The following is a 56,565-nucleotide window of genomic DNA, read 5'->3' on the forward strand; positions in this document are numbered from 1 at the left end:
AGAAGCGGAACTAAACCCAGGACGCTTCAATTCAGTACTTTGGGCTAGGTTAGCCAATACGTAGCCAACAGGAAAAACTAGCGACCATAAAAGCATTCGGTCTCTAAAGATACGAACTACAGAGCTTCGCCCCAATTGCGCAATTTCGCGAAAACGTGATGCTTCCCAAGCCATTCCGGCAGAAACCGCTGGAGCAATAACAACGAACACTAAAGTAGATTGGGCAGCGTTTGACTGGAAATAGGTTGTTTTCCCAAGCTCTGATATAGGAACTGCACTGAGAACGATTCCAGCAAGACAAATCCACAATGACGGGCGTCGAAACCAATGTCTGAATCCGAAATTAGGAACCATCATCGTTCCTCCTCCGCGCAAAAGAGCGTGCGAGATTGTGCACTGGATTGTCGTCTAATTCTGATGCTAACTGTATGAATTCTGACCTTGAACCATCGAATCGCAACTTGCCTTTATCAAGGACAAGAACGCGCTCGAATGGTTTCTGCAGTTCACCTGCATCATGGGTGGAGACAACTAAATTATGCCCCATTTCCACGATCTTTTGATAAACCTTTGTAATGAGCTCCTTGCTAAGGGGATCAAGCGCCGCACTAGGCTCATCAAGAAGCAGAGTTTTCGACCCAGAATTCAATGCTGTAGCGATTGCCAATCTAGAGCGTTCCCCTCCGCTAAGACTTTCACATCTCTGATCGGCAGCCTTCGACAAATCAACAAAGTTTAGCCACTCCAAGCTATGTTTCTTTGCGATTTTCCTATCCTGACCAAACAGCCACGCAACATAAGCGCAGTATTCTCCAGAAGTGAAACCCACAATCGGCATGAATTTCTGCTCGACTAACGATATAGAGCCCACCCTTAAGACGACCCCGTCGTGCGGAGAAGAATCTGATGCCAGGACGGAAAAAAGAGTCGACTTTCCTGCACCGTTTGCCCCAAGAAGAAGCGTTGGACGTTCATCTATCGTCAACTGCGGTATATCCAGAATTGTTTTGTTTGAACGCCTTATCTTTAAAGCATCAACTCGAATCGTATCTACCATACGACTTTCATCCAATTGATGGTCAAACGGTTCCAATCAAACGTATGAATATCGGCATGATAGTTGCCTGCAGCCTGACGCCCCCAGCCACCTCGATCCCAACCCCCATAGCACCTGTTGAGAGAACGTGAACCCAGGTCCGGATCCGGCTGCCCTGCGAGAGTTCGGCGTAGGGTCATCTCGACTTTTCCTGGCGATCCGTGCGGAGTGTTCAAGCAGGTAGCTGCTGTGATTTCCGTGTTAAACCCATCAATATTTCGATCGTACCAACTACGAATTTTAAAGCCATCGCGAATTCCATTCACGCTGGTTTCAAAATGCCCCTCAGCATTAGCTGGGACAACAAATGAAGTGATCGCCAAGGCTACAGTCAGCCCTGCTACGACTATTTTCTTCACCGGATTTCACACCTCTTTCTGAGAACTAGGCAAAAGAGACTTGCCTTACCTGAACAAAAGCTTGCTTCAAGCGCCGAACAGGGAGAGATGATATTAATACCTAAAGCTTGGCTATTTTTACATAAATAAATGAGATAAGTCATAATTATGGCTTTGATATTCCACCCCGGCTATTCCACCCGGAAGTTGGCAGAACTCCGGAACAAAGCCAAGCGAAGAGCCCTGGGTTTTGCTTCTAGATACCTCTGGCTCCCGTATTTCGCCAATAAGCAAGAGGCTGATCACTACCACATGTAACGTCGGAAATAGGTAGCAAGAGTGAATCCAAACAAACAAGGCACAAAAGGCATAAAAATTCCCCTTGGCTTTTACCAAGGGGAATCAAATGTGGGCCCTCCGGGGCTCGAACCCGGGACCTGCGGATTAAAAGTCCGTAGCTCTACCAGCTGAGCTAAAGGCCCATCGCGAAACCATTTTAGTAGGCCCCGCTAAAGAAACGAAACTGGCCCCCCACTTTATTGCGGGGAGCCAGTCATGTTTGCTTGTCAGGGGCTAAATGCCGCTGAGTTTGCTTAGCCGCGCATGTCGCCCTTTTCGGCGAAGTTAATCTGGAAGTCGAAGGCAGTCTTCAGATCGTGCGGGGTGTGGACGAACTTGTTGGCGGAAGCACGCTCGTAGTACTCCTCCAGCAGCGGGCGGTAGTCCGGGTGTGCCACGGCGATGACCTTTTCCACGCGCTCACGCGGTGCGAGACCACGCAGGTCAGCGACACCGTACTCGGTGATGATGACCATGGTGTCGTGCTCGGTGTGGTCAGTGTGGGAAACGAAAGGAACAATCGCGGAGATTGCGCCACCCTTTGCCACAGACGGGGAAACGAACGTGGAGATGTAACCGTTGCGGGTGAAGTCACCGGAGCCGCCGGTGCCGTTCATGATGCGGGAGCCGCCAACGTTGGTGGAGTTGATGTTGCCGTAAATATCGGCCTCAATCATGCCGTTGGAGGAGATAAGACCCACGCGGCGGATGACCTCAGGGTGGTTGGAGACCTGCTGCGGACGCAGGATGATGTGCTTGCGGTAGCGCTCTGCCTCAGCGTTCATCTTCTCTGCGTACTCCGGGGAAAGCGCAAAGGAGGTAGCGGAAGCGACAGACATCTTGCCGGCGTCGATAAGGTCGAGCATGCCGTCCTGGATGACCTCGGTGTAGGCCTGGATGTTTTCAAACTTGGACTCCAGCAGGCCTGCCATCACGGCGTTCGGGACATTACCCACGCCGGACTGCATGATGAACTTGTCATACTCCAGGCGGCCAGCAGCAACCTCGCCTTCGAGGAACTCGATGAAGTTAGCAGCGATCTTCTCGGATACCTCATCCGGAGCCTTAAATGGCGCGTTGCGGTCCGGAGCGTTGGTCTCGACGACTGCGACTACCTTTTCGGTCGGCAGCTCGATGTACGGGGTACCGATGCGGTCATCAACCTTGGTGATCGGGATTGGCTGGCGGTTAGGCAGCTTCTCGATCTTGTAAATGTCGTGCATGCCCTCGAGGTTCTCGGACTGCCAGGTGTTTACCTCGAGAATAATCTTGTCTGCAGCCTCGATGTATTCCAGGTTATTGCCCACTGCAGAAGACGGGATGATGTTGCCGTCTTCCAGGATGCGGACAACCTCGATGATTGCGACCTGGAAATCGCCGTAGAAGCCCTCCTCTACCTGCTGGCCGGAGTGGGAAAGGTGAATGTCCTGGTAAAGAATCTCGCCTGCGTTGGCCTTGTTACGCAGAGTCGGATCGGAGTTGTACGGAGAGCGGAAGCGCAATGCGTCCGCCTCTGCCAGCACACCGTCACAATCCGGTGCGGTGGAAGCGCCGGAGAAGACATCGATCTTGAATTCCTCACCAGCAGCGTGTGCAGCCTTTGCCTTTTCAGCGATGGCGGTAGGCAGCGCCTTTGGGTAGCCCGCACCGGTAAAGCCAGAGATACCGACGCGGTCACCGTGATTGACAAACTTTGCAGCTTCTTCAGCAGAAACGACAAGTTCCTTAAACGGCGCGTATCCGATCCTATCGGTCAAAGTAAATCCTCCTTTATATATAGGGCCAACCGTACGACACGATCAGCCCCTTTAAGTTACATGCACCACATTAGCGAACTTGTTGAGGTTTTACCGAAAACTTCGCAAACTTACACACCCCCGTCACAACGACGCGCCAAACTTGCCACGCCACCTGCCCAAAGAGCACAATTGGCTGCGTGAATCTTGCAATCGGAAAAATCGAGCTCAACTCCCCCGTTGTCCTAGCCCCTATGGCGGGCGTAACCAACGTGGCCTTCCGCACGCTCTGCCGGGAACAAGAAATTGCGAAGACCGGAACGGTCTCCGGACTATATGTATGCGAGATGGTCACCGCTCGCGCGTTGGTCGAGCGCAATGAAAAGACCATGCACATGACCACGTTCGGGCCAGATGAAAATCCACGCTCGCTACAGCTGTACACCGTCGATCCGGAGTACACCTACAAGGCAGCAAAGATGATCGTGGATGAAAACTTGGCCGATCACATCGACATGAATTTCGGCTGCCCCGTGCCCAAGGTAACTCGTCGCGGTGGCGGCTCAGCTCTGCCCTATAAGCGCCGACTCTTCGGCAACATCGTCGCCGCCGCAGTTGAGGCCACAGAGGGCACCGACATTCCGGTTACCGTGAAGATGCGCGTGGGCATCGACGACGAGCACCACACACACTTGGACGCAGGACGCATCGCAGTGGAGGAGGGTGCCGCGGCCGTCGCCTTGCACGGGCGCACAGCCGCTCAGCGCTACTCCGGTCACGCCGATTGGAATGAGATCGCACGCCTCAAGGAGCACCTGGCCGATACCGGCATCCCGGTGCTGGGCAACGGCGATATCTTCAAAGCCACCGATGCCCGCGCCATGATGGAGCAGACGGGCTGCGACGGCGTCGTCGTCGGGCGCGGCTGCCTCGGCCGCCCGTGGCTCTTCGCGGAACTGTCTGCGGAGCTGCGTGGCGAGCCAATTCCTTCCGAGCCAACCTTGGGCGAAGTGACGCAGATTATGATTAGGCATGCGGAGCTGCTGGCGCAGCACGATGGCGAGCGTCAGGCCAGCCGCGATATCCGCAAGCACGTGGGTTGGTACCTGCGCGGATTCCCCGTGGGAGGCGAGGTACGCTCGGGCCTTTCGCGGGTGGATTCGGTAGATAACCTGCGCGAATTGCTGGCACCGTGGGCCGATTCGCAGGCGCTTGCCGACGACGCGGATGGCGCACGTGGACGTCAAGGCTCACCTGCCAAGGTGGTTCTACCCGAGGGTTGGCTGGACGATCCAGAGGACGCAACAGTGCCCGAAGGTGCAGAAATTATGCATTCGGGCGGATAGACAAAGCCATAACGAGCATTAGACCAAAAAGTGGTCTATCATTTCCGACATGCGCACCGCATATCGCGAACATCTAGATAGCTTCTCGCACGACCTCATTATCATGTGCGACATCGTCCATAACACCTTAAGGCTCGCCTCTGAAGCACTGATTGACTCCGAACTCCACGCCGCTGAAGAGGCCATGTCTTTGCGCGAGGAACTGGACGAAGTCCGCAACCGCTGCGAGGAGCGCGCTGTCTTGCTGCTCGCGCTCGAAAATCCCATGGCCAAAGATCTCCGCCAGGTCGTCTCCTCCATCTACATCGTGGAAGACCTCCACCGCATGGGCCGTCTGGCCCAACACGTGGCATCGGCTGCCCGCCGACGCCACCCAGAAAACGTGGTGCCCGCAGAGTACATCGGCTATTTTGAGGAGCTCGCACGCTTAAACGACGACATGATTAGGATGTTGCGCGAAATCTTAGTGACCCCGGACCCCGATACCGCCCTGCGGATGGCCTCTGAAGATGATGCGGTAGATGACATCAACCACTACCTTTTGTCCATCCTGACGAATCGAGAGTGGGAAGCAAGCGTGCGCGAGGCCGTGGAAACTGCCCAAATGACCCGCTACTACGAGCGTTTCGCCGATCACTGCGTCAGCGTGGCCGGCCGCATCATTTACCTGTCCACCGGGCTCGCTCCGGAGGCCTATATGGCCAAATTGAGCGAGGAAGAAAGGGACAAAGAGTTCGAGTCCCGCATGGCCGAGCTCGAGCGCCAGTTCCGCCATTAATCCTCACTAGGTAGCTAGACCTTTAAGGCAACGCTGAAGCACATTCAATCCAACTACAGGCGTTTCACGAAAACTATCTATCTAGATCAATCTTCACTGTCTCTAATAACGCTAAACCCCGCTTCCCTCTTGTTTCAAAGGAAGCGGGGTTTATCCGTCTGCTACATGGAAGCTACTAAGGCTTAGCCGAAGCGGCCGGAGATGTAGTCCTCAGTGTCCTTCTTAGACGGGTTCTTGAAAATGGTGGTGGTGTCATCGAACTCCACCAGGTGGCCCGGCTTGCCGGTGGCCTCGAGGGAGAAGAAACCGGTCTTGTCGGACACACGCGCTGCCTGCTGCATGTTGTGGGTCACGATAACGATGGTGAAGTTTTCCTTCAGCTCGTGGATAAGGTCCTCAACGGCCAAGGTGGAAATTGGGTCCAGTGCAGAGCAAGGCTCGTCCATGAGGAGAACCTCTGGCTCCACGGCAATCGCGCGAGCGATGCACAGACGCTGCTGCTGACCACCGGACAGGCCGCCGCCCGGCTTGTCCAGACGGTCCTTAACCTCATCCCATAGGTTTGCGCCACGCAGGGACTTCTCGGCGACTTCCTTCAGCTTCTTCTTGTTCTTCTCACCGGACAGACGCAGGCCGGCGACAACGTTGTCCTCGATGGACATGGTTGGGAACGGGTTTGCCTTCTGGAAGACCATGCCGATGGTGTTACGGACGGAGACTGGGTCAACCTTTGGGCCGTAGATGTTCTGGCCGTCGAGCAGGATCTCACCCTTGACGGAAGCGCCAGGGATGACCTCGTGCATGCGGTTGATGGTGCGCAGAACGGTGGACTTACCGCAGCCGGAAGGGCCGATGAACGCAGTAACTGCCTGTGCTGGGATCTGCATGTTGACGTTCTGTACGGCGTGGAAATCACCGTAGTAGATGTTCACGTCATTGAGCTCAAGCTTTGACATTTTTTGAATTACTCCTGTTGAGGGGCTTTAGGTGTGGCGGGCGGGCGTGTTACTTCTTGACGGAGAACTTCGCAGAAACGAAGCGCGCCGCAATGTTGAGGACTGCAATCAGCAGGACCAGCGTCAGTGCCGCGCCCCACAGCTTGTCCAGAACGGCCGGCTGGGCGCCGGACTTGTACATATCAAGCATCATCAGCGGCAAGGAAGACATTGCGCCATCCATTGCGTCCCAGTTGATGGAAGAGGTCGAGCCGACCAAGACCAGAACCGGAGCGGACTCACCCATGACGCGGGCAACGGCCAGCATGATGCCGGTGACGATGCCGGACAGAGCGGTTGGCAGAACGATGCGGGCGATGGTCTTCCACTTCGGCACTCCCAGCGCATAGGAAGCCTCACGCAGGTCCATCGGGACGACGCGCAGCATCTCCTCCGTGTTACGAACGACGATTGGAATCATCAGCAGCACCAGAGAAAGCGCCACTGCCATGCCGGAACGGTCGAAGCCGAAGAGCGTGATCCACATTGCGAAGACGAACAACGCAGCGACGATGGAAGGAACACCAGAAAGGATGTCGACCATGAAGGTGGTCAGGCGGCTCAGCAGACCGCCGCGGGAATACTCCACCAAGTAGATAGCGGTGAAGATGCCAATCGGGACGGAAATGATGGTTGCCAGGAGGGTCTGGACGAAGGTACCGATAATCGCGTGCAATGCACCGCCGCCAGCCTCGGTATCAAGGATTCCGCGCTGCGAGGTAGTCCACCATTCAGGATTGAAAATGGCGCCGGCACCGCGAGCAAAAAGCTCCCAGAGCACCCAGACGAGTGGAATCATCGCGATGATCATCGTGGCCCACACAACGAAGGTGGCGATGTTGTTGGCGGTCTTGCGGCCGCCGGAAATATCAAGGAACGCCGATCCGGAGTTCTGCGGAAGGGTCTTTACTGGGGTAGACATTCAGGTTTACCTCTTCCTACTTCTTCTTCACGATGGAACGGGCAATGGCATTGACCACGAAGGTCAGCAGGAACAGCATGAGGCCGGCTGCGATATAAGCACCCGCACGCATCTCGTTACCGAACTCGGAAGCTGCCAGAGCGATCGCAGTAGCGAAGGTAGTACCGCCGTCGAAAAGCGAGAAGCGGAAATCAATCAGCGGCGAGACAACCATGTACAGCGCCATAGTCTCACCCAGCGCACGGCCCAGGCCCAGCATGGAACCGGCGATGTAACCGGACATACCAAAAGGCAGGACGGTCATGCGGATAACTTCCCAGCGGGTAGCGCCCAGCGCCAACGCGGACTCAATCTGGCCCGGAGGGGTCTGCACAAAGACCTCACGCGCGGTGGCGGCGATGATGGGCAGAATCATCACTGCCAGCACGATGCCACCGGTGAAGATGTTGCGGCCGGTCTCGAAGGAAGGCGAGTTGTCGTAGGTGGTGAACAGGAAGAAGCCGCCAGCCCACGAATGAATCCACTTATAAAAGCCTGAAAGAGCCGGGCCAAGAACCTGCCAGCCCCACAGACCGTAAACGATGGACGGAACTGCAGCGAGCATGTCGACCAAGAAGCCAAGCGGCTTCACTGCGCGGGCCGGAGCGTAGTTGGAAAGGAAGATAGCAATGCCAAGCGCAACCGGCATCGCGATCAGCAAGGCAACAACGGATATGAGCACCGTGGAGCCGAACATGGTCGGGATACCGAACTGCATTGCGTCAGTGTTGTTAGTCTCCCAGCGCTGACCGTAGGTGAAAAAGCCTAGGAAGCCGCCCTCGTTGACGTTCAGTGCAGGCACTGCGCGCCAAATCAGGAAGGCTGCAATGGCAGCGATCATCACGGTGATTAAGGTTGCGGAGGCGGTGGAGAGAAACTCGAAAATTCGGTCACCTGGGCGTTTTACACCCGAACCGGACTTCACGATTGCGGCCTCGGAGCTACCAGCAGAAGAAGCAGGCCGCGAGGCGGCTTCTGTCTGCTCATTTGGTGGCGCCGTGGTGAGATTGTTGTCTGCCATGAGACTACGAAATCCTTTTCAACGGAAACTGTGGGAATTAATGTGCAACACACCGCAGCCCCCAAAGGCGCTCTGATGAACGGATTTGGGGGCGGGCAGTGCTGTCTTTTATTGCGTATCCAGCAAATTACTGGATTGCGTCAACAGCAGACTTCAGACGCTCGAGGTGGTCACCGGTAACAGGGATGAATCCAGCAGACTCGAGGTCGGAGCTCTGGTTATCCAGAACGGTCTTGAAGAAAGCCTTGACCAGCGCGGAGGTCTCCTCATCGTACCCAGCGGAGCAAACGATGTTGTAGGTGGTCAGGATGAGCGGGTAGGAACCCTTGGTGTCGGAACCGAAGAGCGCCTCGGAGTCAACAACCATGTTGTGCTCGGAGCCGGTCTCCTTGAACTTCAGGTTGTCGAGTGCAACGCCGACGGTCTCGTTGGACAGCTCAACCGGGCCGTTGCCGAAGTCAATCTTGGCAATCTTGACGCCGTCAGATTCCTTCTGGTGTGCGTAGCCAGCCTCAACGTAGGTGATTGCACCGTCGATGGAAGCAACCTGGTCAGCAACGCCGGAGGAACCGTTTGCGCCCTCGCCGACAGCGTCCGGGAACTGCTTGCCCTCGTTGTCCCAGTTGCCGGTGGCGGTCTTCAGGAACTTCTGGAAGTTGTCGGAGGTACCGGACTCGTCAGAACGGAAGATGACGGTGATGTCGGTGTCTGGGAGGTCAACGCCCTCGTTGGAAGCCTTGATCTCTTCGTCGTTCCACTTGGTGATCTCGCCCTTGAAGATCTTTGCCAGGGTCTCGGTCTTCAGGTTTACTTCCTTGTCACCCAGGTTGTATGCGATTGCAACCGGGCCGATGGTGGTTGGCAGGTGCCATGCGTCGTTGCCCTCGCAACGCTCCTTGGCAGCCTCAACCTCACCCTTGTCCTCCTTCAGAGCGGAGTCGGAACCAGCGAAGTCAACGGTGCCGTTGGTGAAAGCCTCAACGCCAGCGCCGGAGCCGGAGGAGGTGTAGGAGAAGTTAGCGTCTGGGTGCTCGTCCAGGAAGGCCTTCTCAAAGACGGACATTGCGCTCTTCTGGGAGGATGCGCCCTCACCGGTGAGGTCACCGGAGACCTCAGAGCCGCCCTCAGAGCCCGAACCGGATTCAGAGCAGGCAACAAGGCCGGTGGAGGTTGCGGCAACAATGCCGAAGATTGCAGCGGTGCGCTTGAAGTTGCGGATCACAGGAAACCTTTCCAAAGCAGAACAGAGATTGTTATCCGAGCAAACCGCACATCGCATTGGTAAAAGCGAAAGAGTTGAAAGAGAACTACCAACACCGCGGTTAACTCACAAAACGTAAAGCTATCCGCGGCGGGTTAACCACAGAGGTGGTTTCAGGTGAACAACAAATGAACATGTCGCCAAAGTTGGTGAGACTAATCACGCCCCGAGTAGACAGAGTGGTCTTCAATAACGCTAAACCCGAGGCGCTCATAAAGCTTTACAGCCGGTTTATTGTCCGCCTCAACATAGAGAATTACCCAGTCAGCACCCTTTTCCACCATTCGATTCAGACCATAGCGCAGCAAAGGATTTCCCAAACCTTGACCGCGATAAGCCTTCGAAATGCCGATCACATAAACCTCACCAAACTCATCAGTTTCCTCCTTGTGCCATTTGGTCCAGTGGAATCCGGCCAGCACGGGGGCTGCCCCATCATCGTCTTTCTTGGTGTCCCAATAGAAAAGGACATCTGCCGGATCGAACCATTCCGCTTCCATCCCGCGGTGCAAACGCTCTATATCCCATCCACCTTGCTCCGGGTGCCAGGAAAAGGCTTCGTTGTTGGCACGCACCCATTCCTGCTCGACCAAATCCGTGCCCCACCGCTCTACCGAATCGGTGAAGTTGGCGGGAGTATACGGGGCGTCGCCAAGCGTGGAGTGCTCCACCAAATCCTTACCGGCAACCTTCATGACCAGAAGCTGACGCACCTTTTCCATGTGGTTATTCTGTGCCACAGCCTGGGCTGCCGGCAGATTGCCGTGGGCCCAGACATTTGCCGCAGGCTTTATCGCCCGCACGGCATTCAGCAGCTCGTTGCCCCAGCCACGGCCACGATAATCGGGGTGTATAAACATCTCGGCGTCATCTCCGGCGACAGCTGCAAGGCCTACCGGCTCCGCGGCGTCGCTGAGCACCAAGTGCGTGTGTTCCAAGCGCGCGTCATCCAGGCCCAAGATGAATTGCTCCGACAGGGGCGCAATACCGTCGACGCCCCGTGCTAAATCAGCGATTTTCTTGAGCTTGCCTGCGAGTTCTGGGCACTCTGGAAGTTGATAGGTTTCGATATTCATACCCACCAGCGTACGTGCGGTAAGAATAGAAGAGTGACTGTTCTGCAAATCAACCGCAACGTTGTCCGCCTCGGCATCGTCGCCATCGTGGGCACCCTCGCCTGGCTTTCGGATTCTGCCGTGGCCATGCACGCAGAGCACACCGTGGCCCAAGAATCGAAGGCTGTCTCGCGCCTCGAAAATACTCCCGACGTCTACATTGGCGGCTTCCCTTATACGCTCGCCACACTGACCAAAGAGATTCCTTATCTCGAGGTACAATCTCTCGACGTCGAGGTGCCAAAGCTAGGCATGGTCAATGCTTCGACCACCATGCGCGATATCACCATTACCCCGCAACAAGTCTTTAGCGGGAAATTCGAAGGCGCCCCCGTCTCGACCTATACCCGCAGCATCAGCCTGGATGGCGTGGCGCTGGGCAGGCTGATGGGCATTACTGATCTTTCGATTGCAAACCCCGACAACATCTCTCCTATCGGCGGCACCGCAGCCGAGGCAGAGCTGACGGGTACGCTGCCAGGAGATAAAAAGAAGTCAACGGCAAAGGTCGCGCTGCGCCTGGTTGGCGAGCAATTCCACATGAATGTCTACGACACCGAGGATCCGCGCCTGAAGAAGGCCTTCTCGATGCAATTCGACACCCGCGACCTACCGCTGCCTGCACAGGCGACGTCCGTGAAACTGCATGGTGGCTCCATCACCTTTGAGGTGCAGCGCCGCAACATCAAGTTGAAGTCCACCCAACTGTCCCCTCTCGAAATCGAGGGTTCGGAGGAAAAGGCGGTGAAGGACGCGGAAAAGCGCGCCGTGGACACCGCCCAGCGCGTTGGTCAGGCCAGCTAGCGCTACTTAATCCGCACCAGATCGCGAAGAATCTCGCGCACGCTGCGCTCATGCGGTGGGCGCGGCTGCGAAGGCGCAAAGACCTCGATGGCATCTGCCACCGACTCCAAATGCACCTTGGTGAACTTGCCTTCGGACTCACCATCGGCCTGGAAGCGCTTCGGGGTCGGCGTTTCCAGGTCGACCACCTGCGCATCGTCGAATTGCAATGCGCGGGCCTGGGTAATCTTGCTCAACACGTGCTTGCGATCAACGCCCATCAGGTGCAGCATGCCCACCAAACCGTGAATGCCGCCCAAGTCAGAAACGCCGAAGAGCCCCAGACCCTTGTCAAAAGAATTGCGCGGGTTAGTAACCACCGGCAGCGGGCCCAAGAAGGTCCACGGGTTGGTATTGGAGGTAAACATCAAAGGCACCTTGTGCGCAGTAAATTCCTTGCCATCACGATTGACCGCATGGACGGAAATCTCCGGTGGAATGACGCGCGCACGCAGATAAGCCTGTGCGGAGACCGTCAGATAGCGCAACGGGGTGGCTGCAAAGCCCATCTCGCGGGCACGATCGACGCGCGCCAAGACATCCGCATCGAGGCCGAAGCCGGCGTTGACCGCGAACCAGCGCTCGTTCCAGGTGCCAAGGCGAATGGTGCGCCGAGTATCGCGCTCCAGCAGGCGTGCCAGTACGTGGGCGGCCTCCACAGGGGTATTCGGAATGCCTAAAGCGCGGACGAAAACGTTGGCAGAACCAGTCGGAATAACGCCGAGCACCGGCAGCTCCTCCGGAGCCGGGCGCTGGTCATTGTCTGCCGGACCGAGCAATCCGTTGACAACCTCATTAACCGTACCGTCGCCACCAAAGACGACAATGGCGTCATAATCCGCACGCCGAAGACCGCGCACGATCTCTTCTGCATGCCCCGCATAATGGGTAAATTGCATGCGCAGGTGGACGCCTTCGACATCTCGCAACAGCGGAATGACCTGCCTGAATAAAGCATCGCTCTGCGAAGTCGAGTTCGGATTTGAAATCATTAATGCTCGCACAGCGAACCAGCCTAGTGGTTTATATCCCTTTAAGGCGACTAGGCTGGTGCGTCATGAGCGAAAATAGCAACGAAAAGCTAAATGGCAACGACGCTGTCAACAATGCCGCCGAGGCATGGAAGGACGCAGCGAACCGCAACATCCCGGCCATGAAACTCGGCAACAACCCTCTGCCGCAGGAAACCGCTAACCTGCGCCAGGGCCCGTCGCTTCACGACGGCCTGCTAGCCCTTCTTCCCCTCGTAGGCGTCTGGCAGGGCGAAGGCCAGGCCCACGATGCTTCCGGCGAGCAGTACACCTTTGGTCAGCAGCTTATTGTCAGCCACGACGGCGAGAATTACCTGACTTATAGCTCTCGTACCTGGCGCATCGACACCGAGGGCAAGCCACAGGGTGCCGATATCCGCGAATCCGGTTACTGGCGAATCTCCTTGAAGGACGAGATCGAGATGACCTACACCTCCTCTAACGGAATCGTGGAGATCTTCTACGGCGAGCCTTTCAACGAGCGTGCATGGCAGCTCGAGTCCGCCTCCACCATGGTTACCGAAACCGGACCGAAAAACTTCGGCCCAGGCAAGCGCATGTACGGCTTGATGCCGAACAACAACCTGGGTTGGGTCGACGAGCGCATGGTCGACGGCGAGATGCGCCCGTACATGTCCGCTGAGCTTGAGCGCGTAGCAGGCTAGTTTAAGCCATACCGCGCAAGCGCGGCATCAAGCAGGCCTCGGATTTCCGCAGCGTTATCCGGGGCCTTTAGCTTTGCGTCATTGAGGCTTGTAACGCGCACGGCGGTGCGTACTGAAGAGACCAACCACACCGAATCGCAGCGCTCAAGATACTCCGGCGTGATTTCCTTAGCCTTGCAGCGATAGCCCTGCTGCTGCGCGTATTCGAAGAGCGCAGCCTGCGTGGTGCCGGAGAGAATCCCCTTCGCTGCCGGGGTGCGCAGCTTGTTTCCACGCACTGCCACGACGGTGGAGGTGGCGCCTTCCAAAACGATGCCACTGTCTGGGTCGACGAAGATGACGTCGTCAAATCCCTTCCCCTTTGCCAGGCGCAAGGTAGCCATGGTGGCAGCGTAGTTCAGCGTCTTGGCGGGCAGTTCCTCGGCCACGTGCCACAGGCGCGGGGTGGTCATTACTTTGACGCCCTTCTCGCGCTGCTCAAGTAGCTTTTTATCGATTGCCTGCACCACGACCCAAGCGCTCGGGTGGCCTGTCGAGGCACGCCCGCGGGTATATGTCCACGTGCACTTGGCCTCGCCTGTCTCATCACCGCCGAAGTAGTCCGCGATGGCGAGTTCGGTGGCTTCCTTCCACTTTTCAATCTGCGGTTCCGGCAGCTCGAGGGCCTGTGCTGAGTTCACGAAGCGCGCGCTATGCCGGGCAATGTTGGCCACCTTGCCATCACGCACCAGCAGCGACTCAAAGATGCCGTCACCGCGAGTGACAGCGGCGTCATCCCAATAGATAAGTGGCAGCGACGGATGATGCTTGCGCACAGAGCCACCATAGGGCTCTACAACGTAGATGACCGGCTCTTTTCGAGGCGTGAACTCCATAATTTTTATTATGCCCTACCATCGGATCTCGTGAGTTATTCTTCGCCACTTTTAGCGCGCACAGGCGCCGCTGAGTTCCAAGACGCCACTGCAATCGACGCCGCGGGCGTCGCCTGGCACTACGGTAACCCGCTCAAGGAGCAAAGGATCATCGAAACCGGCTCCGGGATCGTGGACCGCTCCCAGCGCCGCGTCATCAAGGTCGAGGGCCCAGAGGCTGCGACCTTCCTCAACAACTTGTTATCGCAAAAGCTTGACGACGCCCCCTCTGGCTTCAGCGCCGGCGCCCTCGACCTAGACATACAGGGCCACGTGCTCCACCACATGGATCTCACCCGAGTTGGCGAGGCCTTCTACCTGGATATTCCAGAAGCCCAGTTTTCTTCGCTGCTGGATTTTTTGACCAAAATGATCTTCTGGTCCCAGGTGACGGTGAAAGAAGCACACTTGGCGGTTATCACCGTGCTGGGTTCTGCCCTGCCGGCGCCAGCGAGCGCGGTGGTGTCGCGCGACGTCGCCTGGCGCGGCCCGCAGCGCGCGGACTATCTCGTCCCGCGTGAAGACCTAGAGGCAGCCGTGGCGGAACTGGAATCGGCTGGCGGAACCTTGGTGGGACTGATGGCCTACACCGCCGAGCGTGTAAAGGCGCTGGAGCCGGAGCTCGCCGCGGACCTGGATGCAAAGGCGATTGCCCACGAGGTCCCGCACTGGATTTCACGCGGGGATGCGCCGGCATTCGTGCACCTGAACAAGGGGTGCTACCGCGGCCAGGAGACCGTCGCCCGGGTGGAGAATCTCGGCCGCTCGCCGCGGCTTTTGGTGATGCTTTATCTGGATGGCTCGGCGCCTACTCGTCCGGAGATTGGTGCGGACGTTACTCTCGGCGGGCGCCGCGTGGGACGTCTCGGCACAGTGGTCGATGACTGCGACTTTGGTCCCATCGCACTCGCGCTGGTCAAGCGCTCGGCTTTGAGCGGCCAACAGCTTTCCATTGGGGATGTCGCTGCATCCGTGGAAAATGACTCAATCCCCGTCGATGAGGGCCCGAAGGCGGGACGAGCTGCGGTAGAAAAGTTGCGTGGCCGATAACTCATTTAGCCCTCTGCGCGAGTTATCCCACTCGTTTTGGCATATGTAGGGGGGTGGTGCGGAATTTTTTCGTCACACAGGCTATTGTGTCTAACAGGAAGATACACTTTTAGATTTAAGCCGATGGGGCGTCCAAGAATCCCTGGAACGCCCTACTCACCTCAAGGGGGTCATGCACATGGGACGCGGACGCGCAAAGGCAAAGCAGACCAAAGTTGCACGCCAGCTGAAGTACAATTCGCCTGAAATGGATCTGGATTCGCTCCAGCGGGAGCTTGCCTCCCAAAACCCGAACAACTCCCACGATTACGAGGACGAGGATCCTTACGCCGACTACGTCGACGAGTGGGACGAAGACGACGAGGAGGACCAGCGCTAAGGCGCTTTCCTTTTCGCCGCTGGGACTCCAGCTGTAGGCCGCGGCCGCTTCGCGTGGTTGCGGCCTTTTGCTTTTGGCCGCTGCCCGGCTCTTTCCCGCGGCACCCTGCTCTTCACGGCCGCTTCCCTGGTCTGCCTGGGCTGCCCCTACCCTTCCCTCGGCCTTCCCTCGGCCGGCATTTCCAAATGGTGAGGAACAAATGGTGAGGTGAGGCGTCACCCGCCCCAGGAGCCCACTACAGCCACAGTGGTTACAGTGCAACCTCACCATTTGAAAACCACACTAGGCTTCAACTGCATTTGGCGTCCGCTGGACAGACGGCCCTAAATGGTGCGGTTTTACCATCCGCGCGAAAACGCCGAAGAGCCGAGCGGAAGCGCAGGAAAACCGGCGCCGGAAGAGGAAAACCACAAACGACCTCCCCTCCTCCACCGCGATGTGGCAGAGAACGGAAGGCCGAAAGCAGAAGTGGTTGGGCGGGCTTAGTAGTTCGGGTGCTCGCCGTTCATGATGACGCGCTCTTCGCCCTCGCCGGCGGCGCGGATGGTGCCGAGCTCCCACGCATCAACGTGGCGGGCAGCCATCATAGCCAGGGCGCGCTCGCGATCCTCCGGAGCGACGACGGCAATCATGCCAACGCCCATGTTGAAGGTTTTCTCCATCTCTTCCAGGGAAACCTTGCCCACAGAAGCGATGGTCTTGAAGATCTGGCCCGGGGTCCAGGTGGAACGGTTAACTTCAGCGGTCAGGCCCTCCGGAATGACGCGCTCCAGGTTGCCGGCCAGGCCACCGCCGGTGACGTGGCAGAAGGTGGAAACGTTGCACTCAGCGGTCAGAGCCAGGCAGTCCTTGGCGTAGATGCGAGTCGGCTCCAGCAGCTCCTCGCCGAGGGTGCGGCCAAGCTCCTCGATGTGGCCATCGAGCGGCAGACCTGCCTGCTCCAGCAGGACGTAGCGAGCCAGGGAGTAGCCGTTGGAGTGCAGGCCGGAAGAGGCCATCGCGATGAGGACATCGCCGTCGCGGACCTTGTCCGGGCCCAGGATGGAATCTGCCTCGACTACTCCCACGGCGGTTGCGGAGACGTCGTATTCTTCTGGGTCCATTACTCCTGGGTGCTCAGCGGTCTCGCCGCCGAGCAGCGCAGCGCCTGCCTGCACGCAGCCCTCAGCGATACCCTTCACAATCTCTGCGACCTTCTCCGGTACGACCTTGCCCACGGCAATGTAGTCCTGCAGGAATAGCGGCTCCGCGCCGCACACCACGAGGTCATCGACGCACATTGCAACCAGGTCGATACCGATGGTGTCGTGGACGTCCATCGCCTGCGCAACAGCCAGCTTGGTGCCAACGCCATCGGAGCCTGCAGCCAGGACCGGCTCTTTGTATTCGCCCAGCTTGAACAGGCCCGCGAAGCCGCCCAGGCCGCCCATGACCTCCGGTCGGGTTGCACGCTTTGCGTGCGGCGCAAACAGGGTGACGGCGCGGTCGCCTTCTTCGATGCTGACGCCAGCTGCCGCGTAAGTATTCTCGCTCATTTTTGTTCCTTGCCTTGTGTTTTAGGATTCTTCGCCGAGCAGGGAGCGCACGGCCTCAGCGTTCGGGTTGCCGGCCGGGAGGCCGAGTGGGTAGACACCGTCAAAGCAGGCGGTGCACAGCTCATGGTGAGGCTGCTGGGTCGCGGCGACCATCTCATCGATGGAGACGAAGCCGAGGGAGTCCGCACCGATGGCGTCACAGATAGTCTTGCAGACTACCTCTGGGTCATCCGACGGATTCGCATTCGCAATGAGCTCGCCCGGGGAGGCGAAGTCAATGCCATAGAAGCATGGCCACTTCACTGGCGGCGAAGCGATGCGCACGTGCACCTCCGCCGCGCCCGCCTCGCGCAGCATGCGAATCAGCGCGCGCTGGGTGTTGCCACGCACGATAGAGTCATCCACGACCACCAGGGACTTGCCCTCAATGACCTCGCGCAGCGGGTTCAGCTTCAGGCGAATGCCCAGCTGGCGCAGCGTCTGGGTGGGCTGAATGAAGGTGCGGCCAACGTACGCATTCTTCACCAGGCCGTGCGCGAAGGTGATTCCGGACTCGCGGGCATAGCCCACGGCCGCCGGGTTACCGGACTCAGGCACTGGAATGACTAGGTCCGCATCTGGGGCCGGGTATTGCCGCGCTAGGCGACGCCCGATTTCCACACGCGTCGCATTCACCGAACGGCCCTTGATGTCGGTGTCAGGACGTGCCAGGTAGACGTACTCGAAGACGCAACCGTGGTGAGTTGGCTCCGCGAACTTCTCCGAGCGGATGCCCGCCTCGTCGATGGAGATGAGCTCGCCCGGTTCAATCTCGCGGATGAACTGCGCGCCGACGATGTCGAGCGCACACGTCTCCGAAGCTACTACCCAGCCCTTTGGCAAACGGCCCAGCACCAGCGGGCGCACGCCGTGTGGGTCACGCGCAGCGTAGAGCGTGTGCCCATCGGTAAAGGTCAAGCAGAATGCGCCCTTCACACGCGGGAGCAGCGCACGAGCGGATTCGAAGATGCTGACGCTATCACTCACGCCGTCGGCAAGCAGCATGGACAAGCACATGGAATCGGAAACCGACTCTTGCTGCGGTGCAACCAGCCCGCGCTCTACTGCTTCCTCGCGCAGCTCCAAGTAGTTAACAAGGTTGCCATTATGGCCCAAGGCAATGTCGATGCCATTGGAGGTGGTGGCAAACATGGGCTGTACGTTGGCCCATTCCTTGCCGCCTGCGGTGGAGTACCGGGTATGCCCTACGGCGACGTTGCCTTGAAGAGAGGCCAGGATGGATTCATCGAAGATATTGGACACCAGGCCCATATCCTTGAATACGACAAGGCTGTCATCGTCACCGACTGCGATACCGGCGGCCTCCTGGCCGCGGTGCTGCAAGGCGAAGAGACCAAAGTAGGTCAGCTTCGAAACCTCTTCCCCCGGAGCCCAGACGCCAAAGACGCCGCATTCCTCGCGGGGTTCGGTCTCGTTGTGATCATCGAGATTGGTGATATGGGGAGTTCTTTCAGCTACCACGGCGCTAATCCTAGTCGTTGTGGGCAGTAGAAACTAACGGAATGACTGGCAGCCATCCTGCGATTTCGCCGGAGCGGGAGCCGGAAGCTTCGAGGCGAGCGGCGGAAACGGCTTCTTCCCAGCGGAGCAGGCCCGTGGCCAGCTGCAACCACGTCAATGGGTCCATCTCCACCACATTGGGTGGGGTACCCCTCGTATGGCGAGGACCTTCGATGCATTGAACTGCCACGAATGGGGGCACCCGCAGCTCCACGGAATGGCCCGGCGCGTCGACTTCGAGGGTGCGGGCGGTGCGACGGACGGCATCGGCAAGCAATGCCCTACCTGGTTTTTCCACCTCATCGGGGCGTTTTATCCAGTCTTGGACCGCCACCACGGCAGCGCGCGTGGCCGCTGGGTCTACCTTATTTTTCATGCGCTAATTCGGCCTCCCTGATAACTTTCTATGCATGTCACTAACCCTTCCGGAACAAGAGAATACTGAAACCGCGAAGTCGCCATCGATCACCCTCCGATTCATGGCGGCGCCCACGGATATGACCATCGCTGGTGCGCAGGGCATTGGCGGCGGCCGCGTCTTGGAGTGGATCGACAAGGCAGCGTATGCGTGCGCGGTCCAGTGGTCCGGTGCCTACTGCGTTACCGCCTATGTGGGCCACATCCATTTCACTCGCCCGATTCCTTCCGGGCACTTGGTGGAGGTGCGCTCGCGAATCGCCATGACAGGCCGTTCTTCGATGCACATCGTCAACGAAGTCCTTTCCGCAGACCCACGCGATGGCATCTTCACGCGCGCTTGCGATTGCTTGGTTATTTTCGTGGCGAAGGATCCGGAAACGGGTAAATCCACCCCTGTGCCACCGTTTGAGCCGACTTCCGACGACCAACGTCGTGTCTGGGAGGCGGCCGAGTCCCGCATCGAGCTGCGCCGAGCCATCGAGGATGAGATGGAAAAGCAGACTTATGACGGGCCTTCCGACGCCCCGCGCATGATCAACCGCTTCCTAGCAAAGCCGACCGACGTCAATTGGGGCGGCAAGGTCCACGGCGGCACCGCCATGGAGTGGATCGATGAGGCGGGCGCGGCCTGCACCATGGAGTGGTCGGGCGAGCACACCGTGGCCGTTTATGCCGGCGGTATTCGCTTTTACCAGCCGATTGCCATCGGTGACCTCATCGAGGTGGATGCCCGTATGATGCGCACCGATGCGCGCTCCATGCAGATGTCCATCCACGTCCGCTCTGGCAACCCGCGCGGTGGACGCCAGAATCTGGAGACTGCCATCCACGCCACGGTTTCTTATATGGCGATGGACGCCGACTGGCAGCCGATGGCAGCCCGTCAGTTCACGCCGAAGACGGCAGAGGACAAGGCGCTGTGGGAGCACGCCGGCATCCTGCGCGAGCTGCGCGGAAAGTACTCCCCGAAGCCACTGGTTGTGGCTCCGCAGCACCAGCACTTGGATTAGTGCGCTGGCTCCACGTTGACGGCAACGTGGAGCTTTTCAACGTTTTTGGCTTGGCGCAGCTGCGCGTTCCAACCGGAGCCTTCTTTTTGTTTAAAAAGCGCCGTGGTGGCCGGCAATATGACCGGCTTGTAGAAGTCTGCTTGCACGCGCACTGCATCGGGCAGGCGCCCCTCAAACGCAGTGAGCATCTTGGCGTGGGTGAACATGCCATGGGCAATCGTGTTCGGAAAACCAAAGGCCTTCGCGCCCAGCCGGGAGGTGTGAATGGGGTTCTTATCCCCGGAAGCGGCCGCGTAGGTCTTTACGGCTTCCGGGCTAAAACGCAGCGTCGCAATAGCCGTTACCCCCAGCGCGGGCTTTTCCGGCTGCGGCAGGAAGCGGGCGGCCTCTGGCCTTACCTGCACATCTGCCGGGGTGGAGGAAGAAAAGTGCGCTTTTGGCCCCAGGAATGCGGAGGTTTGCTGCCAGACCAAGATGCCTTCTACATAGATGGAGGTAATCATGTCGAGCACCAGCCCCTTGCGGTGGCTGCGCAGGTTCTCCGCGTGGACGTCGATGGTAAAAGCATCTTCCACGTGCAAAGGGCGGAATTGTTCAATCTTGTTTGAAAGATGAACAATGCCCATGGCGGGGAAAGGAAAACCCGGCGAGTCCATGACTTTGACCGCTAGCGGGAAGGCCAGCGCATAAGGGTAGGTAACCGGAACCTCGTTGCCCAGGCGGAAACCCACTGCTTGGCAATAAGCAGCAAGATGCTCCGGATCAATGTATACACCTTCTACCCGGTAGGCAATTGGTGGGTCATCGATAACGCGTTTTCCCGCAACACCGGGCAGCGCCTTTATCACCTGCTTGCGGTAAAGCTTGGAAAGCTGCGGAATCTCTTTCAGGTTCTGCACATTGCGGTCTAGCATTTACGCTCCCATCATGTTCTGGCCGCACACGCGCACGGTGTTACCTGTGACCGCCGCGGAGGCCGGGGCGGCGAAGTAGGCGACGGTCTCGGCGACGTCAACTGGCAAGCCGCCCTGCTGCAGGGAATTGATGCGGCGGCCAATCTCACGTGGGCCGGTGGGCATGGCTGCGGTCATGGCAGTTTCGATAAATCCCGGCGCCACCGCGTTGATGGTGGAACCGTTGTCTGCCAGTACCGGGGTGAGGGCATCAACCAGCCCAATGATGCCGGCCTTGGTGGTGGCGTAATTGGTCTGGCCACGGTTGCCGGAGATTCCCGCCATGGAAGACACGCCCACCACCGCTGCCCCGGCTGCAAGATCTCCGCTATCCAGCAGCGCCTCGGTGATACGCACTGGAGCTATGAGGTTAACGGCGAGGACGGCGTCCCACTGCCCCTCGTTCATATTTGCCAGCAGCTTGTCACGGGTAATGCCGGCATTGTGGACGATGACGTCGATGGGGCGGCCATAGTGGCGCTGCGCATGCTTTGCGATGATCGCGGCAGCACCCGGGTCAGTAACGTCCAGCGGTAGCGCGGTGCCCTTGACCTTGTTTGCCGTTTTGCTGAGGTGCTCACTCGCGACGGGGACGTCGATACAGATGACTTGCGCGCCATCGCGAGCCAGCACCTCCGCGATAGTGGCGCCGATGCCCCGGGCTGCGCCGGTGACCACGGCGAGACGGTCTTGAGAAGGCGCCTGCCAGTCTGCGTCCGCCTCGGCGGTAGCGGCCTTCACGCGCACCACCTGGCCGTCTACGAACGCTGACTTACCGGAGAGGAAGAAGCGCACCGTGGATTCGATTTCCGCCGTGGCGCCGGGTTCGACCCAAATGAGGTTCACGGTACCGCCTTTGCGCATCTCCTTAGCCAGCGAACGCGTGAAGCCCTCGAGGGCGCGGGCGGCAATGCGGGCATCGATGGTCGCAGTTTTCTCCGGGGTGGTGCCGATGACCAGCAAGCGTGCATTCGGTGCGAGGTTGCGCAGCTGCGGATGGAAGAAATCGTAGAGCTCTCGCAGCTGCTCTGGCTCCTCGATTCCGGTGGCGTCGAATACCAGCGCACCCCGCCCAGTTTCCGCCTCCACCGAAAGCAGCTGATAGTCCACTGCGAGCGCAGTGGAAAGGAAGTGGGCGATGCGGCCCGCTCCTGCAGAATCAATGACCACTGGGGCGCCTAAAGCCGGCTCCCCGGGGGTGAAGCGGCGCAGCGGATAGCCCTGCGGCACGCCCGCCTTCGCGGCCACTGGAGAGTTGATTAGTTTCTCGGCGAAATTGAGTTTGGGCATTCGAAATCCTTCCTTTAACAAGGTTGCAAGCCTTTTTGTAAGAGGTTGCAAGGTTAGTTAATTGAGTGATACAACTAACACTATCATTCGGAATGTGATTTAGGACATTCCAGTGAAAACTTTTCCACCTCTGGTTTCCCAGCAAGGAGTCGCAATGACCAGCAGTTCGCCCCGCGTCGCAATCTTGGGCGGCAACCGCATTCCGTTTGCCCGTTCCAACAAGGAATACGCGCACGCCTCCAATCAAGACATGCTCACCAGCGCCCTCGACGGACTCGTCGCGCGCTTCGGCCTGCACGAGGAACGGGTAGGGCTCGTAGCAGCAGGCGCGGTACTCAAGCACTCGCGAGACTTCAACCTCACCCGCGAGGTAGTCCTTGGCTCGGCGCTTACTTCTACTACCCCGGCGCTCGACATGCAGCAGGCCTGCTGCACCTCTTTGGCCGCCGCCATCCATGTTGGTGACGCCATTGCCCGCGGCCGCATCGAATCCGGCATCGCCGGCGGCACGGATACCACCTCAGACGCCCCGCTTGCCGTAAACGATTCCCTGCGGCGCACCCTCATCGGACTCAGCCGCGCAAAGACTCTTTCCCAACGTGCAAAGCTCATCGGCTCAATTCGCCCCGCCCAGCTCGCGCCCGAGCAGCCCCAAAACGGCGAGCCGCGCACGGGGCTTTCCATGGGCGACCACGCGGCTATCACGGCCCGCAAAATGGGCGTAAGCCGCGCCGCCCAGGACGAGCTCGCGCTCGCTTCTCACCAGAAGCTTCATCAGGCCTGGGAGGAAGGTTTCTTTAACGACCTCAGCACCGGCTTCATGGGTGTTAACCGCGATACCAACCTCCGTCCTGACTCCACGCCAGAAAAGCTCGGCCAGCTAAAGCCAGTCTTTGGAAAGCGCGATGCCGAGCAGCACGGCACCCAGGCCACAATGACCGCCGGCAATTCGACGCCGCTTACCGACGGCGCGGCAGTCACCCTCCTGGGCAGCGAATCCTGGGCCGCAAGCCATAACCTCGAGCCGCTCGCCTACCTAGTTGATTCCGAGACCGCCGCAGTGGACTTCCTGCACGGCGGAGACGGCCTTCTCATGGCGCCGACCTATGCGGTGCCGCGTCTCCTCGAGCGCAACAACCTCACCCTGCAAGATTTCGACTTCTACGAAATCCACGAAGCCTTCGCCTCGCAAGTCCTTGCCACCTTGAATGCGTGGGAGGACGAGACTTACTGCTGCGAGCGCCTCGGCCTGCCCGGCGCGCTCGGCCCCATCGACCGCAGCAAGCTCAATGTCAAGGGTTCTTCGTTGGCTGCCGGCCACCCCTTCGCGGCCACCGGGGCGCGCATCCTCGCCACCGCCGCGAAGGTCCTGCAGGAAGCAGGCGGCGGCCGCGCTCTTATCTCCATCTGTGCCGCCGGCGGCCAAGGCGTGGCCGCCATCATCGAACGCTAACCCGCACCCCAAAAAATCCCCGGCTGCCAAAAGCAGCCGCCCAAAGAAGGAAAAATCATGGCACTCCTCAAGACTCAAAGCAAGGATTCCAGCGCTGCTTCCACCACCGAGGCAAACCGCGCAAATCTTCGTTCCACCACCGCCCAAGCAGAGCCGCGCAGCCCGCGCCGCCTGCCCAAGACACCGAAGCCATCCGTAGCTACCGAGCTGGGCAACCTACTCGATGGCCCACACGCCGCTTTCCGTCAGGAGCTACGCGAGTTCATCAATGATCCGGAGCTCTTCCCGCATCCAGATCTCTCCGTCGCCGAGCAGCGCGCACATACCTTCAACAATCTCGCTAAGGTGCGCGACTTCGGCGGTTTCCAAAAAGGTCTGCGCCGCGACAATGGCGGGCCCGGCAAACCGATTCTTTCCACTTTCACGCTAGAAGGCCTAGCCTGGGTCGACGGCTCGCTCGCCATCAAGTCCGGCGTGCAGTGGGGACTGTGGGGCGGCGCCCTCGACCAGCTCGGTACCGAGCGCCACATCGAGTGGATTCAAAAGGCCGCATCCCTGGAACTACCCGGCTGCTTCGCTATGACCGAGCGCGGCCACGGCTCCGATGTGCAATCTCTTGAGACCACGGCGAACTACGACCCAGAAACTGATGAATTCATCATCAATACCCCGAGTGATACCGCGGTGAAGAACTACATTGGCAACGCCGCCCAGGACGGCCGTGCCGCCGTCGTGTTCACGCAGCTTATGACCCCAGAAAGCGATGGCCGCACCCACGGCGTGCACGCCATCATCGTTCCGATTCGTGACGAGCAAGGCAACGCCCTGCCGGGCATCACCTTGGGCGATCACGGCCACAAAGGTGGACTCTTGGGCGTCGATAATGGCACGCTCCGCTTCGACAACGTGCGCGTACCGCGTGTAAACCTGCTTAACCGCTTCGCAGACGTCGATGAAAAAGGCAGGTATTCCTCGCCGATTGAAAACCCCAACGCCCGCTTCTTCACCATGCTCGGCACGCTGATCCGCGGGCGCATGGGCGTGGCTGGTGCCGCGGGCGCCGCCACGGAGGCCTCGCTGGACATCGCGGTGCGCTACGCCAACCGACGCCGCCAATTCGAAGGCGCAACCGGCGCCGAAAAGCACCTTATCGATCACCGCCAGCACCGCCGCCGCCTGCTCATCCCGCTGGCGCGCTCTTATGCGCTGCACCTGCTACACAACCAAATTCTGGAGCGCTACCAGGAGATGAATGACAGCCAGGAGGCAGGCTCGTGGTCCGTGACCACTCCCACCGAGGAGCAAAAGTATGCCTCCCGCGAGATGGAGTCTTTGGCCGGCGCGATTAAAGCCGCACAGACCCAGCACGCCATCCGCACGATTCAGGAATGCCGTGAAGCCTGCGGCGGCGCGGGCTATATGTCAGAAAACCGCCTGACCACCTACCGCGCCGACTCCGATGTCTTCGCCACCTTTGAAGGCGATAACACCGTGCTGATTCAGATGGTAGGCAAGAACCTGCTCACCGCCTACGGCCGCGCGATGAATGACATGTCTCCATGGGATACCGTGCGCTATGCCGCGACGACCGCCACTGAAGTCGTGCGCCGCCGCACTGGTTTCACCACGCGTCTGCAGGGGCTGGTGGACCTGGTCAATCCGAACGAGGCATCGCTTTTCGACGCCGTCTACCAAGCCAAGCTCATCGACGACCGTGCCCAGTCCGTCCTGCTTTCTCTCGTTCATCGTATCCAGCCGGCCCGCAAGGCCGACAAGGTGCAGGCAGCCGCCATCGTGGACCAATGCCAGGATCACCTCATCGCGGCAGGCTGGGCCCGTGTAGATACGCTGCTGGTCCAAGCGATGATTGAGGCGGAAGACCGCCTGGAGGTAGGGTCCCTCGCACGCCAGGTCTTCGAGCAGCTACGTCACCTGTTCGTGCTGTCCACGCTGGTCGAGCACGCGGGCTGGTATCAGGAGCACAACTTGCTTCCGGCCGGCCGTATGAAGGCCGCCCGCGCTGCAATCAATGATCTGGTGGATTCTTTGGCACCGTGGTCCGTGGTTCTGGTTGACGCATTCGGCCTGCCTTCCGAGGTATCCAACATCCCGATGCTCACCGAAGCCGGCGTGGACCCGCTGCGCGATTAGGCGCCTGTCCCCATTTGAACGCCTAGGCCGCCACGACCATCCAAATGGCCACCATGTGCACAACCGCAGCCGCGATAGTCGCGCTGTGGAAGTGCTCGTGGTAGCCATACCACCGGGCGTTGCGGCCCGGCCATTTGAAGCCATAGGCCAAAGCGCCTAGCGAATAGATCACTCCGCCGGCAAAAAGCAGCCACACAACTGCGGCGCCGGCTGCACCCCACAGGGTGGGAATGAGTGGGACCACCAACCATCCCAGTGCCAGATAGACCACCACATCGAGCCAGCGTGGATGGTCTATCCACAACAGATTCAGGATGACACCCAAGATTGCCCCAGCCCAAGCAATAGCCAGCATGAGCGATGCCTGCTTCACGTCTAAGACGATGGCACACAGCGGCGTATACGTCGCCGCAATAAAGACAGCGATGGTTGCGTGATCCGCCCGACGCCACCAACGCACTGCCCGCAAGCTCGGCCATGGCCAACGGTGATAAAGGGCGGACACGCCAAACAAGCCCACTACGCCGACGCCGTAGACGGTAACGGCTAGCGCGTGCCACCAGGGCAGCGTCATCCAGGAATAGGTAATCAGCACAGTAGATGCGATCACCGAGCAAATCGCGGCAAAGAAGTGGCCCCAGCCGCGAGTGAGGGGGCGTGGGCCACGGTCAGCGATGAAATAGCGCCGCTCGACGAGCCCCTCAGGTGGCGCCTGCTCCACCCCTTCTAATAGCGCAGTGTTTTCCTTGTTAGCCATCACCAGGTAGCCGCCTCACTTCGGAGAAAACTTACGTTGCCGTAACTATACGGCGCCCGCCCGACGCTTTCAAGGAAATACCCACTATTTTGTTATGCGTATTAAATTTTGCACCGGCGCCAAAATCGGCGAGGCCTGGCCGGATTCGACCGACTACGAAAACTTCTTCGAAGCGCAGCTGTACAAGGCCTGGGAGACGACGCTCGGTCCAGCGCCCGGCGTCGAATAGCGCGTGCCACTTTAGTCACAGTAGTTGAATCTTTTTTCAACTTTCCCTGGGAAGTACTTATACAAGCTGAAAAATCCTTGTACACTTGCTCCCACTATGACTTCCACACGCTCCATTGGAACCCTGCTCAAGTCCGTCGCCGCCGCCGGCGCCCTCGCGCTGGCTGTCGGCTCAACCACCACCCCTGCCATGGCTCAGTCGAGCCACCTAGAGAAGGTCTCCTCGCGCGTGACCAACCCGCAGCCTTGGCTGGGTGACCAGGCCAAGATCGTGGGCAAACGCCACATCAACGGCAACCACTGGGTCGTCGACGTGTGGTCTCCTGCCAACCGCGAAATCATCACCAACAACGTGCTGCTGCCGGGCGGCGACCAACCGCGCCCGAGCTTCTATCTCCTGCCTGGCATCCAGGGCGGCCAGGAGGGCATGAACTGGATGACGCATACCGACGTCGGACCATGGTTCGCGGATAAAAACGTCAACGTAGTCATGCCGCTTGGCGGCCCATACTCGCTGTACACGGACTGGAACCAGGCCGACCCAATCCTGGGCGTAAACAAGTGGAACACCTACATGACCCAGGAGCTTCCGCCGCTTATCGACGCCGAGTTCCACGGCACCGGCCGCGATGCCATCGGCGGCCTCTCCTCCACCGGTGCGGCGGCGCTCGATATCGCGGCGCATGCGCCACAGCGTTTCAAGGCGGCCGCTTCCTACTCCGGCTGCCCAGTGCGCTCTGATCCGACGGGCGTTCTGACCTCGACGGCAATGATGGCTTACGGCGGCGGCTCCTCTTTCAACGCGTGGGGTCTGCCGGGCTCGCCGCAGTGGGCGGACCATGACCCGAACTTCAATCCGGGTCGCCTGCGCGGTGTAGATGTCTTCGTGGCTTCTGCATCCGGCAACCCGGGTCCGATTGATGGCAACAACATCAACCCGGTGACCAACGTTGGCCCGCGTGCAGTTGAGGTGATTGCCAACCAGTGCACCGAGACCTTCACGCACAACGCGCGCCGCGCCGGCGTGAACGTTAACCGCTACTACAGCGAGCAGGGTTCGCACTCCTTCGGGCTCTTTGCACACGAGATGAAGGTCAGCTGGGCGCAGACCATCGCACGCGCAATCGGCGCTTAAGTCACGGCGCTCACGCGATTTCTCCTGGGCATCACGAACTCCATTCGCTCTGAGGCTTCCACCCCGGTTGGGTCCCCGTCTTTGGGTCCCATTGGTTGGGTCCTATTGCGAGTGGAGTTTTGTGTTTTGGGGTAAAAAGGCTCCCTTTGCTAGCAAAGGGAGCCAAGGAATGGGACCCAACCAGGGGGACCCAACCAGCCGGGCTCGGAACTACTTGCGGAAGTACTCTGCCGCAGACTCGAAGAGCTTCATATCGTACTCGCCCGGCACGTTCTTGTAGGTAGATGCCGAGATGCGTTCAGAGTGGCCCATCTTGCCTAGGACGCGGCCATCCTCGGACATGATGCCCTCAAGGGCGAAGAGGCCGCCGTTCGGGTTAACGGAGATATCCATCAGCGGGTTACCAGCAACGTCGACATACTGGGTGACGGCAGCTGCCTTTAGACGCTCCCACTCGGACTCACCAGCAGTGATGCGGCCCTCGCCGTGAGAAATCGGGACGGTGAAGACGTCGCCCTCGTTAATCTTGGACAGCCACGGCGATGCGTTATTGACCACGCGCACACGCGAAATACGCGACTGGTGGCGACCAATCGTGTTGAAGGTCAGCGTCGGGGTCTCAGTGCCCGGCTCAGAAATCTTGCCGAACGGCACCAAGCCCAGCTTGATCAGCGCCTGGAAGCCATTGCAGATGCCGAGGACCAGGCCACCGCGCTCGTCGAGAAGCCCCTGCACACCCGCGGTGAGCGATGGGTTACGCAGGAAGGACGTGATGAACTTCGCGGAACCGTCCGGCTCGTCGCCACCAGAGAAGCCGCCCGGCAGGAAGAGCATCTGGGAGCGATCCAAAGCCGCGGCCATGCGGTCGACGGACTCAACAATGTCCTCCGGGGTGCGGTTGCGCACCACGAGGATCTCCGGCTCGATGCCAGCGCGACGCAGCGCGCGGGCGGAGTCGTACTCGCAGTTGGTACCCGGGAAGACCGGGATGAGAGCGGAAGCCTTGGCGCCGCCGTGGGTCGGAGTGATGGTCGGTGCCTCAGATGCGGAGACCGAAGAAGTGGCGTCTGCCAGGGAAACCGAACCAGTCTGCTCAACGAAGCTCGGGTAGATCTCTACGAGAGTGCCCAGGTAGGCGGCCTCAGCGTCGGCAAAGGAAACCTCGGTGCCGCGGTAGGTGAAGCCGCCCTCGGCGGTCTCACCAATAACCGAGCCCGCGGTTGGCTCCTCGCCGTCTGCCCACTCCAGGACGAAGGCGCCGTAGGCGTAGTCGTAGAGCGGGGCGTCGTCAGTAAAGGCGAAGCCGATGCCCTCGCCCAAGCCCATCTTCAGCACGGACTCGGCAGGGCCGCCGAAGCCCGGGGTGTAAGCGGAGATGACCTTGCCGGAGCGCAGCAGCTCCGTCACGGTGCGGAAGTTGGCAACCAGGGAATCTGGGGTGGGCAGGCCGGCCAGCGCAGTATCCTCTGCGCCAGCGATCTCCGGCTGGAAGAGCGTGACCTTGTGGCCCGCTGCCTTGAAGTAGTTCGGCACCATGTGCGTGGCATCGTCGTGGCTGACGGCAACCGAGATGACCGTCGGCGGGACGCTGAGCTCCTCGAAGGTGCCGGACATGGAGTCCTTGCCGCCAATCGCGGCGACGCCGAGTCCAAGCTGGGCCTTGATGGTGCCCAGCAGCGCGGCAGCCGGCTTGCCCCACGCCGCAGCGGAGTCCATGCGCTCGAAGTACTCCTGGAAAGACAAGTAGGTCTCGTCGAAGGAGGCGCCGGTAGCAATCAGCTTAGACACCGACTCCACCACCGCGAGGTAGGCCCCGTGGAACGGGCTGGCCTCAGTGACGTATGGGTTGTAGCCCCAGGACATCACGGAGCAGTTGGTGGTCTCTCCCAGCGCCGGCAGGGTGTGTGCCGTGGCCTGGATCGGGGTGGCCTGGCGGGTGCCGCCGAAAGGCATCAGCACGGTGCCGGCACCGACGGTGGAGTCGAAGCGCTCAGACAGGCCCTGCTTGGAAGCCACGTTGAGGTCGGAGGCCATGCCGAGGAAAGACGCGTTGAAGTCCTCCCGGCGTGCCCACTCGCGGGCCGCGCCGCGCCAATCAGCGGCGGGGGCAACCTCGACGTCGACGTGCTTGTCGGCGCCGTTGGTGTTTAGGAATTCGCGGGAAAGGTCAACGATGGTGTTGCCGCGCCAATGCATGCGCATGCGGCCCGAGTCAGTGACCTCCGCAACGACCACGGCGTTGAGGTTCTCCTCGTTAGCCAGCGCGATCAGCTTGTCGAGGTCGCCTGCCTCAACGACGGTGGCCATGCGCTCCTGGGATTCGGACAGAGCCAGCTCGGTGCCGTTCAGGCCCTCGTACTTCTTCGGGACCGCATCGAGGTTGATCTCCAGCGAATCCGCCAGCTCGCCCACTGCGACGGCGACGCCGCCGGCGCCGAAGTCATTACAGCGCTTGATGAGCTTGGAAAACTCCGGGTTGCGGAACAGGCGCTGGAGCTTGCGCTCCTCCGGCGCGTTACCCTTCTGCACCTCCGCGCCCGCGGTGGTCAGCGACTCCACGGTGTGCGACTTGGAGGAACCAGTAGCGCCACCGATACCGTCACGGCCCGTTGCACCGCCGACGAGCACCACGAGGTCACCCGCCGCCGGAACTTCGCGACGCACGTTCGCCGCCGGTGCGCCCGCCACTACCGCACCCATTTCGAGGTGCTTGGCGACGTATCCCGGGTGATAGACCTCATCAACCAGGCCGGTAGCCAAGCCAATCTGGTTGCCGTAGGAGGAATTGCCGGCAGCTGCCACGCGGGCAATGGTCTTCTGCGGCAGCTTGCCTGCGCGAGTGGTGGTCTCCAGCGGGTTACCGGAGCCGGAGATGCGCATCGCGCCGTAGACATAACCGCGGCCAGACAGTGGGTCACGGATTGCGCCACCGATGCAGGTAGCAGCGCCGCCAAAAGGCTCGATTTCGGTTGGGTGGTTGTGGGTCTCGTTCTTAAACAGCAGCAGCCACGGCTCTTCCTTGCCATCCACGGTGATGGTGACATGAACGGTGCAGGCGTTGATCTCCTCGGAGACGTCCATGGCGTCGAGCTTGCCCGTGGCACGCAGCACCTTACCAGCGATGGTGCCCATGTCCATCAAAGTCACCGGCTTAGCGCGGCCGATGGACTCGCGGGCTGCGAGGTAGTCCTGGTAAGCGGCCTCAACGGTCGGCTCATTGAAGGTAATGGAATCGAGGACGGTCTCGAAGGTGGTGTGGCGGCAGTGGTCGGACCAGTAGGTATCAATCACCTTGAGCTCGGTGATGGTGGGTTCGCGGTCTTCGGAAGCAAAGTAGTTACGAATCAAGGTGGCGTCGTCCGCGTCCATGGCCAAGCCGTGGGAGGCAACGAACTCGGGAAGGGCGGCGTCGGAAAGCGCAGTGAAACCCTCAAGGGTCTCTACGTCTGCGGGGGTATCGACGTGCAATGCCAAAGTCTCCGGCAGCTCCAGCGCTGCTTCACGGGACTCGACGGGGTTAATCAGATCCTTGCGCATGGCGGCAGGAATCTCACCATCTACCGCATAGACCACCGCGGTGCGTACGCGGGGGCGCTCCTTTTCAAAGAGGAACTGAATGCACTGTGCCGCGGAATCGGCGCGCTGATCAAACTGGCCTGGAAGCGGTTCAACGGCGAGAACCCCGCCTGCAACTCCAGCCTCGTCCAGCGTGGAAAAAGTAGTGTCTACCTGCGGTTCTGAAAGAACCAACTTGACCGCGGTAGCAAATTCGGAATCGGTGGTGCCCTCTACGTCGTAGCGATTGAGCACGCGCACGTTGACGCCGTACTCCTTCGATAATGCAGCGGCATGCCCGCCCTCGCGATTTTCCACATACACGCGCTGAACCATCGTGCCTCCAGTTTCATTCAGCTCAAGTTTTAACTCGGTAGTCGACTTAGTGCCCACAGTATTTCCCGCGGGGAACGAAAACCAATTCTATAGGGCGGCGGGTTGGGGGTGGTTTGGTTCGGGGGATTACTGGCGCCGACGCCTCGCGTGGGCACAATTTGCCAAATAGTGCGCCCAAATTTGCTGATTTTCCGGGCTTGCTTGGCAAATTGTGCACAGTTCGCACGCCCCTGCCCCCGCAAAGCCCACGTAAACACCCGATGAACCGCAAGACAAACTTTTTGGGCATGCATGTAAACCCCCAAGACATCTGGGGGATGAACGCTTGGCAAGCCCGACGCGGTGCCTTAGAAACAAATGGTCATATATCTCCTATTGCAAGGTTTCTCATGCGCTCTCGTTCTCTCCACGCGCTTTCTTTGACCGCGCTCATCTCCACTTTCTCCACTCTCACCGTACCCGCCCATGCAGCCCCCGCAGGTGATACCGTGGTCCTTTCTGAGGTTTACGGCGGCGGCGGAAACTCTGGTGCGACCTTTACCCACGACTTCATCGAGCTCTTCAACCCCACCGAAGCCGCGGTCTCGCTGGATGGTTGGTCCGTCGAGTACTTTTCCGCCGGTGGCAACTCGGGCGGCAAGGCTGCTCTCAGCGGCGCGATTCCGGCTGGCAAGCACTACCTGATTCAGGCTGGCCAGGGCAACGGCGGCTCCACGCCACTGCCTACCCCAGACGCGGAGTCCTCCCTGAACCTGTCCGGTTCGAAGGGATCGGTCAAGCTTTACGACGCCTCCGGCAACGAGGTTGACCTCGCCGGTTACGGTTCCGCCCAGCTGGCAGAAGGCACCCCTGCCCCAAGCACCTCCAATGCAGAGTCAGTCTCTCGCGATGAGGCGGGCACCGATACCGACGACAACGCTGCCGATTTCCATGTCGGCACGCCAACTCCTACGCCTTCCGGAAACGAACCAACCACGCCCGCTGAGCCAGAGGAACCAACGCAGCCTGCAGACCCCGGCCGCGAGCTAAGCATCGAAGAAATCCAGGGAACCGGCGCTCAGTCTCCGGTTAAAGACCAGAACGTCACGACCAAGGGCGTCGTCACTGGCGTGTGGTCCGAGGGCGGCATCAACGGCTTCACTATCCAGACCGGCGGCACCGGAAACGAGGCTCCTGCTGCTTCCCCGGCGCTGTTTATTTACATGGGTAACAAGGAAGCCTCTGCTTATCCGCAGCTCGGGGATTCCGTGCAGGTTTCTGGCAAGGTCTCGGAGTTCTTTGACGCCACCCAGCTAACCGCAAATGCCGTCGAGAAGCTCGATGCTCCCCTGCCGGAGGTCACCGCGCTCGAACTGGAGGCCCTGCCGGAAGGCGACGTCGCCCGTGAGGCCTACGAGCACATGCTGGTGCTGCCTGGCACCCACACCGTGACCAACAACTACGCGCTCAACCAGTATGGCGAGGTAGGCCTGGCGCCGGGCACTGAGGCACTCCGCCAGCCGTCGGACCTTTATGACCCGTCGACAGACCCAGACTCCGACCTACAGAAACTCGCCGCTTCCAACGCCGCCAAGCTGGTCACGCTGGACGATGGCCGCACGAAAAACTACCTCGAGTCTGACCAATCCACCCCGCTGCCATATATCGCGCAGGACAACGCACAGACCATCAAGTCCCTGCGCACCACTGACCAGGTAACTTTCCAGCACCCGGTCATCGTGGGTTACTCCCATGAACAGTGGCGCTACCAGCCCACCGCACCGGTAACGGGCAATACGGCAGGCAGCGATTTGCCGATTACCTGGGAAGACTCCCGCGAAAAGGAACTGCACGCACTCGACGTCGAAGGCGAATACACCATTGGTGCCTTCAACGTATTGAACTACTTCACCTCCCTTGGCGAGGAGTACGGCGGCAGCTCCTACGATGACATGAACGGCAACCCGGTCACCGTCAAGCGCGGCACGACCCGCGGTGCTTATACCGCGGAGGCCTTCGAGAACCAGCAGCGCAAGATTGTCGCGGCCGTAAACGGTCTTGATGCCGACGTCATCGCCCTTTCTGAAATCGAAGACGGCTACGGCGTCACCGGCGACAAGTCCAAGCGCGACCAAGCCTTGGCGCACCTGACAGACGAGCTCAACGCGGCCGCTGGTTCCGAGAAGTGGGCCTACGTGACCTCCCCGGAGAAGCTGCCGGACACCGTGGACGTCATTCGCACCGCGTTTATCTACAAAAAGGATCGCGTCACACCGGTTGGTGAATCCCGCATCTTCGTCGACGACCGCTTCACTGGAACGGCCCGTGAGCCGCTAGCGCAGGAGTTCGCGCCAGTCGACGCCGCGGATGACGAGACCTTCGTGGCCGTGGCCAATCATTTCAAGTCCAAGGGTTCCGTTGTTAAGGGTGACGCCGACACCGGCGACGGCCAGGGCAATAACCCCAACGTGCGCAAGGCACAGGCCGAAGCCGTTCTTGAGCACCTGGCTAAGCAGCCAGATTGGCAGGACAAGGCCACCTTCGTGATGGGTGACCTCAACACCTATACCCACGGCGATGCCATCGATGTCTTCCGCGACAGCGGCTACACCGTTCCCGCTGAGGACTACCACGCGGATGCCTCCTACCAGTTCTCTGGCCTGTTGGGTTCCCTCGACCACGTCCTGGCAAACGAGGTTGTATCCGGCAAGGTAACCGACGCCCAGGTGTGGAACATCAATGCCGACGAGCCGGTGGCCTTTGAGTACTCTCGCCGCAATTACAACATCGTGGACTTCTACGACGATTCCCCGTTCCGCGCCTCCGACCACGACCCGGTCAAGGTCGGATTCAGCCTGGGCAAGGCGGCCGCTAACCCAGACGAAGAACCAGACACCGACCCAGACAGCAAGCCCGGCACCAACAAAGGCTCCAGCTCCAGTAACGGCTCTAGCTCTGGTTCGAGCACCGGCAGCATCATCGCATTGATCCTTGCGGTTGCCGTCCCCGGCATCGCAATGTTGCTCGGCGGTTCGCTGAAGTTCCTGACACCCCAGCTCATCGACGCCCTGCCACCGCAGGTCCGGGATTTCCTCAAGCTCTAGGCTCCCGGGAGCGTTTCCTCCGGGGCGTCTTCCCCGGAGCGTTTCCCCCTTACGCACAATTTGCCAAATAGTGCCCTGAATTAGCGCGGATTCAGCAGTCTAATTGGCAAATTGTGCGTTTTTGCGCGTTCGGTGCACGCTTTTGCACGCGTGCCGTGCGTTCGGTGCACGCTCGGCGTGCACTTCCGCGGGAGGCTTTTAGCGCTTCGTCAAAAAGACGCCGTAGTCCGCGGGCTGCGCGCCGGCGCTCGCGGCGCGGTCAACCGCCTTGATGAAGTCAGAGACCACTTTCCTGTCATTAAGGTTGCGGCCAGAGATGGAAAGACGCACGGTGTTGCCACGCAGCGCGGAGCGCTCAGCTGCGCGAATAATGTTGCGGCGCCACCACTTCGCCGCGCCGAAGCCCTCGCCGAAGGACAGGTTGCGGGTCTGGTGGAACTTGCCGGAACGCAGCTCGTGAATGCCACGCGTGGAGACCGCGACGTCGAAAGCAAAGTTCGGTAGGACCTCCAAGGTGCCAGGCGACATACGCCAGCGTGGAGGTGCGAAGATGCTCGACTCGAAGCCCAACTTGGCCATCTGCCGCGTGGCGCCCTTCAAACGGAGATTGGCCTCGTGCGAGTCGAGGTTAGCGAACTCAGCGCGACGACCTTGCACCGCTTGGTCGAAGCCATTCAGAATAAGCAACCTACCCGCGGATTCCTGCTCTTTGAGAAAGCCTAAGGTCTTGTCATCCTTGGCCAGGTGCCAATTGCCATCAATGTGTGGGGCAACCAGCAAAGAGACCGGGATTTCTTCCCGGTCTAGTTCTTTGAGGAGGTTACTAGTTTGCTTCCGCGTGTCAGAAAAGATGCTGGAAATCGAAACTAGAAGGTGGCCATGCATAAGTGCAATTATCGCACAGCCACCGCGAGTCCGCGCGGCGAGGAGCGTCTAAGCTTTCAACCCCGTGGCCTTGTTAATGGTCCACGCGTACTCGAAGGCATTCTGGCGCCACTTGTCATAACGTCCAGAAACGCCACCGTGGCCAGCGACCATCTCCGTCTTGAGCAGGAACTGCCCGCCCTTTGCGGTATCACGCAGCTTGGCAATCCACTTCGCCGGTTCCACGTAGAGCACGCGAGTGTCGTTGAGCGAGGTAATCGCCAAAATGTCCGGGTAGTTCTGCGCAGTGACGTTCTCGTAAGGCGCATAGGACTTCACGTAGTCATAGACCTCTGGGTCGTGGTACGGGTCGCCCCACTCTTCCCACTCGATGACCGTTAGCGGTAGCTCCGGCTTCAGGATGGAAGTCAGCGGGTCCACGAAGGGCACCGAGGCCTGGATGGCCGTGAAGCGGTCTGGGGCCATGTTTGCCACCGCGCCCATCAGCAGGCCACCGGCGGAGCCGCCTTCCGCCACCATCTGATCTGCGGTGGTGACACCGCGCGCAATGAGATCATCGGCCACCGCGATGAAGTCGTTGAAGGTGTTCTTTTTCTGCAGAAGCTTGCCGTCGTCGTACCAGGTGCGACCCATCTCGCCGCCGCCGCGGACGTGCGCCATGGCGAAGATCATGCCGCGATCCATCAAGGACAGACGGAAGACGGAGAAGTACGGGTCCATGCTGGCCTCATAAGAGCCGTATCCGTAGAGAAGCGTCGGGTTAGCTTTGGTGCGGTCAAGATCGGCGCGGTGCACGATGGAGACCGGAATCTGCGTGCCGTCGGAAGCCTGCGTCCACATGCGGTAGGCAACGTAGTCATCCTTGTTGTAACCGCCCGGAACTTCTTGTTCCTTGAGCAAGGTGTACTCGCCAGTCTCGACGCGGTAATCGAAAAGCTGCGAAGGCTGGATGAAGGAGGTGTAGCTCACGCGCAGTACCGATGCATCCCATTCCGGGTTGCCGCCAACGCTCACGGTGTAGAGCTCTTCGTTGAAGTTTAATTCCTTAAATTCGGACCAACCATGGCGTACATCCATGATTGCGGCACGCCCGATGCCGGCGCGGCGGTAGCCTACGACGACCTGGTCGCGATAGGTATCCACGCCTTCCAGGCGCACATCCTCGCGATGCGGAATCAGCACATCGAGCTCGCGGAGCGGTGCGAGGTCCTCCCCTACGGCTAGCGGCGTGGTGGCCAGGGTGAAGTTCGGGCCTGATGCGTTGTGGGTGACAAACCAATAGGCCTGGCCGTCGATCTCGGCATAGTCGACGTCGTAGTCAACACCTGCTTCGCGCTGCCACAGAACCTGGAATTCGCCTTCCGGGTCCGTACGATCCAGCACCCAGGTCTCTGAGGTCAGCTTCGAGCCGATGACGATGAACAGGTACTTCTCGCTGCGAATACTGCCGACGCCGATATTAAAGTGCTCGTCGGCTTCATACATGACCTGCACGTCTTCGGACTGCGCGGTTCCCACCTTGTGGCGCCAGACGGTATCTGGGCGCCAGGCATCATCGACCGTGGTGTAAAAGATGTAGTCATCGCCCACCCAGGTTGCACCGTAGAAGATGCCTTCGAGGCGGTCGGAGAGCAGCTCGCCAGTACGCAAGTCCTTGATGACCAGAGAAAAACGCTCGTCGCCAGCGGTATCCACGGAATAAGCCAGCAGGTTGCCGGAGTCAGAGACGGTGGAGGCACCCATCGCGAAGAATTCGGTGCCTTCTGCTAGCTCGTTGGCATCTAGGAGGATTTCCTCGCCCTCAGGCGCGCCTTCTTCTGGAATAACGGGAGCGGTCCACGGGTCAGCACCTTCGGCCACCGGAACGCGACAGCTAATGCCATAGTTCTTGCCCTCGACAGAGCGGCCGTAATACCAGTACTGGCCCCTGCGCGAAGGCACGGACATGTCCGTTTCCTTCACGCGCGACTTTACTTCCTGGAAGATGTTCTCAGTCAGCTCTTTAAGGTGCGCCGTCTCCTGCTCAGTATAAGCATTCTCCGCGCGCAGATAATCGAGCGTTTCTGCGGATTCTTTATCCCGCATCCACTCGTAATCATCCACGAAGCTGCGGCCATGAAACTCGCGGGTGATGGGGTGTTTTGCGGCAATCGGCGGGGTCAATTCAGTCATGTTCTCCTCGCGAGATTAGGGGGCTTATTTGTAGTGAGATTTCTCGAAACCCTACCGTAACGAAGGCTTTAGGCCTTAGAAGGAGTTTCCCGAAAGACGCTCGTAAGCCTCGACGTAGCGCGCACGGGTGGCCTCGACGACGTCGTCAGGCAGGCGCGGCGGCTTGGTATCAGAGGCCTGGTCCCAGCCGGATTCCGGGGAGGTCAGCCAGTTGCGCACGTACTGCTTGTCGAAGGAAGGCTGAACCTTGCCCTCCTCATACGTATCGGCCGGCCAGTAGCGGGAGGAATCCGGGGTTAGGACCTCATCGGCCAGAATCAGGGTGCCGTTCTCATCAAGGCCAAACTCGAACTTGGTATCGGCCAGGATGATTCCCTTCTCCTCCGCGATGCGGGCGGCCTCGGAGTAGATGCGCAGGGTGGCAGCGCGCAGCTCTTCCGCGCGCTCTTTGCCCAGCTTGGCGACGACCGCGTCAAAAGACACGTTCTCATCATGCTCGCCCTGCTCCGCCTTGGTGGCCGGGGTAAAGATCGGCTCTGGCAGGCGGGAGGCCTCGGTAAGGCCTTCAGGCAGCTCGATGCCGCAAACGGTACCGCTTTCCTTATATTCCTTTAGGCCGGAACCGGTGAGGTAGCCGCGCGCGACGCACTCGAAAGGCAGCATGTCGAGCTTCTTGACCACCATGGCGCGGCCCAGCACCTCCTCTGGGATGCGCTCGTCATCGAGCGGGCCGGCGAGGTGATTCGGGAAATCGATGACGTCGAAGAAGAACTTCGAGGTCGCGGTCAGAACACGCCCCTTGTCCGGGATAGCCGGGTCCAGGGAGTGGTCGTAGGCCGAGATACGGTCGGAGACCACCATCAACAGAGTGTTCTCGTCGACGTCGTAGATGTCACGGACCTTGCCGGAAGCAAGGTGCTTATAAGAAGAAAGTTCTGGGCGCATGAGTCCTATCCTAATTCGCTTTTAGAGAATCTCGCCTGGGGTATAAGCGGCGGCCTTCGGGTGCTCGCTGACCAGGTTGTTGATGCGGGTAAGAACCTGGTTGACCTGGGACTCCGCGGCGCCGATGAAGGCGTGCTTATCGGCCAGGGCAGCCTCTAGGTCCTCCGCGGACATCGGCAGGCGCTCGTCGGCGGCAAGGCGCTCGACCAAGTCCTGATCGCCGCCGTTTTCGCGCATGTTCAGCGCCACTGCGACGGCGTTTTCCTTGATGACCTCGTGCGCGGTCTCGCGGCCGACGCCGGCGCGCACGGCCGCCATCAGGATGCGGGTGGTGGCCAGGAACGGCAGGTAGCGCTCGAGCTCGCGGTCGATCATCGCAGGGAAGGCACCGAACTCGTCCAGCACGGTCAGGAAGGTTTCGAACTGGCCGTCGAGGGCAAAGAAGGCGTCAGGAAGCGCAACGCGGCGAACCACGGAGCAGAATACGTCGCCCTCGTTCCACTGCTGGCCGGAGAGATCTGCAACCATGGTGAGGTAACCGCGCAGGATGACTTGGAAGCCGCACACGCGCTCGCAGGAGCGGGCGTTCATCTTGTGTGGCATCGCGGAAGAGCCAACCTGGCCTTCCTTGAAGCCCTCGGTGACGGTCTCATTGCCAGCCATCAAGCGGATGGTGGTGGCCAAGGAAGACGGGCCGGCGCCCAGCTCAACCAGCGCGGAAACGGCGTCGAAATCGAGGGAGCGTGGGTAAACCTGACCAACGGAGTTGAAGATGCGGTGGAAGCCCAGGTGATCAGCAATCGCAGTCTCCAGGGAGGCCAGCTTGTCCTCGGAGCCGCCCATCAGGTCGAGCATGTCCTGGGAGGTGCCCATCGGGCCCTTGATGCCGCGCAGCGGATAGGCAGCCAGGAGCGATTCGACGCGCTCGATGCCCAGCAGCATCTCATCGGCTGCGGAAGCAAAGCGTTTGCCCAGGGTGGTGGCCTGAGCAGCAACGTTGTGGGAACGGCCGGCCATGACCTGGGATTGGTAAGCAGCCGCATGCTTGCCGATGCGCGCGACGACCGCGATGGCCTTGTCACGGATGAGGCGCAGCGAGGTATGAATCTGCAGCTGCTCAACGTTCTCGGTGAGATCACGGCTGGTCATGCCCTTGTGGATGTGCTCAAAGCCAGCGAGGGCGTTGAACTCCTCGATGCGGGCCTTGACGTCGTGGCGCGTTACGCGCTCACGGGCAGCGATGGACTCGAGGTCCACCTGCTCAACCACGGACTCGTAGGCCGCAATGGCCTCTGCTGGAATATCGACTCCCAAATCCTTTTGCGCGCGCATGACGGCGATCCACAGCTGGCGCTCCAGGATGATCTTGTACTCCGGGCTCCAAATATTGGAAAGCTCTGCGGAGGCATAGCGGGAGGATAGGACGTTGGAAATGTTCTTCTTTTCAGCCACGGGAAACATTATTCCATGTACAAAGCCCAGCCTGTACCTTTTGGTAACAAGCTGGGCTATACGGGGGTGCGAGAGAAAAGCTAGATGGAAATCTCGCCGTCTTCGGCACGCTTTCCGATGTCGCGGCGGTAGAAGCTGCCGTCCAACTTAAGGCCTTCTAGCACCTCGTAGGCGGCGGCACGGGCCTCGGCGAGCGTGGCTCCCTGGCCCAGAACGTTGAGCACGCGGCCGCCGTTGGAGATGACATCGACTTCCTCTTCAACACCGCGCGAGCCTTCGGCTTGCGAGGTGCCGGCGTGGAGGACCTTGTTCGGATCATCCAGGCCCGGGCCGGTGATGACGTCGCCCTTACGCGGGGAGGCTGGGTAACCCTCCGCGGCCAGGACGACGGTAACGGCGTAGCCGTCCTTCCACTTCAGCTCGTCCAGCTCAGCAAGCTTGCCGGTGGCGGTGGCGTTAAGCGCCTCAGCCAGCGGGGACTCGAGCATGGAAAGAACTGCCTGGGTTTCTGGGTCGCCGAAGCGGCAGTTGAACTCGACAACAGCGATACCCTCCTTGCCCCACGCGAGGCCCGCATAAAGCAGGCCGGAGTACGGGGTGCCGCGGCGCACCATTTCGGCGGCAACTGGCTTGCAGACTTCGTCGACGATGCGCTGCACGCCGTCGGCTGGCAGCCACGGCAGCGGCGTATAGGCGCCCATGCCGCCGGTGTTGGGGCCTTCGTCATTGTCGTAGGCGCGCTTGTGATCCTGCGCTGGGAGCAGCGGGACGACAGTCTCGCCGTCGACCAAGCAGAACAAGGAAACTTCTGGGCCATCGAGGAAGGACTCGAGCAGGACCGGGTTTCCTGCCGCGTGAACCTCGTTTACATGCTCCTTCGCGGCAGCGCGGTCGTCGGTGACAACGACGCCCTTGCCGCCGGCAAGGCCGTCATCTTTCACCACGAAGTGCGGGCCGAAACGGTCGAGGGCGGCCTCAATATCGGATTCGGAAGCCCCCGGCATCAGCTGCTCCGCGCGAGCGGTGCGAACGCCAGCAACATTCATGACGTCCTTGGCAAAGGCCTTAGACCCCTCGATCTGCGCGGCATCCTTGGAAGGGCCGAAAACGGCGATGCCGTTGGCACGCAGCTCATCTGCGACGCCGGCAACCAGCGGCACCTCGGGGCCAACGACAACAAGCTCGGCGTCAATTTTCTGCGCCAGCTCCAGCATCTGTGCTGGGTCATCAACCTTGGAGTACTCAGGATGCACCGTGGCCAGGGAATCGAAGTTCGGCGAGCCTGGGGCAACGTGGAGTTCAGTGGTCAGTGGATCTGCCTTGAGACCTTTGAGCAGGGCGTGTTCGCGGCCGCCCGAGCCAATTACGAGAATGCGCATGCCGTCCATCTTAACTGGAGGTAGCCTAGTCACCATGTCTTCTGTATTTACCAAGATTATTAATGGTGAACTGCCTGCACGCTTTGTCTACCGCGACGAGACCTGCGTGGCCTTTTTATCCATCGAGCCCCTCAACTACGGCCACACTCTGGTGGTTCCGATTGAGGAGATAGATAAGTGGACCGACCTCGACCCACAGACCTGGGCACACCTCAACGAGGTGGCACTGGAGATCGGCGCCGCTATCAAGACGGCGTTTAACTCGCCACGCACTGGCTACATCATCGCCGGCTTCGACGTGCCACATACCCACATCCACCTCTTCCCCACCGAGAAGATGGAAGAGTATGACTTCGCCAAGGCATTTGCTGCCGACGCCACCGATCCTGCCGCCATGGATGAGGCAGCGACGCGTATTCGCCAGCACTTGGGCACCGACGAAGAAGGACGCCGCTAACTAGCAGCGTCCTCGTGAGAAGGCCTCGTTAGCGGCCGATTAATTATGAAGCTGGGAGGCGCACCGTAAAGGTGGAGCCCTCCCCCAGCTGGGAGCTCACGGCAATGCTGCCGCCGTGCTGCTCCACCAAAGATTTCACGATGGCCAGGCCCAAGCCCGAGCCGCCGGTATCGCGGGTGCGGGAAGAATCCGCGCGATAGAAACGCTCAAAGATGTGGCTGGTGTCCTCGGGGGACATGCCCTTGCCGTCATCGGCGACGTCGATAAGCACTGCCTTGTCTGTGCCCTCGCCCTCTTCGCGGATGGTGAGTTTGACCTTGGCTTCCTCGCCACCGTGGCGAATGCTGTTGGAGACGAGGTTGAGCAGCACCTGGTGCAGGCGATCAGGGTCGCCTTTGACCACCGGAATATCGTGGGTCTCGTTAACCACGTCGATCTGGCGGCCGGCAAACGCGGCACGCGCGGAGGAACCGACGGAAAGCACCAGCTCCAGCATATCCACAGTGCGCATGTCCAGGCGCGAGCCCTCGGCGCGGGTCAGAGAAAGCAGGTCCTCCACCAATAGCGACATTCGCTTGGACTCGTCATCGATCTTGGAAAAGACGAGATCCACATCCTTGGTGGCGCCGGAGCGATAAAGCTCGGTGTAGCCACGCAAACTGGTCAGCGGGGTGCGTAGCTCGTGGGAAGCATCGCCGACGAAACGGCGCATCTGCTCCTCTTTATCTTGAGCTTGGACAACTGAGCGCTGCAGCTGACCCAGCATCACGTTGAGTGCAGCCGAGAGCTGACCAACCTCGGTGTGCTTCGGCCACTCCGGCACACGCTTGTCCAAGTCACCCGCGGCAATCTCGGAGGCGGTCTTTTCAACGACGCGCAGCGGGCGCAGCGCGCGGCGGATAAACCACATGCCCACCACGGCGATAATGCCCATGACCACGGCAGTGATGATTATTTGCACGATCGCTAGACCGCGGAGAATAAGCCGCTCGTGGGTGAGATCCTTGGCCACTACGGTCACGGTGCCATCGACCTTGATGGCCACGGCGCGCCACTTGGTTTCGTCGTTTCCAACGGAACCGACGGTGGCAGGCTCGTCACCGATGTAGAGGTTCTTCGCGTCCGGCATGCTGGTCTTGGGGCCGGTGTATAAAACGGTGCCATTCGGCAGGTAGCTAAGCGCCACGTATTCCGTAGGCGGGCGCCTAGAGTAGTCCCCCAAATAGTAGTCGTTGCTCATATTGCGCGCCCAGCCGTTGGTGGCATCCTTTAGCTGATCATCGACGTTGCCATACATGACGTCGGACATAATCGAGGACACCGCCAAAGAGGCACCCGCCAGGCCGAGGCCAGAGACCAAGACCATGAGCACCAAAAGCCACGTGCGCAGCGGCATCGCTTTGGGGCGCTGCACGCGGCGTCGCTTAGCGCGCTCCCCGGAGGGAACCGCAACGGACGGGGTTTCAGGCAGCGTAGATTCCGCCGCCGAGTGGGTAGTGCTCATGTATTAGTACTCGAAAAAGGACTGTGGCGAACTACTAGTTACGCGGCATGCGCAGAACATAGCCGACGCCGCGAACAGTATGAATAAGCTGCGTATCGCCGGTGTCGATCTTGCGGCGCAGGTAGGAGATATAGGACTCGACTACGTTGCCATCGCCGCCGAAGTCGTAGTGCCAGACGTTGTCCAAGATCTTGGACTTGGACAGCACCACTTCCTTGTTCTGCATGAGGTAGCGCAGAAGGTTGAACTCGGTTGGGGACAGCTCGATGATTTCGCCTCCCTTGGTGACCTCGTGGGTGTCATCATTCAAGGTGAGGTCAGCATAGGAAATGGTGGCGTCACTGTTTGCGTCATCGACGTTCGCGCCGCGGCGCAGGATAACGCGCAGGCGGGTGATAACCTCTTCCAGGCTGAACGGCTTAGTCACGTAATCATCGGCACCGATGGTCAGGCCATGGATGCGCTGATCGACGCTGTCCTTTGCGGTCAAGTAAAGCACCGGGCCGTCGAGGCCTTCCTGACGCAGCTTGCCAAGCAGCTCGAAGCCGTCCATGCCCGGCATCATGACGTCCATGATGTAGGCATCAGGATTAACCTCGCGGGCCACCCGCAGCGCCTCAGTGCCGGAGTTTGCGCTGAATACTTCGAAACCCTGGAACTTCAGGGAAACGGTGAGTAACTCCACGATGTTGGGCTCATCATCAACGACGAGGACTTTTACTTCTTTATTGTCGTCCATTAGCTCTTGTTACTTCCTTCAGCGAGTGCTTGTTGCTATTTCGCAATAATGACACCCAGCCTTCCAAGGGCACTGAAGGGAGTCTGGACATCACCTGTGAACTCCCATCCTAGCCAACGGCGCCAACAACCAGGCCGGAATACGTAAGGTGAACACCAAGTCGACTTCACCGATGGCAATCACGGCAACCAATCTGAAGAAGGATTCCAAGTGCGCAAGAAACTCACGTTGTCCGAAGAACAGTTCCGATTCATCGACCAACTCACCAACGAGGTCTTTGAAAGCGACATGCTGCCCGAAGGAACCGTTCTCACCGGAGTCGGAATTCAATCCCGCAGGAGCATAGACCCTTCTGGAGAGAGCACGTGGTACCACTTGGATTTGTGGAACCGACAGCTCCATGACGGGCGGACGGTCAGACTGTGGGGCGCATTTCCTGATCTCAGTGAAAAGGAAGACGCGCTTTCTTTCCACACCATGGTGCAGTCTTCAGGCCTTGCCGAAATGTTCTTGACGGCTACACCCGAAACTGCACGGTTCGAAACGATGGAGTACGTAGCGGACTAGCGGCTAGCCGCCTACGGGCGCGGAATGTTGCGCAGGTTGGACTGCGCGAGCTGCAGCATCTGACCAACGCCGCCGCCAAAGACGGTGCGGGTGGCGGCCTTGGAGAAGCCCAGCAGCTGCTCGAAGGTCAGTGTCGGCGGGATGGAAAGAGCGTTCGGGTCGGTGATCATGTCAACCAGAACCGGGCCATCGAAATCCATGGCCTCGCGAATCTGCTTGCGGGCCTTCTTCGGGTCCTCGATGTGGATGTGCTTGATGCCGGCAGCCTCTGCGATCGCGGCATAATCCACGTGCTCATGGTCGGTCTCGTGCTCTGGCAGACCCTGGACCAGCATCTCCAGCTTGACCATGCCCAGCGAGGAGTTGTTGAAGACGAAGGTCTTCACCGGCAGGTTGTGCAGCTTCACGGTCAGCAGCTCACCCATCAGCATGGACAGTCCACCATCACCGGAGAAGGAGATGACCTGGCGACCTTCGTTGGCGGCCTGTGCGCCGATGGCCATCGGCAGTGCGTTAGCCATGGTGCCGTGGCGGAAGGAACCGATCTGCTCACGCTTGCCATTCGGGGTGATGTAGCGAGCGCCCCAGACGTTGCACATGCCGGTGTCGACGGTGAAGACGGCGTTGTCAGCTGCTTCTTCATCGATGATGTTGGCCACGAACTCTGGGTGGATAGGCTTCATCTTCTCAGCCTTCTTAGTGTATGCCTCCACCACGTGGTTGAGCTTGTTGTAGTGCTCCTTGAGCATCTTGTCGAGGAAGCGGCGATCCTTCTTCTCATCAATGTGCGGAAGGATGTTCTCGATGGTGGCAGCCACGTCACCGGTAACCGGGTACTTAATCTTGGTGCGGCGGCCGATGTGGGAGCCGTCAATGTCGACCTGTGCGACGTTGCCCTTGGGCAAGAAGTCGTTGTACGGGAAGTCGGTGCCCAGAAGGATAAGCAGGTCGGCCTCGTGGGTGGCGTCGTGTGCCGCGCCGTAGCCCAGAAGGCCGGACATGCCGACGTCGAACGGGTTGTCGTACTGGATGTACATCTTGCCGCCCAGCGCGTGGCCGATTGGCGCCTTAATCTTTTCCGCCAGCGCCAGCACCTGCTCGCGGGCATCCTTGACGCCAGCACCGACGAAGAGCGCGACGGTCTTAGCCTCATTAATAGCCTGGGTTAGCGCGGCTGCTTCAGCCGGATCCGGGAAGACAACTGGACGTCCAGCGGAGATGGTGGAGGTGGTGAAGGTATCATCTTCAGCCTCCTGCGTGGAAACGTCGCCTGGGATAACGAGCACGGAAACGCCCTTGCCAGCCATGGTGGACTGGATAGCGTGGTGCAAAATGACACCGCCCTGGTCAGCGGAGTTGACCATCTCGCAGTAAGCGGAGCACTCGGTGAAGAGCATCTCCGGGTGGGTCTCCTGGAAGAACTTGGAGCCAATCTGGCGAGATGGGATGTGGGATGCGATGGCCAGAACCTTGGCGCCGTTGCGGTGGGCGTCGTAAAGCCCCTGCACCAAGTGGGTGTTGCCCGGGCCGCAGGAAGCCGCACACACGGCGAGCTTGCCGGTGGTCAGAGAGTCTGCCTCAGCAGCAAAAGCAGCAGCTTCCTCGTTGCGGACGTGGACCCATTCGATGGAGGAACGGCGCACCGCATCCACGATTGGGTTCAGGGAGTCACCAACCAGACCATAAATGCGCTCGACGCCTTGCGCCTCGAGAGTTTCTACGATCTGTTCTGCGTAATTCTTCGCCATATCACTACTTCTTTCAGGAATAGTAAATAGTTTCTCCATCCAGTGTCCTTATTAATTCCCCTTTGTGCCAGCTTTTTACTCAAGACTCACCAAACCCCCTGTCTGGTGATACGAAACACAGACCGCGTTCAAGCGTTTGAAACTGTAATGAACGTTCGGTACATTTTCATACCATGTCCACCACCGATTTAGGCCATTCCAATAGCGCCGCCACGAACACCGAGTCCACCGCCGTACAGCGCTGGACTTTCTTTGCCGTGATCTCGCTCGGCCTTCTCATGGTCGGCCTCGATAATTCGATCCTCTACACCGCCCTCCCGGCGCTGACGGATCAGCTCCACACCACATCCACCCAGCAGCTATGGATCATCAACGCCTATGCGCTGGTGCTGGCCGGCTTATTGTTGGGCACGGGCACCCTAGGAGATCGCATTGGACATCGCCGCATGTTCGTCATCGGCCTTGTGCTTTTCGGCAGCGCATCCCTCGCCGCCGCGCTCGCCCCCGGCGCGTGGTTCTTGGTGGCTGCACGCGCATTCTTGGGCCTCGGCGCTGCCGTGATGATGCCCGCTACTTTGGCACTGATTCGCCTGACCTTCGACGATGAAATCGAGCGCAACACCGCGATCGGCATCTGGGCCTCCGTTGCGGTCGTGGGCGCTGCAGCCGGCCCTACCGTCGGCGGATTCCTCCTCGAGCACTTCTGGTGGGGCTCGGTCTTTCTCATCAACGTGCCCATCGTGCTCGTCGCGCTCTTGCTGACCTTCCTTTTGGCACCGCCCAACCAACCGAACCCGGACAAGCACTGGGATTTCGCATCCTCGCTCTATGCGCTTATTACGCTTTCTTCCCTGGTGCTGGCCATTAAGTCGGTGGCGGGTTCCCATTATGGGCTGGCCGGCGGCGCGCTGGTGGCCTGCGGCATCGGCAGCTTCGCGTTTGCACGCCGCCAAAAGCAGCTTTCTGAGCCGATGCTCACCTTCGACATCTTCCGCTCCCCCATCTTCACAGGCGGCGTCATTGCCGCGGGCGGCGCGATGTTTGGCATGTCCGGGTTGGAGATGCTCACCACACAGAAGCTACAGATGGTCGATGGTTTAAGCCCCCTGCATGCGGGAATCACCATTTCTGCGGTGGCGATTGCGGCACTTCCGATGTCCACCCTAGGCGGCGCCAACCTGCACCGCTGGGGCTTTCTGCCCATCATCGCCGGCGGGTTTGCTTTCATGGCTGCGGGCATCGCCGTCGCGATGTGGGCGGGCCACCACGGCATCTTCTGGTGCTTCGTTGCGGGGCTGCTCTGTATGGGCATCGGCGCAGGGCTCACGATGTCCGTGGCCTCAACCGCCATCATCGGCGCGGCGCCGCCCCATCGTTCCGGCATGGCCGCCGGCGTCGAGGAGGTCTCCTACGAGCTCGGCACGCTGCTATCCATCGCGATCACCGGCTCCATTGTGCCTTTGCTTTACTCCCGCAATCTGCCCGCGGATGTCGAGGGCATGCAAGCGCTTTACGACGCCGCGACCCACGACCTCGCCGCAGCCGCCTACGACAACGCTTACCTCACGACCCTCGGCGGCTTGCTCGCGATGATGCTGCTCTTCGCCGCAGTTACCGGCTATTTGTTTAAAAACAACCCGAAGTCGGGAGGCTACGATGCCGCGCATTAGTAAAAAGACCGAAGTGCTAAAAGCCGCCCTCACCATCATCGAGAACGAGGGTGTGCATGCCGTGACTTACGACGCCCTGGCCACCGCCACGGGAATGTCAAAGTCCGGGCTCATCTATCACTTTCCTTCCCGCCACGATCTACTCATCGAGTGCCACCGCTTCTGCGCCGCGCGCTGGGAAGCGGAACTCGAAGAGCTAGCCGGCGGCAAGCAGGCCGCGGAGCTAGACAAAAAGGAGCGCCTGCGCGCACTCGTGCAATCCCTAGGCAAGAACGACCCTCTGATCGAATTGCTGATGAGCATCCACTCTCAGCAACACCCGGACTTCATGGAACAATGGCGCGACGTCGACAAGCGCTGGCTGCCAGATCCGGCAGCTGATGACCAAACCGCGCTCATCGCCACCATCCTTGGCAATGGCCTCTGGGTCCACGACCACTTGACTGAACGAAAGATACCCACAGCTACTCGCAAAAAGACAGTGGAACTCGTCTTGGAATTCCTAGATTCAGGAAAGCTACAAACCGCACCGCTTAAAGATTAAGCAACGTCAACTGATAATCCAGCCCCGCTCAATGGCAAGATTTACTGCCGCTGCACGAGTGTCAGCACCAGTCTTAGCCATCGCACGCGACAAGTGATTGCGCACCGTGCCCTCCGATAAGTTAACCCGCTTCGCGATTTCCGCGACGACCGCACCATCGGCGGCTGCTTGAAGCACTTCGGATTCTCGAACGGTGAGAGGCGATTCACCGAATAGAAAAGAATCTGCAGCAAGTTTGGGATCAACTACACGCAAGCCGGAGTGAACTCGGCGCACCGCATCAGCGAGCTCTGCGGCAGGCGCGTCTTTAACGATGAAGCCATGTGCTCCCGCGGAAACCGCGCGACGCAAGAAACCCGGGCGCCCGAACGTTGTAACTATCAATATCTTTACCTGCGGTAGCGCTTCTCTAAGGCGTTTCGTAGCAGTCAGACCGTCCACATTCGGCATATCTACATCCATCAAAATAACATCAGGACAAGCCACCGAGGCGACCTCCATGACCTCGCTTCCGTCGCCAACGTCGGCCACTACCTCAATGTCACTTTCCAAGCTAAGCAAGGCGCTTAATGCGCCTCGCACCATAGCCTGATCATCAGCAAGCATCACTTTTATCATTAATGCTCCTTAGCCCATGGCCCGGTTTGAACGGCCTGGGCTGTAAGCTTCAGACCTCCCATGGTGGTTTCACCCAAGCACAATTCGACTCCGTTATTTTGGCATCGCTCCCGCAGCCCTCGCAGACCATTTCCTTCCCTTATCTCTGCTATTCCGACTCCGTCGTCTTCAATCAATACAGATTTGGAGGTCAGACTGATGGAGCATCTCTTTGCACCGGAATGTCGGACAACATTCGTAGTCCCTTCACGCACTACCCAAGCAAACACTTCCCTCAAATCAACCTGTACTTCATCTACCGAATTCGGCATCTTCGCTTTAATACCTGCGCTTTGAAGGAGGCTTAATGCCCGAGCTAGTTCACCGGAAAGGCTGAGCTCTCGATAGCCATTTATTGCGGTGCGAACTTCTGCCAGCGCAGACCTCGAGATTTCCTCAATTTCTGCAATTTGTGACTTCGCCGTATTCGGGTCGAGCTCAATGAGCTTCTTTGCAAGCTCCGCTTTAAGTGTCACCGTTGTGAGAGAATGTCCCAAAATATCGTGCATGTCGCGAGCCATGCGGTTGCGCTCTTCGTTTACTTCAAGTTCTTGGGATCGAACTTCCTGTATCTTCCTTTGCGCTTGGCTAATAATCGCCATTCGGCTTGCTAAACAGGCAATGCCGGTTGTAATCAAAGACAAGTGGCCGAACGGCCATAGCGACTGAGGAATCGCTATCGCGGCGACTGCAGTAAAAGGCAGGGAAACCTGCCACGGAAATACAAATGCAACAGCCGAGGCAATGAAGTATGCAAGTTGAATCGCATCGGTTCCGACAAGATTAAGCACGATCAGTGCGAGAAAGGTTCCAACCACTAACAACGAAACTGCACGGAGATTGACCCGCATCACACCTAGGCGCAGATCATCGATTGCGATAGCCCAGGAACCAATGAGACAAAATACGCAGCAAAGAACAAGAACCGCGCTTGAAACCGGATACGGGTGGCTTCGAACCGTCAAAAGAATTGGAACAGTAAGGGCCAACCAGAAAATGGCCCAAATACTGTTTGGCCAGGTAATATACCGAGTCATCACTTTTTCATCTTAGCTAAACCCGAGCCGTATCATAGCGCATCTTCCGGGCTACCCCGACCAAGAATACGAACAGCCAAACCACAACATTGGCCACTGCAGCCCACGAAAAGTTGCTCGCGTCCATCGGCGAAAGCGCCAACTTATGAAGTCCGTAGAGCGGGGTAAGACTTCCAATCTTGTCGAAAGTCGATCCAGGAGTCAGTGGCATAAATACTCCCCCGAGGAAAGACAGCAACGCTAACAAAGGCCCAACTACCTGCATTGTGGTCTCTGCAGGCAAAAGGTATCCCATGAACAACCCAAAAGACATAAAAATGATTGAGCCCAACCATGCGATGACAAAAGACTGAGCCCAAGCCAGAGCCGGCATGTGTGCATGGACCAGCGGTCCACAGATATAAACCGTGAGCAAGGCTATACCGCTCAGAGCTAATCCCGCTGTGGCTTTAGCTCCTACATAGTTAATTGGGCGAAGAGGAGTTAAACGCAGCTGCCGACTCCACCCACTTGCTCTTTCGATGCCGACTGCTGCACCAGTTCCAGCAGTCGCCATTAACCCAGCATAAAGGGCAAGACTTATTAAGATATTTGCTGCCCAGTTTCCATTCCCATATTCCTGCTGTGCATAGTCTGCAGTAGCAAATATGAACAGAAAGGCAATGGGGATAACCACGACGAAAACTAGACCACGGACATTGCGCAAAATGCGCTTCATTTCCAATTTGTATAAATACATATCTACCTTTCCTGATGAGCTAGGTCGATAAAGGCGTCATCAAGGCTGCGCGCAGTAATGCTGATGTCTCTCGCAAGACCTCGAGTTAAAAGCAAGCGTGCGATTTTGTCAGTATCCTCGGCTACCAAAACGAATTCTTCCCTGCGCATATCGAGCGATATCTGAGGAAAATCTCTTAATGCTTGTTCCACTTCTGACTGCGAAGCTTGAAGTTTGGCATGAATTGTTTTTCCTGAAACTTGCGCTCGTAGCTCCTGTGGGCTGCCGTCCGCTACAAGGACACCGTGATTCATCATCACGATTCGATCTGCAAAATCGTCGGCTTCTTCCAAATAATGGGTAGCGAAGATAACGGTTCGTCCCTCGCGAGCATCTTCACGTATATTCGCCCAAAAATCGCGTCGAGCTTCTACATCCACGCCAGCTGTAGGTTCGTCTAAGACGATGAGTTCAGGATTGCTGACCAAAGCCATTGCAAAACGTAGCTTTTGTTGCTGGCCTCCTGAGCATTTACCCACGTACCGTTCTGCAAACTCGCCAGCACCAGCGCGTTCTAACGCTTCCTCTGCGCTTAAGGAATCACGATGGAAACTGGCCATAAGCTCAACCGTTTCGCGAACCTTTAAGTTAGGAAGCAGGCCTCCCGACTGCATCATTGCAGAAACTCGACCGAGCACCACCGCGTTGCGCGGCGTCGTCCCGCATACTTCAATGTTTCCTGAATCTGGTTTGCTTAGACCCAAGATGAGATCGATGGTGGAAGTCTTACCCGCACCATTAGGTCCCAAAAGGGCTACGACCTCACCGCGCTCAATCGAGAAACTGAGGTCCTTTACTGCACAAACCTCACCAAATGACTTTGTTAGTGATTCAACTCTTAACGTGGACTCCGTGTTTGCCATGGTTCAAGTCTCATGCGACACCGCGAAGAGTACGTATAGCAATTGTCATTAGTCGGCGATGACAATTGTCACGGGGTATTAATCTCAGTCGGCGACTGCCAAGTCAGAAGCTCGGCGTTGCTTTCCAATGAAATTAGCCCCGGTAGAAATAAATCTCACCAGGGCCATTGAGCTGGAGACGAGACTTGAACTCGCAACCTACGCATTACAAGTGCGTTGCGCTACCAATTGCGCCACTCCAGCACCGCGGATTGAGCCGCTGCGAAGAATCGTACCCGAGCAGGCGAGCGGACGAAAACACTGGGGTGGCCCGTGCGTCGCGCAACCCCAGCGGATAGAGTGCAAGCAAGAGTCTCAATCGGTTTTTAAGGGTTTGTTGCGTGTCATTTATTTCCGCACTGAGGGAGCGTTTTAGTGCTTCTTCCGGCTACGTTGCCACCATCGATGCGGCAAAGGCCGCGCCACCACCATCGCCGCTGGCGCCAGTCGATCTGACCGACGCCGCGCAGGTCACCGGTGTCATGGAAATCGCTGCGCGCGTGGGCGAAGTCCTCATCAGCGCCGGCACTGCCAACTCCGATGCCAAGGCACAGATTCACCTGGTGGCTTCTTCCTATGGTCTCCACTACTGCCATGTGGACATCATGATGAATACCATCACCATTCACACCGCGATGGGCGCGGGCTCTAACCGCCGTAACCTACACGTCTTCCGCGTGGCCCCTTCAATTTCGGTGGACTTTTCCAAGCTTTCCGCGGTAGACCGCCTGATCTACTCGATCCGCTCCGGCGCCACACCACCGGCCATGGCCGAGCGCGTCTTGGACGAGATCAACAACATGAAGCCGCCTTATCGCACCTCCACCGTCCTTTTGGGCTGGGGCGTTATGGGCGGCATTCTCTCCGTGATGCTCGGCGGCGACGCCTTGGTGGGCGTCATGGCGTTTTTCGTCTCTTTGCTGGTTATGGGCGTCAACGCCTGGGCGGCAAAGTTCCGCGTGCCACCCTTCTACCAAAACATCATGGGCGGATTCCTCGCCGTCGTACCGGCGGCGATCCTCTACAACATGGCCGCCGGAATCGGCATTACCTTCTCGCCTTCCCAGATCATTGGTTCAGGCATCATTGTGCTCGTCGCCGGCCTTACCCTGGTGCAATGTTTGGTCGACGGCATCACCCGCGCACCGGTAACATCGGCCGCTCGCTTCTTCGAAGCCATGCTGGCCACCGGCGCCATCATCGCCGGCGTCGGCGTGGGCATTCAGTTCTCTGACTGGATGGGCTTTACCCTGCCGCCCCTGGCTACGCTCGCGCCGCCGGTCTATCACCAGGTCCCGCTGCTCATCCTCTGCGGCAGCATCGGTTCAGGCGCCTTCGCCCTGGCCTGCGGCGCTTCCTGGATTGAGGTTACCGTCTCTGGACTTACCGCCGGCGCCGGTATGCTCTTCTACTACTTCGTAGTCATTCCTTTCGGCGTGAGCGACGTCGTAGCCTGCGGCATCTCCGCCACGGCGGTGGGCCTGGCCGGCGGCCTGCTCTCGCGCCGCTACATGATGCCGCCGCTCATCACAATGATCGTGGGCTATACGCCGATGCTGCCTGGCCTTACCCTCTACCGCGGCATGTACGCCTCGCTGAATGAGCAGATGATCTCCGGCTTTACCAACCTGTCACGAGCACTAGCCATCGCCGGTGCGCTGGCTGCCGGAGTTGTGCTGGGCGAACGCGTGGCCCGCCGCCTGCGTCGCCCGCAGTACTTCCGCCCTTATGCCACCATCAAGCGCGTGGGCCACTTCTCGTTCCACCAGGCCAGCCGCCTAGCTGCCCGCAAGCCACGCATTCCGCGCGTGCCGCTTTCCCCCTTCGCCCCCAAGGTCAACCGCCCCGTCCTGCCTCCGAAGCTGGGGCCCAAGCCGCCGATGCCTGCCCAGCAGGTACGCATGCTCCAAGACCAAGCCATCGGCGAGGACTGGAAGGAAGAATGGGAGTCCATCACCGAGATGTGGCCGGTTACCACGCAGTGGGAGGACCAACCGCAAGACGGTGGGAGCGCACAACCCGCTGCAGACGGCGCCGAAGATGCGGCCGAAACCGCCCCAGATGCCAAATCGTGAGCAAAAAAGTTCGGCGGTTTCAAGTGGTGGATGCATCACTTGAATAGTTCTTGTATCTTCTCTTCTGGTTTATACCAGTTGAGGACTTTTCTGGGGCGCCCGTTGAGAAGGTCTTGAATGTGTTGGACATCCTTGTCGGTCAGGGCACTAAAGTCGCTTCCTTCGGGCAGGAAGTCTCTGACTAGCCCGTTGGTGTTTTCGTTGGTAGGACGTTGCCACGGCGAGTGTGGATCACAGAAGTAGACTGCTAGTCCACGTGCGATGCTCAGCTTGTCTACTTGGGCTAGTTCTACGCCTTGGTCCCAGGCCAGAGTTTTAGTGATGTTGCGTATTTTGCCGGTAAACATCTCGATCAACTTATCGACAGTCGTGGCGGAATCATGAACATCTAGTTTGCGGATCATGGTGTAGCGAGTACTGCGTTCTACACAGGTTACAAGTGCAGTGGTTCCTCCTTGTCCGATGATGAGATCGCCTTCCCAATGCCCTGGAACTGCGCGGTCCTTGTCATAGGAGTCACCCACCGTCCCAGTCGACGCTGCGATACCGTGCTCAGCCAGGCGCTCGTTGTAGACGATGCTCACATATTGTGAGCCGTGGTCTGAATGGTGAATCAAGCCCGTTGTTTCTTTGGCGCACACGATCGCCTGGTTGAGCGCTTGCAGCGGCAAGGCTTCGGTGCGCATCGAATCCGACAGCGCCCATCCGACGATCCTCCGGGAGAATACATCGGTCACGAACGCGGTGTACACAAAGCCTTTCCTGGTGCGCACGTAGGTAATGTCCGCCACCCACAGCCGATGAGGGCCAGGAGCCCTAAATTCACGATTTACCAAGTCTGGGCGCAGATCAGGCACGTTAGGCTTACGGGTTGTGATAGGTGACCTGCCTTTGCCTTTGCCAGAAACACCGGCCAGGCGCATCAACCGAGCAGTTTGTTCACGACCGATATCAATTCCGTCACGGCGGAGAGCATGCCACATTTTCCGCACACCGTAGACACCGTAATTATCGCGATGAACAGCACTAATGTGTTCAATCAGCACAGCATCGCGAAGGCGACGAGCACTTAATCCACGGGCTTTAGACTGGCGGTACCCGCGCGAAGTAAGGAAGCCGCCTTCACGATGGGTGTTTAACGTCTGGCAGATGAACTCGACTGAGAAACGATTCCGATGCTCATCAATGAACCGGATCATTTCCGACGTTTCGGGTCGAGTTCGGATGCGAAAAAAGCCGAAGCGGCTTTCAACAACTCGTTGGTGTCCCGCAGCTCTTGATTTTCTCGACGCAACCGTGCGTTTTCTGCAGCAAGGTCCTCGGGCATTGATTCCACAACACGACCTTCGCGACGAGCGGCCTGCGTCCATTGCCTCGCCGTGTGCCACGAGACGCCCAGCTTTGGTGCCACGATCTTGCAGGCTGCCTGCATGGAAATGTTCTCCGCCAGGATGCGGTCTTCCACGAGACGGACCACACGGTCCTTCGCATCCTGATCAAATTTTCTCGGCATGTTCCAAATTTTCCCATCTACTCAAACGGAACAAAACCTGGGACACTTCAAGGCTTACGCCTGGTAGTAATGCATCGACGCCGTTTGCTAAAGCCTTTTAACCCCATGGATTTCATGATGCGTGCAACTTTCTTGTGATTGATCGGGGTATACGTCGTGTCCTCCTTGAGGCTTGCGGCGATGCGTTTAGCACCATAAAGCCCGTGC

48 protein-coding genes, 2 tRNA genes and 2 pseudogenes are annotated in these 56,565 nt (G+C 59.1%); 17 read left to right on the forward strand and 35 right to left on the reverse strand.

Annotation, left to right across the window (positions count from 1 at the left end; genetic code table 11):
- From HMPREF2888_RS13015 to HMPREF2888_RS12055, 5 genes and pseudogenes are all read right to left on the reverse strand, one after another.
- Positions 1-357 (reverse strand): annotated as a pseudogene (locus tag HMPREF2888_RS13015) (hypothetical protein); the annotation flags it as partial.
- Complete coding sequence (locus HMPREF2888_RS12045; RefSeq protein ID WP_062043424.1) at positions 344-1,057, reverse strand: ATP-binding cassette domain-containing protein; 714 nt, start codon at positions 1,055-1,057, stop codon at positions 344-346. The gene HMPREF2888_RS12045 and the pseudogene HMPREF2888_RS13015, both read right to left, overlap by 14 nt.
- Entirely contained in the window at positions 1,051-1,455 is a 405-nt protein-coding gene (locus HMPREF2888_RS12650; RefSeq protein ID WP_235591080.1) for a hypothetical protein, read from the reverse strand. The genes HMPREF2888_RS12045 and HMPREF2888_RS12650 overlap by 7 nt, the downstream gene beginning before the upstream one ends.
- Positions 1,456-1,843: 388 nt before the next feature.
- Positions 1,844-1,916, reverse strand: a tRNA-Lys gene (locus HMPREF2888_RS12050).
- A 111-nt stretch (positions 1,917-2,027) separates the two neighbouring features.
- Positions 2,028-3,530 carry an acetyl-CoA hydrolase/transferase family protein gene (locus HMPREF2888_RS12055; RefSeq protein ID WP_061924487.1) on the reverse strand — a complete coding sequence of 501 codons (1,503 nt, stop codon included), beginning with the start codon at positions 3,528-3,530 and terminating at the stop codon, positions 2,028-2,030.
- 179 nt (positions 3,531-3,709) lie between these two features.
- Here HMPREF2888_RS12055 and dusB point away from each other — a divergent pair, with 179 nt between their 5' ends.
- Both dusB and phoU read left to right on the forward strand, forming a co-directional pair.
- On the forward strand, positions 3,710-4,855 hold the full coding sequence (gene dusB, locus HMPREF2888_RS12060; RefSeq protein WP_061924491.1) for a tRNA dihydrouridine synthase DusB: 1,146 nt from the start codon (positions 3,710-3,712) through the stop codon (positions 4,853-4,855).
- Positions 4,856-4,904: 49 nt separating this feature from the next.
- The gene (gene phoU / locus HMPREF2888_RS12065) at positions 4,905-5,633 is read left to right on the forward strand and encodes a phosphate signaling complex protein PhoU (protein ID WP_070432621.1); all 729 of its coding nucleotides are present in this window, start codon (positions 4,905-4,907) and stop codon (positions 5,631-5,633) included.
- A 182-nt stretch (positions 5,634-5,815) separates the two neighbouring features.
- On the opposite strand, the gene pstB is transcribed toward phoU, so the two are convergent.
- From pstB to mshD, 5 genes are all read right to left on the reverse strand, one after another.
- Entirely contained in the window at positions 5,816-6,589 is a 774-nt protein-coding gene (pstB, locus tag HMPREF2888_RS12070; RefSeq protein WP_061924498.1) for a phosphate ABC transporter ATP-binding protein PstB, read from the reverse strand.
- A gap of 49 nt (positions 6,590-6,638) precedes the next feature.
- Positions 6,639-7,550 (reverse strand): phosphate ABC transporter permease PstA, encoded by a 912-nt coding sequence (pstA, locus tag HMPREF2888_RS12075; RefSeq protein ID WP_070518874.1) that lies wholly within the window; start codon positions 7,548-7,550, stop codon positions 6,639-6,641.
- A 16-nt stretch (positions 7,551-7,566) separates the two neighbouring features.
- Positions 7,567-8,610 (reverse strand): phosphate ABC transporter permease subunit PstC, encoded by a 1,044-nt coding sequence (gene pstC / locus HMPREF2888_RS12080; protein ID WP_061924504.1) that lies wholly within the window; start codon positions 8,608-8,610, stop codon positions 7,567-7,569.
- 127 nt (positions 8,611-8,737) lie between these two features.
- Complete coding sequence (pstS, locus tag HMPREF2888_RS12085; protein ID WP_061924506.1) at positions 8,738-9,832, reverse strand: phosphate ABC transporter substrate-binding protein PstS; 1,095 nt, start codon at positions 9,830-9,832, stop codon at positions 8,738-8,740.
- A gap of 194 nt (positions 9,833-10,026) precedes the next feature.
- Positions 10,027-10,947 (reverse strand): mycothiol synthase, encoded by a 921-nt coding sequence (mshD, locus tag HMPREF2888_RS12090; RefSeq protein WP_070432620.1) that lies wholly within the window; start codon positions 10,945-10,947, stop codon positions 10,027-10,029.
- A 33-nt stretch (positions 10,948-10,980) separates the two neighbouring features.
- On the opposite strand from mshD, the gene HMPREF2888_RS12095 reads away from it, so the two are divergent.
- A complete protein-coding gene (locus HMPREF2888_RS12095; protein ID WP_061924512.1) occupies positions 10,981-11,790 on the forward strand; it encodes an LmeA family phospholipid-binding protein in 810 nt (269 codons plus the stop codon).
- Positions 11,791-11,792: 2 nt separating this feature from the next.
- Here the strand turns inward: HMPREF2888_RS12095 and HMPREF2888_RS12100 are convergent, their stop codons facing one another.
- Positions 11,793-12,833: a diacylglycerol/lipid kinase family protein gene (locus HMPREF2888_RS12100; protein ID WP_061924515.1), complete on the reverse strand. Its 1,041-nt coding sequence runs from the start codon at positions 12,831-12,833 to the stop codon at positions 11,793-11,795.
- A gap of 53 nt (positions 12,834-12,886) precedes the next feature.
- Between HMPREF2888_RS12100 and HMPREF2888_RS12105 the strand changes: the two genes are divergently transcribed.
- Positions 12,887-13,525 carry a heme-binding beta-barrel domain-containing protein gene (locus HMPREF2888_RS12105; protein ID WP_061924518.1) on the forward strand — a complete coding sequence of 213 codons (639 nt, stop codon included), beginning with the start codon at positions 12,887-12,889 and terminating at the stop codon, positions 13,523-13,525.
- On the opposite strand, the gene HMPREF2888_RS12110 is transcribed toward HMPREF2888_RS12105, so the two are convergent.
- Positions 13,522-14,400, reverse strand: coding sequence for an aminodeoxychorismate lyase (locus HMPREF2888_RS12110; RefSeq protein ID WP_070432619.1), 879 nt, complete (start codon positions 14,398-14,400; stop codon positions 13,522-13,524). The genes HMPREF2888_RS12105 and HMPREF2888_RS12110 overlap by 4 nt on opposite strands.
- 30 nt (positions 14,401-14,430) lie before the next feature.
- On the opposite strand from HMPREF2888_RS12110, the gene HMPREF2888_RS12115 reads away from it, so the two are divergent.
- Both HMPREF2888_RS12115 and HMPREF2888_RS12120 read left to right on the forward strand, forming a co-directional pair.
- Positions 14,431-15,489, forward strand: a complete 1,059-nt coding sequence (locus HMPREF2888_RS12115; protein ID WP_070432618.1) for a CAF17-like 4Fe-4S cluster assembly/insertion protein YgfZ — start codon at positions 14,431-14,433, stop codon at positions 15,487-15,489.
- 178 nt (positions 15,490-15,667) lie between these two features.
- Positions 15,668-15,868 carry a DUF3073 domain-containing protein gene (locus HMPREF2888_RS12120; RefSeq protein WP_179294342.1) on the forward strand — a complete coding sequence of 67 codons (201 nt, stop codon included), beginning with the start codon at positions 15,668-15,670 and terminating at the stop codon, positions 15,866-15,868.
- 482 nt (positions 15,869-16,350) lie between these two features.
- Here the strand turns inward: HMPREF2888_RS12120 and purM are convergent, their stop codons facing one another.
- The 3 genes from purM to HMPREF2888_RS12135 are packed head-to-tail and all read right to left on the reverse strand — an operon-like array spanning position 16,351 to position 19,339.
- Positions 16,351-17,403, reverse strand: coding sequence for a phosphoribosylformylglycinamidine cyclo-ligase (gene purM / locus HMPREF2888_RS12125; RefSeq protein ID WP_061924525.1), 1,053 nt, complete (start codon positions 17,401-17,403; stop codon positions 16,351-16,353).
- Between the two features lie 21 nt (positions 17,404-17,424).
- Entirely contained in the window at positions 17,425-18,924 is a 1,500-nt protein-coding gene (purF, locus tag HMPREF2888_RS12130) for an amidophosphoribosyltransferase (RefSeq protein ID WP_061924528.1), read from the reverse strand.
- Positions 18,925-18,934: 10 nt separating this feature from the next.
- A complete protein-coding gene (locus HMPREF2888_RS12135) occupies positions 18,935-19,339 on the reverse strand; it encodes a sterol carrier family protein (protein WP_061924533.1) in 405 nt (134 codons plus the stop codon).
- 34 nt (positions 19,340-19,373) lie between these two features.
- On the opposite strand from HMPREF2888_RS12135, the gene HMPREF2888_RS12140 reads away from it, so the two are divergent.
- A complete protein-coding gene (locus tag HMPREF2888_RS12140; protein ID WP_062037303.1) occupies positions 19,374-20,393 on the forward strand; it encodes an acyl-CoA thioesterase in 1,020 nt (339 codons plus the stop codon).
- On the opposite strand, the gene HMPREF2888_RS12145 is transcribed toward HMPREF2888_RS12140, so the two are convergent.
- Together HMPREF2888_RS12145 and HMPREF2888_RS12150 are read right to left on the reverse strand one after the other, a co-directional pair.
- Positions 20,390-21,307, reverse strand: coding sequence for a MaoC/PaaZ C-terminal domain-containing protein (locus tag HMPREF2888_RS12145; protein ID WP_070518875.1), 918 nt, complete (start codon positions 21,305-21,307; stop codon positions 20,390-20,392). The genes HMPREF2888_RS12140 and HMPREF2888_RS12145 overlap by 4 nt on opposite strands.
- Positions 21,308-22,636 carry a 3-oxoacyl-ACP reductase gene (locus HMPREF2888_RS12150; protein WP_070432615.1) on the reverse strand — a complete coding sequence of 443 codons (1,329 nt, stop codon included), beginning with the start codon at positions 22,634-22,636 and terminating at the stop codon, positions 21,308-21,310.
- Between the two features lie 154 nt (positions 22,637-22,790).
- Here HMPREF2888_RS12150 and HMPREF2888_RS12155 point away from each other — a divergent pair, with 154 nt between their 5' ends.
- Positions 22,791-24,089 carry an acetyl-CoA C-acetyltransferase gene (locus HMPREF2888_RS12155; protein WP_061924545.1) on the forward strand — a complete coding sequence of 433 codons (1,299 nt, stop codon included), beginning with the start codon at positions 22,791-22,793 and terminating at the stop codon, positions 24,087-24,089.
- A gap of 57 nt (positions 24,090-24,146) precedes the next feature.
- Positions 24,147-26,240, forward strand: coding sequence for an acyl-CoA dehydrogenase family protein (locus HMPREF2888_RS12160; RefSeq protein WP_061924547.1), 2,094 nt, complete (start codon positions 24,147-24,149; stop codon positions 26,238-26,240).
- A gap of 22 nt (positions 26,241-26,262) precedes the next feature.
- Here the strand turns inward: HMPREF2888_RS12160 and HMPREF2888_RS12165 are convergent, their stop codons facing one another.
- Positions 26,263-26,997 carry a PAQR family membrane homeostasis protein TrhA gene (locus HMPREF2888_RS12165; protein WP_061924550.1) on the reverse strand — a complete coding sequence of 245 codons (735 nt, stop codon included), beginning with the start codon at positions 26,995-26,997 and terminating at the stop codon, positions 26,263-26,265.
- A gap of 94 nt (positions 26,998-27,091) precedes the next feature.
- On the opposite strand from HMPREF2888_RS12165, the gene HMPREF2888_RS13220 reads away from it, so the two are divergent.
- Together HMPREF2888_RS13220 and HMPREF2888_RS12170 are read left to right on the forward strand one after the other, a co-directional pair.
- Positions 27,092-27,226: a hypothetical protein gene (locus HMPREF2888_RS13220; protein ID WP_256374965.1), complete on the forward strand. Its 135-nt coding sequence runs from the start codon at positions 27,092-27,094 to the stop codon at positions 27,224-27,226.
- A 96-nt stretch (positions 27,227-27,322) separates the two neighbouring features.
- Entirely contained in the window at positions 27,323-28,360 is a 1,038-nt protein-coding gene (locus HMPREF2888_RS12170; protein WP_061924553.1) for an alpha/beta hydrolase, read from the forward strand.
- A 210-nt stretch (positions 28,361-28,570) separates the two neighbouring features.
- Here HMPREF2888_RS12170 and HMPREF2888_RS12175 read toward each other — a convergent pair whose 3' ends face one another.
- Complete coding sequence (locus tag HMPREF2888_RS12175) at positions 28,571-32,251, reverse strand: phosphoribosylformylglycinamidine synthase (RefSeq protein WP_070518876.1); 3,681 nt, start codon at positions 32,249-32,251, stop codon at positions 28,571-28,573.
- Positions 32,252-32,640: 389 nt separating this feature from the next.
- On the opposite strand from HMPREF2888_RS12175, the gene HMPREF2888_RS12180 reads away from it, so the two are divergent.
- A complete protein-coding gene (locus tag HMPREF2888_RS12180; RefSeq protein WP_070518877.1) occupies positions 32,641-35,334 on the forward strand; it encodes an ExeM/NucH family extracellular endonuclease in 2,694 nt (897 codons plus the stop codon).
- Positions 35,335-35,532: 198 nt separating this feature from the next.
- Here HMPREF2888_RS12180 and HMPREF2888_RS12185 read toward each other — a convergent pair whose 3' ends face one another.
- From HMPREF2888_RS12185 to purD, 5 genes are all read right to left on the reverse strand, one after another.
- Positions 35,533-36,219 (reverse strand): DUF2334 domain-containing protein, encoded by a 687-nt coding sequence (locus HMPREF2888_RS12185; protein ID WP_061924562.1) that lies wholly within the window; start codon positions 36,217-36,219, stop codon positions 35,533-35,535.
- A gap of 48 nt (positions 36,220-36,267) precedes the next feature.
- Complete coding sequence (locus HMPREF2888_RS12190; protein ID WP_070498258.1) at positions 36,268-38,391, reverse strand: S9 family peptidase; 2,124 nt, start codon at positions 38,389-38,391, stop codon at positions 36,268-36,270.
- A 75-nt stretch (positions 38,392-38,466) separates the two neighbouring features.
- The gene (locus tag HMPREF2888_RS12195; protein ID WP_062037258.1) at positions 38,467-39,336 is read right to left on the reverse strand and encodes a phosphoribosylaminoimidazolesuccinocarboxamide synthase; all 870 of its coding nucleotides are present in this window, start codon (positions 39,334-39,336) and stop codon (positions 38,467-38,469) included.
- A 21-nt stretch (positions 39,337-39,357) separates the two neighbouring features.
- Positions 39,358-40,797 carry an adenylosuccinate lyase gene (gene purB / locus HMPREF2888_RS12200; RefSeq protein WP_070518878.1) on the reverse strand — a complete coding sequence of 480 codons (1,440 nt, stop codon included), beginning with the start codon at positions 40,795-40,797 and terminating at the stop codon, positions 39,358-39,360.
- Between the two features lie 71 nt (positions 40,798-40,868).
- Complete coding sequence (gene purD / locus HMPREF2888_RS12205; RefSeq protein WP_070498269.1) at positions 40,869-42,167, reverse strand: phosphoribosylamine--glycine ligase; 1,299 nt, start codon at positions 42,165-42,167, stop codon at positions 40,869-40,871.
- A 34-nt stretch (positions 42,168-42,201) separates the two neighbouring features.
- Between purD and HMPREF2888_RS12210 the strand changes: the two genes are divergently transcribed.
- Positions 42,202-42,624 (forward strand): HIT family protein, encoded by a 423-nt coding sequence (locus HMPREF2888_RS12210; protein WP_061924576.1) that lies wholly within the window; start codon positions 42,202-42,204, stop codon positions 42,622-42,624.
- A gap of 43 nt (positions 42,625-42,667) precedes the next feature.
- On the opposite strand, the gene HMPREF2888_RS12215 is transcribed toward HMPREF2888_RS12210, so the two are convergent.
- Positions 42,668-44,128, reverse strand: coding sequence for a sensor histidine kinase (locus HMPREF2888_RS12215; protein WP_083296659.1), 1,461 nt, complete (start codon positions 44,126-44,128; stop codon positions 42,668-42,670).
- A gap of 34 nt (positions 44,129-44,162) precedes the next feature.
- Positions 44,163-44,867, reverse strand: a complete 705-nt coding sequence (locus HMPREF2888_RS12220; RefSeq protein WP_061924579.1) for a response regulator transcription factor — start codon at positions 44,865-44,867, stop codon at positions 44,163-44,165.
- A gap of 210 nt (positions 44,868-45,077) precedes the next feature.
- On the opposite strand from HMPREF2888_RS12220, the gene HMPREF2888_RS12225 reads away from it, so the two are divergent.
- On the forward strand, positions 45,078-45,434 hold the full coding sequence (locus HMPREF2888_RS12225) for a hypothetical protein (RefSeq protein ID WP_061924582.1): 357 nt from the start codon (positions 45,078-45,080) through the stop codon (positions 45,432-45,434).
- An 11-nt stretch (positions 45,435-45,445) separates the two neighbouring features.
- On the opposite strand, the gene HMPREF2888_RS12230 is transcribed toward HMPREF2888_RS12225, so the two are convergent.
- On the reverse strand, positions 45,446-47,182 hold the full coding sequence (locus HMPREF2888_RS12230; RefSeq protein WP_061924585.1) for a pyruvate dehydrogenase: 1,737 nt from the start codon (positions 47,180-47,182) through the stop codon (positions 45,446-45,448).
- A 173-nt stretch (positions 47,183-47,355) separates the two neighbouring features.
- Here HMPREF2888_RS12230 and HMPREF2888_RS12235 point away from each other — a divergent pair, with 173 nt between their 5' ends.
- Together HMPREF2888_RS12235 and HMPREF2888_RS12240 are read left to right on the forward strand one after the other, a co-directional pair.
- Positions 47,356-48,852 (forward strand): MFS transporter, encoded by a 1,497-nt coding sequence (locus HMPREF2888_RS12235; protein ID WP_070518879.1) that lies wholly within the window; start codon positions 47,356-47,358, stop codon positions 48,850-48,852.
- A complete protein-coding gene (locus tag HMPREF2888_RS12240; protein ID WP_061924588.1) occupies positions 48,839-49,396 on the forward strand; it encodes a TetR/AcrR family transcriptional regulator in 558 nt (185 codons plus the stop codon). Before HMPREF2888_RS12235 ends, HMPREF2888_RS12240 begins: the two co-directional genes overlap by 14 nt.
- A 6-nt stretch (positions 49,397-49,402) precedes the next feature.
- Here the strand turns inward: HMPREF2888_RS12240 and HMPREF2888_RS12245 are convergent, their stop codons facing one another.
- The 5 genes from HMPREF2888_RS12245 to HMPREF2888_RS12265 form a co-directional block, all read right to left on the reverse strand.
- Positions 49,403-50,014: a response regulator transcription factor gene (locus HMPREF2888_RS12245; protein ID WP_061924591.1), complete on the reverse strand. Its 612-nt coding sequence runs from the start codon at positions 50,012-50,014 to the stop codon at positions 49,403-49,405.
- A complete protein-coding gene (locus HMPREF2888_RS12250) occupies positions 50,014-51,090 on the reverse strand; it encodes a sensor histidine kinase (RefSeq protein ID WP_082785835.1) in 1,077 nt (358 codons plus the stop codon). The genes HMPREF2888_RS12245 and HMPREF2888_RS12250 overlap by 1 nt, the downstream gene beginning before the upstream one ends.
- 16 nt (positions 51,091-51,106) lie before the next feature.
- Complete coding sequence (locus HMPREF2888_RS12255) at positions 51,107-51,829, reverse strand: ABC transporter permease (RefSeq protein ID WP_070518880.1); 723 nt, start codon at positions 51,827-51,829, stop codon at positions 51,107-51,109.
- Positions 51,830-51,831: 2 nt separating this feature from the next.
- On the reverse strand, positions 51,832-52,731 hold the full coding sequence (locus tag HMPREF2888_RS12260; RefSeq protein WP_070455444.1) for an ABC transporter ATP-binding protein: 900 nt from the start codon (positions 52,729-52,731) through the stop codon (positions 51,832-51,834).
- Between the two features lie 170 nt (positions 52,732-52,901).
- Positions 52,902-52,974 (reverse strand) — tRNA-Thr (locus HMPREF2888_RS12265).
- Between the two features lie 137 nt (positions 52,975-53,111).
- Here HMPREF2888_RS12265 and HMPREF2888_RS12270 point away from each other — a divergent pair.
- Positions 53,112-54,845, forward strand: coding sequence for a threonine/serine exporter ThrE (locus tag HMPREF2888_RS12270; RefSeq protein ID WP_083291073.1), 1,734 nt, complete (start codon positions 53,112-53,114; stop codon positions 54,843-54,845).
- 35 nt (positions 54,846-54,880) lie between these two features.
- Here the strand turns inward: HMPREF2888_RS12270 and HMPREF2888_RS12800 are convergent, their stop codons facing one another.
- The 3 genes and pseudogenes from HMPREF2888_RS12800 to HMPREF2888_RS13320 all read right to left on the reverse strand — a co-directional run.
- The gene (locus HMPREF2888_RS12800; protein ID WP_141744869.1) at positions 54,881-56,044 is read right to left on the reverse strand and encodes an IS3 family transposase; all 1,164 of its coding nucleotides are present in this window, start codon (positions 56,042-56,044) and stop codon (positions 54,881-54,883) included.
- Positions 56,041-56,404: pseudogene (locus tag HMPREF2888_RS13160) on the reverse strand (transposase). The gene HMPREF2888_RS12800 and the pseudogene HMPREF2888_RS13160 overlap by 4 nt, the downstream one beginning before the upstream one ends.
- A gap of 1 nt (position 56,405) precedes the next feature.
- On the reverse strand, positions 56,406-56,565 hold a 160-nt coding region (locus tag HMPREF2888_RS13320), incomplete at its 5' end, for an IS3 family transposase (RefSeq protein ID WP_141744870.1).

This window comes from Corynebacterium sp. HMSC077D03, from assembly GCF_001808545.1.
Taxonomy (GTDB): domain Bacteria; phylum Actinomycetota; class Actinomycetes; order Mycobacteriales; family Mycobacteriaceae; genus Corynebacterium; species Corynebacterium simulans.

What these genes read in the sequence shown, in the direction of transcription:
- HMPREF2888_RS12240 (WP_061924588.1), top strand. Translation starts at nt 48,839, where the DNA reads ATGCCGCGCATTAGTAAAAAGACCGAAGTGCTAAAAGCCGCCCTCACC.
- purM (WP_061924525.1), bottom strand. Translation starts at nt 17,403, where the DNA reads ATGAGCGAGAATACTTACGCGGCAGCTGGCGTCAGCATCGAAGAAGGC.
- HMPREF2888_RS12210 (WP_061924576.1), top strand. Translation starts at nt 42,202, where the DNA reads ATGTCTTCTGTATTTACCAAGATTATTAATGGTGAACTGCCTGCACGC.
- HMPREF2888_RS12260 (WP_070455444.1), bottom strand. Translation starts at nt 52,731, where the DNA reads ATGGCAAACACGGAGTCCACGTTAAGAGTTGAATCACTAACAAAGTCA.
- HMPREF2888_RS12235 (WP_070518879.1), top strand. Translation starts at nt 47,356, where the DNA reads ATGTCCACCACCGATTTAGGCCATTCCAATAGCGCCGCCACGAACACC.
- HMPREF2888_RS12255 (WP_070518880.1), bottom strand. Translation starts at nt 51,829, where the DNA reads ATGTATTTATACAAATTGGAAATGAAGCGCATTTTGCGCAATGTCCGT.
- pstC (WP_061924504.1), bottom strand. Translation starts at nt 8,610, where the DNA reads ATGGCAGACAACAATCTCACCACGGCGCCACCAAATGAGCAGACAGAA.
- HMPREF2888_RS12215 (WP_083296659.1), bottom strand. Translation starts at nt 44,128, where the DNA reads ATGAGCACTACCCACTCGGCGGCGGAATCTACGCTGCCTGAAACCCCG.
- HMPREF2888_RS12150 (WP_070432615.1), bottom strand. Translation starts at nt 22,636, where the DNA reads ATGCCCAAACTCAATTTCGCCGAGAAACTAATCAACTCTCCAGTGGCC.
- HMPREF2888_RS12170 (WP_061924553.1), top strand. Translation starts at nt 27,323, where the DNA reads ATGACTTCCACACGCTCCATTGGAACCCTGCTCAAGTCCGTCGCCGCC.
- HMPREF2888_RS12165 (WP_061924550.1), bottom strand. Translation starts at nt 26,997, where the DNA reads ATGGCTAACAAGGAAAACACTGCGCTATTAGAAGGGGTGGAGCAGGCG.
- HMPREF2888_RS12230 (WP_061924585.1), bottom strand. Translation starts at nt 47,182, where the DNA reads ATGGCGAAGAATTACGCAGAACAGATCGTAGAAACTCTCGAGGCGCAA.
- purB (WP_070518878.1), bottom strand. Translation starts at nt 40,797, where the DNA reads ATGTTTCCCGTGGCTGAAAAGAAGAACATTTCCAACGTCCTATCCTCC.
- HMPREF2888_RS12140 (WP_062037303.1), top strand. Translation starts at nt 19,374, where the DNA reads ATGTCACTAACCCTTCCGGAACAAGAGAATACTGAAACCGCGAAGTCG.
- pstB (WP_061924498.1), bottom strand. Translation starts at nt 6,589, where the DNA reads ATGTCAAAGCTTGAGCTCAATGACGTGAACATCTACTACGGTGATTTC.
- mshD (WP_070432620.1), bottom strand. Translation starts at nt 10,947, where the DNA reads ATGAATATCGAAACCTATCAACTTCCAGAGTGCCCAGAACTCGCAGGC.
- HMPREF2888_RS12110 (WP_070432619.1), bottom strand. Translation starts at nt 14,400, where the DNA reads ATGGAGTTCACGCCTCGAAAAGAGCCGGTCATCTACGTTGTAGAGCCC.
- HMPREF2888_RS12185 (WP_061924562.1), bottom strand. Translation starts at nt 36,219, where the DNA reads ATGCATGGCCACCTTCTAGTTTCGATTTCCAGCATCTTTTCTGACACG.
- HMPREF2888_RS12175 (WP_070518876.1), bottom strand. Translation starts at nt 32,251, where the DNA reads ATGGTTCAGCGCGTGTATGTGGAAAATCGCGAGGGCGGGCATGCCGCT.
- HMPREF2888_RS12190 (WP_070498258.1), bottom strand. Translation starts at nt 38,391, where the DNA reads ATGACTGAATTGACCCCGCCGATTGCCGCAAAACACCCCATCACCCGC.
- HMPREF2888_RS12120 (WP_179294342.1), top strand. Translation starts at nt 15,668, where the DNA reads ATGGGACGCGGACGCGCAAAGGCAAAGCAGACCAAAGTTGCACGCCAG.
- HMPREF2888_RS12180 (WP_070518877.1), top strand. Translation starts at nt 32,641, where the DNA reads ATGCGCTCTCGTTCTCTCCACGCGCTTTCTTTGACCGCGCTCATCTCC.
- HMPREF2888_RS12155 (WP_061924545.1), top strand. Translation starts at nt 22,791, where the DNA reads ATGACCAGCAGTTCGCCCCGCGTCGCAATCTTGGGCGGCAACCGCATT.
- HMPREF2888_RS12250 (WP_082785835.1), bottom strand. Translation starts at nt 51,090, where the DNA reads ATGACTCGGTATATTACCTGGCCAAACAGTATTTGGGCCATTTTCTGG.
- purD (WP_070498269.1), bottom strand. Translation starts at nt 42,167, where the DNA reads ATGCGCATTCTCGTAATTGGCTCGGGCGGCCGCGAACACGCCCTGCTC.
- HMPREF2888_RS12160 (WP_061924547.1), top strand. Translation starts at nt 24,147, where the DNA reads ATGGCACTCCTCAAGACTCAAAGCAAGGATTCCAGCGCTGCTTCCACC.
- HMPREF2888_RS12195 (WP_062037258.1), bottom strand. Translation starts at nt 39,336, where the DNA reads ATGCGCCCAGAACTTTCTTCTTATAAGCACCTTGCTTCCGGCAAGGTC.
- HMPREF2888_RS12145 (WP_070518875.1), bottom strand. Translation starts at nt 21,307, where the DNA reads ATGCTAGACCGCAATGTGCAGAACCTGAAAGAGATTCCGCAGCTTTCC.
- HMPREF2888_RS12045 (WP_062043424.1), bottom strand. Translation starts at nt 1,057, where the DNA reads ATGGTAGATACGATTCGAGTTGATGCTTTAAAGATAAGGCGTTCAAAC.
- HMPREF2888_RS13220 (WP_256374965.1), top strand. Translation starts at nt 27,092, where the DNA reads ATGCGTATTAAATTTTGCACCGGCGCCAAAATCGGCGAGGCCTGGCCG.
- phoU (WP_070432621.1), top strand. Translation starts at nt 4,905, where the DNA reads ATGCGCACCGCATATCGCGAACATCTAGATAGCTTCTCGCACGACCTC.
- HMPREF2888_RS12245 (WP_061924591.1), bottom strand. Translation starts at nt 50,014, where the DNA reads ATGATAAAAGTGATGCTTGCTGATGATCAGGCTATGGTGCGAGGCGCA.
- HMPREF2888_RS12800 (WP_141744869.1), bottom strand. Translation starts at nt 56,044, where the DNA reads ATGATCCGGTTCATTGATGAGCATCGGAATCGTTTCTCAGTCGAGTTC.
- HMPREF2888_RS12220 (WP_061924579.1), bottom strand. Translation starts at nt 44,867, where the DNA reads ATGGACGACAATAAAGAAGTAAAAGTCCTCGTCGTTGATGATGAGCCC.
- HMPREF2888_RS12135 (WP_061924533.1), bottom strand. Translation starts at nt 19,339, where the DNA reads ATGAAAAATAAGGTAGACCCAGCGGCCACGCGCGCTGCCGTGGTGGCG.
- HMPREF2888_RS12105 (WP_061924518.1), top strand. Translation starts at nt 12,887, where the DNA reads ATGAGCGAAAATAGCAACGAAAAGCTAAATGGCAACGACGCTGTCAAC.
- pstA (WP_070518874.1), bottom strand. Translation starts at nt 7,550, where the DNA reads ATGTCTACCCCAGTAAAGACCCTTCCGCAGAACTCCGGATCGGCGTTC.